The sequence below is a fragment of the Peribacillus sp. YIM B13477 genome (assembly GCF_042787955.1).
Taxonomy (GTDB): Bacteria; Bacillota; Bacilli; order Bacillales; family DSM-1321; genus Peribacillus; species Peribacillus frigoritolerans.
Window position 1 is genome coordinate 1 of the sequence record NZ_JBHZPD010000012.1, and the last position, 57,671, is coordinate 57,671.

52 protein-coding genes, 3 tRNA genes and 1 pseudogene (1 of these 56 running past the window's edge) are annotated in these 57,671 nt (G+C 40.3%); 46 read left to right on the top strand and 10 right to left on the bottom strand.

The window, feature by feature from the left end; all coding sequences use genetic code 11:
* Positions 1-178: 178 nt before the first annotated feature.
* The 4 genes from ACFX4H_RS23615 to rocF all read left to right on the top strand — a co-directional run bounded on the left by ACFX4H_RS23615 (position 179) and on the right by rocF (position 1,536).
* Positions 179-253, top strand: a tRNA-Gln gene (locus ACFX4H_RS23615).
* A gap of 3 nt (positions 254-256) precedes the next feature.
* Positions 257-328, top strand: a tRNA-Gly gene (locus tag ACFX4H_RS23620).
* Between the two features lie 21 nt (positions 329-349).
* Positions 350-425 (top strand) — tRNA-Ala (locus tag ACFX4H_RS23625).
* Between the two features lie 208 nt (positions 426-633).
* Positions 634-1,536 (top strand): arginase, encoded by a 903-nt coding sequence (rocF, locus tag ACFX4H_RS23630; RefSeq protein WP_057276360.1) that lies wholly within the window; start codon positions 634-636, stop codon positions 1,534-1,536.
* 137 nt (positions 1,537-1,673) lie between these two features.
* On the opposite strand, the gene ACFX4H_RS23635 is transcribed toward rocF, so the two are convergent.
* Positions 1,674-1,859 (bottom strand): Spo0E family sporulation regulatory protein-aspartic acid phosphatase, encoded by a 186-nt coding sequence (locus tag ACFX4H_RS23635; protein WP_377436360.1) that lies wholly within the window; start codon positions 1,857-1,859, stop codon positions 1,674-1,676.
* 172 nt (positions 1,860-2,031) lie between these two features.
* Here ACFX4H_RS23635 and sigW point away from each other — a divergent pair, with 172 nt between their 5' ends.
* The 17 genes from sigW (at position 2,032) to ACFX4H_RS23720 (ending at position 22,133) form a co-directional block, all read left to right on the top strand.
* Positions 2,032-2,595 (top strand): RNA polymerase sigma factor SigW, encoded by a 564-nt coding sequence (gene sigW, locus ACFX4H_RS23640; RefSeq protein ID WP_048685727.1) that lies wholly within the window; start codon positions 2,032-2,034, stop codon positions 2,593-2,595.
* A 16-nt stretch (positions 2,596-2,611) separates the two neighbouring features.
* Positions 2,612-3,235: an anti-sigma factor family protein gene (locus tag ACFX4H_RS23645; protein ID WP_063589552.1), complete on the top strand. Its 624-nt coding sequence runs from the start codon at positions 2,612-2,614 to the stop codon at positions 3,233-3,235.
* A gap of 219 nt (positions 3,236-3,454) precedes the next feature.
* Positions 3,455-4,279, top strand: coding sequence for a diadenylate cyclase CdaA (gene cdaA, locus ACFX4H_RS23650; protein ID WP_034304935.1), 825 nt, complete (start codon positions 3,455-3,457; stop codon positions 4,277-4,279).
* Positions 4,272-5,639, top strand: a complete 1,368-nt coding sequence (locus tag ACFX4H_RS23655; RefSeq protein ID WP_283866912.1) for a CdaR family protein — start codon at positions 4,272-4,274, stop codon at positions 5,637-5,639. Before cdaA ends, ACFX4H_RS23655 begins: the two co-directional genes overlap by 8 nt.
* Positions 5,640-5,695: 56 nt before the next feature.
* Positions 5,696-7,045 carry a phosphoglucosamine mutase gene (gene glmM, locus ACFX4H_RS23660; protein ID WP_034304929.1) on the top strand — a complete coding sequence of 450 codons (1,350 nt, stop codon included), beginning with the start codon at positions 5,696-5,698 and terminating at the stop codon, positions 7,043-7,045.
* A gap of 465 nt (positions 7,046-7,510) precedes the next feature.
* Complete coding sequence (gene glmS, locus ACFX4H_RS23665) at positions 7,511-9,313, top strand: glutamine--fructose-6-phosphate transaminase (isomerizing) (protein WP_034304927.1); 1,803 nt, start codon at positions 7,511-7,513, stop codon at positions 9,311-9,313.
* Between the two features lie 151 nt (positions 9,314-9,464).
* Complete coding sequence (locus tag ACFX4H_RS23670; RefSeq protein WP_377436361.1) at positions 9,465-10,304, top strand: TnsA endonuclease N-terminal domain-containing protein; 840 nt, start codon at positions 9,465-9,467, stop codon at positions 10,302-10,304.
* Positions 10,301-12,457, top strand: a complete 2,157-nt coding sequence (locus tag ACFX4H_RS23675) for a Mu transposase C-terminal domain-containing protein (RefSeq protein WP_377436362.1) — start codon at positions 10,301-10,303, stop codon at positions 12,455-12,457. The genes ACFX4H_RS23670 and ACFX4H_RS23675 overlap by 4 nt, the downstream gene beginning before the upstream one ends.
* Positions 12,432-14,126, top strand: coding sequence for an ATP-binding protein (locus tag ACFX4H_RS23680; protein WP_377436363.1), 1,695 nt, complete (start codon positions 12,432-12,434; stop codon positions 14,124-14,126). Before ACFX4H_RS23675 ends, ACFX4H_RS23680 begins: the two co-directional genes overlap by 26 nt.
* An 11-nt stretch (positions 14,127-14,137) precedes the next feature.
* Positions 14,138-16,009: a TnsD family Tn7-like transposition protein gene (locus tag ACFX4H_RS23685; protein WP_377436364.1), complete on the top strand. Its 1,872-nt coding sequence runs from the start codon at positions 14,138-14,140 to the stop codon at positions 16,007-16,009.
* Positions 15,990-17,522 (top strand): Tn7-like element transposition protein TnsE, encoded by a 1,533-nt coding sequence (locus ACFX4H_RS23690; RefSeq protein ID WP_377436365.1) that lies wholly within the window; start codon positions 15,990-15,992, stop codon positions 17,520-17,522. Before ACFX4H_RS23685 ends, ACFX4H_RS23690 begins: the two co-directional genes overlap by 20 nt.
* 60 nt (positions 17,523-17,582) lie before the next feature.
* Positions 17,583-18,296 carry a response regulator transcription factor gene (locus tag ACFX4H_RS23695; RefSeq protein WP_377436366.1) on the top strand — a complete coding sequence of 238 codons (714 nt, stop codon included), beginning with the start codon at positions 17,583-17,585 and terminating at the stop codon, positions 18,294-18,296.
* Position 18,297: 1 nt separating this feature from the next.
* The gene (locus ACFX4H_RS23700) at positions 18,298-19,233 is read left to right on the top strand and encodes a sensor histidine kinase (RefSeq protein WP_377436367.1); all 936 of its coding nucleotides are present in this window, start codon (positions 18,298-18,300) and stop codon (positions 19,231-19,233) included.
* Between the two features lie 106 nt (positions 19,234-19,339).
* Entirely contained in the window at positions 19,340-20,272 is a 933-nt protein-coding gene (locus ACFX4H_RS23705) for an ABC transporter ATP-binding protein (RefSeq protein WP_377436368.1), read from the top strand.
* Complete coding sequence (locus tag ACFX4H_RS23710; protein ID WP_377436369.1) at positions 20,256-20,948, top strand: ABC transporter permease; 693 nt, start codon at positions 20,256-20,258, stop codon at positions 20,946-20,948. Before ACFX4H_RS23705 ends, ACFX4H_RS23710 begins: the two co-directional genes overlap by 17 nt.
* A 42-nt stretch (positions 20,949-20,990) precedes the next feature.
* Entirely contained in the window at positions 20,991-21,158 is a 168-nt protein-coding gene (locus tag ACFX4H_RS23715; protein ID WP_377436370.1) for a hypothetical protein, read from the top strand.
* A 603-nt stretch (positions 21,159-21,761) separates the two neighbouring features.
* Positions 21,762-22,133 (top strand): iron chaperone, encoded by a 372-nt coding sequence (locus ACFX4H_RS23720; protein WP_377436371.1) that lies wholly within the window; start codon positions 21,762-21,764, stop codon positions 22,131-22,133.
* Between the two features lie 101 nt (positions 22,134-22,234).
* On the opposite strand, the gene ACFX4H_RS23725 is transcribed toward ACFX4H_RS23720, so the two are convergent.
* The 3 genes from ACFX4H_RS23725 to ACFX4H_RS23735 are packed head-to-tail and all read right to left on the bottom strand — an operon-like array spanning position 22,235 to position 25,721.
* On the bottom strand, positions 22,235-23,269 hold the full coding sequence (locus ACFX4H_RS23725) for a sensor histidine kinase (protein ID WP_377436372.1): 1,035 nt from the start codon (positions 23,267-23,269) through the stop codon (positions 22,235-22,237).
* Positions 23,266-23,940, bottom strand: coding sequence for a response regulator (locus ACFX4H_RS23730; protein WP_377436373.1), 675 nt, complete (start codon positions 23,938-23,940; stop codon positions 23,266-23,268). Before ACFX4H_RS23730 ends, ACFX4H_RS23725 begins: the two co-directional genes overlap by 4 nt.
* Positions 23,941-23,963: 23 nt before the next feature.
* Positions 23,964-25,721 carry an ABC transporter ATP-binding protein gene (locus ACFX4H_RS23735; RefSeq protein ID WP_377436374.1) on the bottom strand — a complete coding sequence of 586 codons (1,758 nt, stop codon included), beginning with the start codon at positions 25,719-25,721 and terminating at the stop codon, positions 23,964-23,966.
* 681 nt (positions 25,722-26,402) lie between these two features.
* Between ACFX4H_RS23735 and ACFX4H_RS23740 the strand changes: the two are divergent.
* The 13 genes and pseudogenes from ACFX4H_RS23740 (at position 26,403) to ACFX4H_RS23800 (ending at position 42,569) form a co-directional block, all read left to right on the top strand.
* Positions 26,403-27,232, top strand: a pseudogene (locus tag ACFX4H_RS23740) (ATP-grasp domain-containing protein).
* 13 nt (positions 27,233-27,245) lie between these two features.
* Positions 27,246-27,665, top strand: a complete 420-nt coding sequence (locus ACFX4H_RS23745) for a hypothetical protein (protein ID WP_377436375.1) — start codon at positions 27,246-27,248, stop codon at positions 27,663-27,665.
* Between the two features lie 83 nt (positions 27,666-27,748).
* Entirely contained in the window at positions 27,749-28,939 is a 1,191-nt protein-coding gene (locus ACFX4H_RS23750; protein WP_377436376.1) for a methyl-accepting chemotaxis protein, read from the top strand.
* Positions 28,940-29,497: 558 nt separating this feature from the next.
* Positions 29,498-29,698: a cold-shock protein gene (locus tag ACFX4H_RS23755; RefSeq protein ID WP_034304915.1), complete on the top strand. Its 201-nt coding sequence runs from the start codon at positions 29,498-29,500 to the stop codon at positions 29,696-29,698.
* A gap of 476 nt (positions 29,699-30,174) precedes the next feature.
* Positions 30,175-30,546 carry an ArsR/SmtB family transcription factor gene (locus ACFX4H_RS23760; RefSeq protein ID WP_048685756.1) on the top strand — a complete coding sequence of 124 codons (372 nt, stop codon included), beginning with the start codon at positions 30,175-30,177 and terminating at the stop codon, positions 30,544-30,546.
* On the top strand, positions 30,539-32,662 hold the full coding sequence (locus ACFX4H_RS23765) for a heavy metal translocating P-type ATPase (RefSeq protein ID WP_377436377.1): 2,124 nt from the start codon (positions 30,539-30,541) through the stop codon (positions 32,660-32,662). The genes ACFX4H_RS23760 and ACFX4H_RS23765 overlap by 8 nt, the downstream gene beginning before the upstream one ends.
* Positions 32,663-32,933: 271 nt before the next feature.
* On the top strand, positions 32,934-34,199 hold the full coding sequence (gene hflX, locus ACFX4H_RS23770) for a GTPase HflX (protein ID WP_377436378.1): 1,266 nt from the start codon (positions 32,934-32,936) through the stop codon (positions 34,197-34,199).
* Positions 34,200-34,910: 711 nt separating this feature from the next.
* Complete coding sequence (locus ACFX4H_RS23775) at positions 34,911-36,269, top strand: NAD(P)-dependent oxidoreductase (RefSeq protein WP_376708701.1); 1,359 nt, start codon at positions 34,911-34,913, stop codon at positions 36,267-36,269.
* Positions 36,270-36,296: 27 nt separating this feature from the next.
* The gene (gene preA, locus ACFX4H_RS23780) at positions 36,297-37,583 is read left to right on the top strand and encodes an NAD-dependent dihydropyrimidine dehydrogenase subunit PreA (protein ID WP_034304903.1); all 1,287 of its coding nucleotides are present in this window, start codon (positions 36,297-36,299) and stop codon (positions 37,581-37,583) included.
* Positions 37,584-37,597: 14 nt separating this feature from the next.
* On the top strand, positions 37,598-39,016 hold the full coding sequence (gene hydA / locus ACFX4H_RS23785; RefSeq protein ID WP_377436379.1) for a dihydropyrimidinase: 1,419 nt from the start codon (positions 37,598-37,600) through the stop codon (positions 39,014-39,016).
* Positions 39,017-39,057: 41 nt separating this feature from the next.
* The gene (locus ACFX4H_RS23790; protein ID WP_098185298.1) at positions 39,058-40,542 is read left to right on the top strand and encodes an NCS1 family transporter; all 1,485 of its coding nucleotides are present in this window, start codon (positions 39,058-39,060) and stop codon (positions 40,540-40,542) included.
* A 16-nt stretch (positions 40,543-40,558) separates the two neighbouring features.
* Positions 40,559-40,777, top strand: a complete 219-nt coding sequence (locus ACFX4H_RS23795; RefSeq protein ID WP_034304894.1) for a hypothetical protein — start codon at positions 40,559-40,561, stop codon at positions 40,775-40,777.
* Between the two features lie 157 nt (positions 40,778-40,934).
* Complete coding sequence (locus ACFX4H_RS23800; protein WP_377436380.1) at positions 40,935-42,569, top strand: PucR family transcriptional regulator; 1,635 nt, start codon at positions 40,935-40,937, stop codon at positions 42,567-42,569.
* Positions 42,570-42,695: 126 nt separating this feature from the next.
* Here ACFX4H_RS23800 and yhfH (ACFX4H_RS23805) read toward each other — a convergent pair whose 3' ends face one another.
* The 5 genes from yhfH (ACFX4H_RS23805) to ACFX4H_RS23825 are packed head-to-tail and all read right to left on the bottom strand — an operon-like array spanning position 42,696 to position 43,510.
* Complete coding sequence (gene yhfH, locus ACFX4H_RS23805; protein WP_082201098.1) at positions 42,696-42,836, bottom strand: protein YhfH; 141 nt, start codon at positions 42,834-42,836, stop codon at positions 42,696-42,698.
* A gap of 28 nt (positions 42,837-42,864) precedes the next feature.
* A complete protein-coding gene (gene yhfH / locus ACFX4H_RS23810) occupies positions 42,865-43,002 on the bottom strand; it encodes a protein YhfH (protein ID WP_082201097.1) in 138 nt (45 codons plus the stop codon).
* Between the two features lie 25 nt (positions 43,003-43,027).
* Complete coding sequence (gene yhfH / locus ACFX4H_RS23815) at positions 43,028-43,165, bottom strand: protein YhfH (RefSeq protein ID WP_076372630.1); 138 nt, start codon at positions 43,163-43,165, stop codon at positions 43,028-43,030.
* A gap of 29 nt (positions 43,166-43,194) precedes the next feature.
* Positions 43,195-43,332: a protein YhfH gene (yhfH, locus tag ACFX4H_RS23820; protein ID WP_082162914.1), complete on the bottom strand. Its 138-nt coding sequence runs from the start codon at positions 43,330-43,332 to the stop codon at positions 43,195-43,197.
* A 43-nt stretch (positions 43,333-43,375) separates the two neighbouring features.
* Complete coding sequence (locus tag ACFX4H_RS23825) at positions 43,376-43,510, bottom strand: hypothetical protein (RefSeq protein ID WP_260088880.1); 135 nt, start codon at positions 43,508-43,510, stop codon at positions 43,376-43,378.
* Positions 43,511-43,988: 478 nt separating this feature from the next.
* Here ACFX4H_RS23825 and ACFX4H_RS23830 point away from each other — a divergent pair, with 478 nt between their 5' ends.
* From ACFX4H_RS23830 to ACFX4H_RS23875, 10 genes are all read left to right on the top strand, one after another.
* The gene (locus ACFX4H_RS23830) at positions 43,989-44,879 is read left to right on the top strand and encodes a diacylglycerol/lipid kinase family protein (protein WP_249598862.1); all 891 of its coding nucleotides are present in this window, start codon (positions 43,989-43,991) and stop codon (positions 44,877-44,879) included.
* A 233-nt stretch (positions 44,880-45,112) separates the two neighbouring features.
* The gene (locus ACFX4H_RS23835; protein ID WP_249598861.1) at positions 45,113-47,146 is read left to right on the top strand and encodes a Na+/H+ antiporter; all 2,034 of its coding nucleotides are present in this window, start codon (positions 45,113-45,115) and stop codon (positions 47,144-47,146) included.
* A gap of 120 nt (positions 47,147-47,266) precedes the next feature.
* Positions 47,267-47,779: a GNAT family N-acetyltransferase gene (locus ACFX4H_RS23840; RefSeq protein WP_377436381.1), complete on the top strand. Its 513-nt coding sequence runs from the start codon at positions 47,267-47,269 to the stop codon at positions 47,777-47,779.
* Between the two features lie 178 nt (positions 47,780-47,957).
* The gene (locus tag ACFX4H_RS23845; RefSeq protein WP_377436382.1) at positions 47,958-49,343 is read left to right on the top strand and encodes a protoporphyrinogen oxidase; all 1,386 of its coding nucleotides are present in this window, start codon (positions 47,958-47,960) and stop codon (positions 49,341-49,343) included.
* Positions 49,344-49,513: 170 nt separating this feature from the next.
* Complete coding sequence (locus ACFX4H_RS23850; RefSeq protein WP_249598858.1) at positions 49,514-50,056, top strand: helix-turn-helix domain-containing protein; 543 nt, start codon at positions 49,514-49,516, stop codon at positions 50,054-50,056.
* A gap of 62 nt (positions 50,057-50,118) precedes the next feature.
* A complete protein-coding gene (locus ACFX4H_RS23855) occupies positions 50,119-51,225 on the top strand; it encodes an ABC transporter ATP-binding protein (protein WP_249598857.1) in 1,107 nt (368 codons plus the stop codon).
* Entirely contained in the window at positions 51,215-52,018 is an 804-nt protein-coding gene (locus ACFX4H_RS23860; protein ID WP_034305104.1) for an ABC transporter permease, read from the top strand. The genes ACFX4H_RS23855 and ACFX4H_RS23860 overlap by 11 nt, the downstream gene beginning before the upstream one ends.
* 1 nt (position 52,019) lies before the next feature.
* Entirely contained in the window at positions 52,020-52,823 is an 804-nt protein-coding gene (locus ACFX4H_RS23865) for an ABC transporter permease (RefSeq protein WP_034304873.1), read from the top strand.
* Positions 52,820-53,893, top strand: a complete 1,074-nt coding sequence (locus tag ACFX4H_RS23870; protein WP_057276338.1) for an ABC transporter substrate-binding protein — start codon at positions 52,820-52,822, stop codon at positions 53,891-53,893. Before ACFX4H_RS23865 ends, ACFX4H_RS23870 begins: the two co-directional genes overlap by 4 nt.
* Before the next feature lie 320 nt (positions 53,894-54,213).
* A complete protein-coding gene (locus ACFX4H_RS23875; protein WP_377436383.1) occupies positions 54,214-55,104 on the top strand; it encodes a peptidylprolyl isomerase in 891 nt (296 codons plus the stop codon).
* 353 nt (positions 55,105-55,457) lie between these two features.
* Here ACFX4H_RS23875 and ACFX4H_RS23880 read toward each other — a convergent pair whose 3' ends face one another.
* Complete coding sequence (locus ACFX4H_RS23880; protein WP_249598853.1) at positions 55,458-55,982, bottom strand: YtxH domain-containing protein; 525 nt, start codon at positions 55,980-55,982, stop codon at positions 55,458-55,460.
* A 169-nt stretch (positions 55,983-56,151) separates the two neighbouring features.
* Between ACFX4H_RS23880 and ACFX4H_RS23885 the strand changes: the two genes are divergently transcribed.
* Both ACFX4H_RS23885 and ACFX4H_RS23890 read left to right on the top strand, forming a co-directional pair.
* On the top strand, positions 56,152-56,619 hold the full coding sequence (locus ACFX4H_RS23885; protein ID WP_095395032.1) for a MarR family winged helix-turn-helix transcriptional regulator: 468 nt from the start codon (positions 56,152-56,154) through the stop codon (positions 56,617-56,619).
* On the top strand, positions 56,616-57,671 hold the 5' portion of the coding sequence (locus ACFX4H_RS23890; protein ID WP_377436384.1) for an MMPL family transporter. Its footprint extends 2,061 nt past the window's final position; 1,056 of the gene's 3,117 nt are visible here — the first part of the coding sequence; the start codon lies at positions 56,616-56,618; the stop codon falls past the right edge of the window. The genes ACFX4H_RS23885 and ACFX4H_RS23890 overlap by 4 nt, the downstream gene beginning before the upstream one ends.

The window sequence follows — 57,671 nt, forward strand, 5'->3', positions numbered from 1 at the left end:
CGAAGTGGCTAAACGCGGCGGACTGTAAATCCGCTCCTTCGGGTTCGGCAGTTCGAATCTGCCCCCCTCCACCATTTAAATAAAATCCTGTGGATCAGTTATATATTCTCTGTATTGGGGAAATATATGATTACCACCTTTTTATTTTGTTGTACATTAATCATTGCATATCATATATTGGGCTATAGCCAAGCGGTAAGGCAACGGATTTTGATTCCGTCATGCGAAGGTTCGATCCCTTCTAGCCCAGCCATTTGCGGAAGTAGTTCAGTGGTAGAATACAACCTTGCCAAGGTTGGGGTCGCGGGTTCGAATCCCGTCTTCCGCTTAATATATTTTAAATTCCTTAGGGGCCTTAGCTCAGCTGGGAGAGCGCCTGCCTTGCACGCAGGAGGTCAGCGGTTCGATCCCGCTAGGCTCCACCATCAACTACATACACCAAAACTTACGTCTTAAGCCAAAAATGGTTTAAGACTTTTTTTTGTTTATGGCATAGTTGGGTAAACTAATCCCCAGAAAGATATTTTTTCACAAAAAACATATGTTATCGGAAAACGTGCATCTTTATACATGGAAATGTCAAGTTGAACCAATTTGCATATACGATATAAAATGGTGGAAAGGGGGAATTGTATGTCTATTCAGAAAATTTCCGTCATCGGATTGCCTATGGACCTTGGTCAAGCAAGGCGAGGGGTGGATATGGGACCTAGTGCCATCCGCTGCGCAGAGATTGTCGAGCGTCTTGAAAAGTTGAATATAGAAGTAGAGGATTTAGGGGATATAATTGTAGGGCGTCCTGAAAATGCAGATGAGCCCGGGACAAATTTAAAAAACTTACAGCTTGTAGCAAAAGGTAACACCCAGTTAGCTACAAGAGTTGATGAAATAATAGAAGAAGGTTCCTTTCCGCTTGTATTGGGAGGGGACCATTCAATAGCGATAGGCACACTGGCAGGAGTCGCAAAGCACTATGAGAATCTAGGTGTGATTTGGTACGATGCACATGGCGATTTAAATACGGAAGATACTTCACCATCAGGAAATATACACGGGATGCCCTTGGCTGTCAGTATTGGGATTGGCCATCCGGACCTGATCAATATACATGGTTTTGCTCCAAAAGTGAAACCGGAAAACATCGTAATCATTGGAGCGAGGTCATTGGATGAAGGGGAAAAGGAACTTATCCGTGAGAAAGGGATTAAAGTATTCACGATGCATGAGATCGACCGGTTGGGAATGACACGGGTCATGGAAGAATGCATTGATTATTTAAGGGAAAGAACGGATGGCGTCCACCTTTCACTGGATTTGGATGGAGTGGACCCAGCAGATGCACCCGGAGTCGGGACCCCGGTTATTGGTGGTATAAGTTATCGGGAAAGTCATTTGGCCATGGAAATGCTTGCGGAATCCAACTTGATTACATCCGCTGAATTCGTTGAAGTGAATCCCATTTTAGATGAGCGAAATAAAACGGCAATCGTTGCCGTGGCCTTAATGGGTTCGCTATTTGGAGAAAAGTTATTATAACTAATAATTAAAAGAAACAGTAACCGGCTTGTAATGGGTTACTGTTTTTTATATGCTAGAAGACGTAGGTTTATTTACCAGGGTGTATGTAACAGAAACATATCTATAGATAAATGGTTGCAATTTCCTATCCATATTCACTTGAGAGCACGTCTGTCCATGAGATCTCCGTTTTTAGTTAAATGGATGTATTGAATGATTAAAGAATCCAGTTTGCTGCTAATTTCAATAACTTCATTATCCACCATGGAAGAACGGGAAGCCAAGAACATCATTTTCTGTCTGCATTGTTCAATATGGTCTAAAATTTGTTCAGTACTCATATAGAGAATCACTCCTTTGGATTTTACAATTTCTTACTATATAGCCCTGTTTTTTTTTTCTTAAACATAAAATGTAAAACTTTGTTAAAATTAATGTATTAAATTTTTGAAACCTTTCAGCTTACGATTCGTAGTAATCGTATAGCCGCATGAGCGGGGGTAATACCGGAAAATGGATGCACTCATTAAAGAGAGAATTAATCAAGTATTAAAAGGAGACCATAATGCCTTTGGGGAAATTGTCGAAATTTACAAGGACAAAGTTTTCCAAATATGTTTCAGGATGCTCGGAAACAGGCAAGAAGCAGAAGATTTGGCTCAAGAGGCCTTTGTAAGGGCCTACGTGAACATTCGAAGTTTCAATATAACAATGAAATTTTCTACATGGTTATATCGGATTGCGACCAATCTTTGTATTGACCGACTTCGCAAGAAAAAACCGGACTACTATCTGGATGCAGAGGTGGCAGGAACAGAGGGATTGAATATGTATTCCCAAATTGCATCGGATATGGCGAAACCCGAGGAAGAGGTTGAATCATTAGAACTGCAGGAAACCATTCAAGTGGAAATAATGAAATTGCCCGAGAAATACCGATCGGTAATCGTATTGAAGTATATTGAAGAATTATCTCTAAAGGAAATCAGTGAGATACTCGATTTGCCGGTCGGAACGGTTAAGACGAGGATACATCGCGGTCGCGAAGCCTTGCGTAAACAACTACGCCATTTATAAAAAGAAGGTGAGAAAAATGAACTGCCATGAGGAAATCATTGAATATATGCATGATTATTTAGATGAGGACATCAAACCGGAGCATAAAGAAATTTTACGGGAGCACTTGCATGACTGTGCTGAATGCCGGGATTACTTTCATGAAATGAAAAAGGCGGTCGCTCTTGTACAAAGCACTTCCCATATAAAGGCCCCGGATGATTTTACAGCGAAGGTTATGGCTCAATTGCCAAAGGAAACGAAAACAACAGGTGCCAAACGTTGGTTCAAAAGCCATCCTTTCATGACAGCGGCAGCGATGTTCATCATATTGATGACAGGATCTGTTTTTTCCACTTATAATCAGGACGAACATTTTTCAGTTTCAAAGCAGCCTAACTTAGTGGTCGAAGGTGAAACGGTTATTGTGCCTGAGGGTGAGACAATCAAGGGAAATGTGGTAGTTCAAAATGGTAATATTCAAATAGATGGTGAAGTAGAGGGAGATGTGACAGTCATAAATGGGCATAAGTATATGTCTAAAGCAGGTAATGTGACCGGAAGCATCCATGTTATTGACCAAGCTTTTGAGTGGATGTGGTATAAAGTGAAGGACACTGCAGCCTCGTTGGTTCCTGCCAAAGAGGAGAAAAAGGAATAAGGAATAGAAGCTGGGCAGGGTCATCGTTTTTGATTTACGATGACTTCGCCCAGCTTTATTTTTTAAACGAAGGGGAACCATTTTTAATGGTTCTTTTTTCCTGTGTAAATTTCTCACACTAGTTTTTAGATGAATCATTTAAAAAATGGTATACTATTAAGGTTATTGTAAATAAAGATTGTATTGGTATTTGGAGTAATACTGACTGGAGGAAACAACATGTCTTTAACCAATTTGACTGTTTGGGACTATGTAGTAAATTTCATTGATATTCTCCTTGTATGGTTTGTGATATATAAATTGTTAACTATTATTCGAGGCACGAAGGCTATTCAGCTGCTAAAAGGAATTTTTGTAATTGTCATTGTAAAAAGCTTAAGCAACCTGTTTGGTTTCAATACACTCGGATGGTTAATGGCACAAGTCATGAATTGGGGAGTATTGGCCATTCTCGTCATTTTTCAACCTGAACTGAGAAGGGCACTTGAACAATTAGGACGCGGGAAGCTCTTTGCAAGGGGCACCGTTCCAGAAGAGAATCAGCAAGAGCGTTTAGTCGAGGAAATCCTAAAGGCGTCCACCTATATGGCAAAAAGGCGGATTGGTGCCTTGATTACGATAGAAAAAGGTACGGAGCTGGGGGATTATGTTGAAACGGGGATACCCCTGAAATCCTATATTTCTTCAGAACTGCTCATTAATATCTTCATCCCTAATACGCCGCTCCATGATGGTGCAGTTATTTTACAAAATAACCAGGTGGCAGCTGCCGCTTGCTATTTGCCATTATCAGAGAGTCCATTCATATCAAAGGAACTTGGCACACGGCATAGGGCAGCCATAGGCATGAGTGAAGTTACGGATAGTCTGACGATTGTCGTATCAGAAGAAACGGGAGGAATATCCGTCACTAAAAACGGGGAACTTTACCGGGATTTGAATCAAGAATCATTTAGGGCCATGCTTACAAGTGAACTGGTAGTGGAAAATATCAAATCAACTTCCTCAAGCATCTTTAACTGGAGGGGGAAAAAGAATGGATAAATTCACCAATAGCGCTTGGTTTATGAGAATCGTAGCTTTTGCCTTGGCAGCACTTTTGTTCATTTCCATTAACTTTGAGATGGAGTCGGATAAAAAATCCCTTGGTTTATCGACTGCCCCTGAAATCAGTACGGAGACCATCGAAAATGTACCGGTTGAAGTGTACTATGACCGTGAGAATCTAGTGGTGAGCGGGGTGCCTGAAACAGTTGATGTTACTCTAAAGGGAGCAAAGAGCCTATTGATTAATGCGAAAAACCAAAGGGATTTTAAAGTGTATGTAGACCTTTCTGATCCTGCAATCTCAATGGGGGACAGAACTGTCACATTTAAAATAAGTGATTTGAATGAAAAGTTAGTGGCGACGATCGATCCGGAATATGCGGAAGTCAACGTTCAGGAACGGGTGACGAAGGAATTCTCCGTTGAGGCCGAGTATAACAGCTCTTTACTTGAAGAGGGGTATACAGCCGGTCAGCCAACAGTCAGCCCGCAAACTGTTAAAATAACGGGTGCTAAAGATGCAATTGAACAAATTTCCTATGTAAAGGCAAACCTTGAAATAAGTAAGGGACTTAACGAAACGGTGAACAGCAAGGCAACCGTTAAAGCCTTGGACAGGGATTTGAATAAGCTGGATGTGACGATCGAGCCATCTTCTGTTGCCGTTTCCTTAAAAGTGAGCATTCCTTCCAAGACGGTGTCGATAGCACCGAAGCAAACCGGCAAGGCAAAGGATGGAATCAGGATCACGAGTATAAGTGTCGATCCAAAAGAGGTCACCTTATTTGGTTCGGAAACGAGCCTGGAGAAAATAGATGAAATAAATCTTCCTGTAAATATCTCGAAAATTGATGGTGATACAGAACTGGAACTCGATCTTAATAAACCGGATAGTGTACAAAAAATGTCCTTGGGTAAGGCGCAGGTCAAGATTCGTACAGAAAAAGTTGATGTAGATGAAGAGAATGCAGAGCCAGTCGTGGAAGAGGAAGAACCAGAAACCGAACAAAAACAAGAAGAACAAGTAGTCGAAGAAAAACCAGAACCAGAAGAAGAAGATGAACCGGCTGCCATTGAGTCCAAAACTTTCAACAATATACAAATAGTTCCTGTGGGCATACGGGATGACCAAGATGCCGAATTGGAATCCGATGTAACCAGCATCACTTTGCTTGGTGAGGCGGATGATTTGAAGAAAATAACTAAAGACGACATTAATCTTACAGTAGATGTGAGTAATTTAGATGAAGGTACGCATGATGTGGATCTGGCGGTAACAGTGCCTGAGGGAGTGGAATGGGAACTGGATTCTAAAACGGTTTCGGTCACCATCACACAAAAAGACGAAGAGACATGACCTTCCTTTAACATCATCATTAAATTCAGTAACGATTCGAAGAAGGAGCGATAAAGATGGGTAAATATTTTGGAACAGACGGAGTAAGGGGTATAGCGAATAGCGAGTTAACACCGGAGTTGGCATTTAAACTAGGCCGTTTTGGTGGCTACGTTCTTACTAGAAATACAGAAAAACCCAAAGTGCTTATAGGGCGCGATACTCGTATTTCAGGTGAAATGCTGGAAGGTGCGCTTGTTGCAGGTCTTTTATCCATAGGGGCTGAGGTGATGCGCCTGGGTGTCATTTCGACACCGGGAGTAGCCTATTTAACAAAGGCCTTAAGTGCTGAAGCAGGTGTCATGATCTCCGCTTCGCATAATCCGGTAGCGGATAATGGCATTAAATTCTTTGGACCGGATGGATTTAAGTTATCCGATGATCAAGAAGCGGAAATTGAAGCACTATTAGATAAGGAAAAGGATGAGCTTCCACGCCCGGTTGGCGGAGATTTAGGCCATTTGAACGATTATTTCGAAGGAGGGCAAAAGTATCTCCAGTATTTGAAACAATCAGTGGATGAAGATTTTACAGGCATTCATGTTGCTCTTGATTGTGCACATGGGGCTACATCTGCCTTGGCCATGCATTTGTTTGCAGATCTTGATGCAGACATCTCTACAATGGGGGCATCGCCCAATGGCTTGAACATTAATGATAAGGTAGGTTCCACCCACCCTGAGGCACTTGCTGAATTCTTAAAAGAAAAAGGTGCGGATGTTGGGCTTGCATTTGATGGCGACGGAGACCGCGTCATTGCAATAGATGAAAAAGGAAATATAGTGGACGGCGACCAAATCATGTATATCTGTGCGAAATACTTGAAAGATAATAACCGTTTGAAACAGGGAACAGTGGTTTCTACGATCATGAGCAACCTTGGTTTTTATAAAGGTCTTGAAGAGCATGGTATACAAAGCGCCCAGACGGCAGTGGGGGATCGCTATGTGGTCGAGGAGATGCGTAAAGGCGGCTATAACCTTGGCGGAGAGCAATCCGGACATATCATCTTCCTGGACTATAACACGACCGGAGATGGCTTATTGACGGGCTTGCAGCTTGTGAACATCATGAGCGATACCCAAAAAACCTTATCCGAGCTCGCTGGCGAGATGAAGAAATATCCACAAACGCTGATCAATGTCAGAGTTACCGATAAACACGCTGTAACAGATAATGAAAAGGTACAGGAAGTCATCAAGGCAGTCGAAGGGGAAATGAACGGAAACGGCCGCATTTTGGTGAGACCATCCGGTACTGAACCTCTGGTCCGTGTTATGGCTGAAGCACCGACAGCTGAGGAATGCACTAATTATGTAGATCGCATCGTCGCAGTTGTAAGAGCGGAAATGGGAATGAACGAATAACTAATCCTATGCATAAAAGGAACGAAATTTCCTTTTATGCATATTTTTATAAAGAAGTCTTTTTTGTTGGTAAAGGTAATTAAGAATTGACCTATGTCCCTTGTTTAAGGTATGATTATCCTGATTTACAACTCATTTTCTAAAAATGGTTGTTTTAAAAAGGAGGGTAGGCAAGGAGAGAATGGATTCACAAAAGCGCCTGAACTAAGTCTGGACGAGAAATGACTTAGTTGACGAGGAGGAGGTTTATCGAATGATCGGCGGATACCTCCCGGCTGAAGTGCACAGCCGCAGTAATTCCAATCTTAAAACAGTAGGGCAACTTACTGCACAAAGGGTCGGAAATGCACAATGGGAAAAAGTGCTTTAGGGCATTTCCTTTATAAAAATATATATCAGAGATGAGGGGGCAGGGATGCCCCCGTGCATTCCTGTTCCCTCGAATCGGTTGGAGGAACAGAAATTATGTGTGGAATTGTTGGATATATTGGACTTAACGATGCAAAGGAAATTTTATTAAAAGGTCTTGAAAAACTTGAATACCGCGGTTATGACTCTTCAGGGATTGCTGTGAGAAATGAAGCAGGAGTGACAATCTTTAAGGAAAAGGGAAGAATAGCGGACTTACGAGCAGCCGTGGATGAAAATACTATGGCGCATACCGGAATAGGACATACGCGCTGGGCTACACATGGTGTGCCAAGCCGTGAAAATGCCCATCCTCACCAAAGTAATTCAGGTCGATTGACTTTAGTTCATAATGGTGTCATTGAAAACTATGCGATTCTAAAACGTGAATATTTGAAGGATGTTGCCTTTAAAAGTGAAACGGATACGGAAGTCATCGTTCAACTCATAGAGAAGTTCGTGAACGAGGGCATGGAAGTGGAAGAGGCGTTCCGTCAAACACTCACTCTATTAGAGGGTTCATATGCCATTGCCCTATTGGATGCTGAAAATGATGAAACCATCTTAGTCGCCAAAAATAAAAGCCCGCTGCTGATCGGTGTCGGAAAAGACTTTAACGTTGTCGCTTCGGATGCAATGGCGATGCTGCAAGTCACAGATCAATTCCTTGAACTGATGGATAAGGAAATGGTTATCGTGACAAATGAAAAGGTAACGATCAAGAACCTTTCCAACGAAGAAGTCATGCGTGCTCCTTACACGGCTGAACTGGATGCAAGTGATATTGAAAAAGGTACGTATCCTCACTATATGCTCAAGGAAGTCGACGAGCAGCCAGCTGTAATACGTAAAATCATTCAAGCATACCAAAATGAAGAAGGTAAACTTGCAATCGACTATAACATTACTGAAGCCGTAAGTGAGGCTGACCGTATTTATATCATCGCTTGCGGAACCAGCTATCATGCAGGGTTGATTGGTAAGCAATTCATCGAAAAAATGACTGAAATTCCGGTTGAGGTCCATGTGGCATCGGAATTCACTTACAATATGCCGTTATTATCGAAAAAACCGCTATTCATCTTCATTTCACAAAGTGGTGAAACTGCAGATAGCCGTGCCGTGTTAGTGTCCATCAAAGCGCTTGGTCATAAAGCCCTGACCATCACGAACGTACCTGGCTCTACATTGTCACGTGAAGCGGATTATACGCTCTTGCTGCATGCTGGTCCTGAAATTGCCGTAGCCTCTACAAAGGCCTACACAGCCCAAGTGGCAGTCTTATCCATCTTGGCGAATGTAACTGGCCAATTCCGTAACATGGAGTACGGTTTCGACCTTGTAAAAGAGCTTGGAATCGTTGCGACGGCTATGGAAGCACTATGTGATTCGAAAGAAGAGATGGAAGACATCGCCCGTGAATATTTGTCCGTTACGAGAAACTGCTTCTTCATCGGCCGTTCCCTTGACTACTATGTTGTACTTGAAGGGGCACTTAAGCTGAAGGAGATTTCTTACATCCAGGCGGAAGGCTTTGCTGGCGGAGAGCTTAAACATGGAACGATTGCCTTGATTGAAGAAGGTACACCTGTCATAGCCCTTGCTACTCAAGCAGGCGTCAACCTAAGCATCCGTGGTAATGTGAAGGAAGTGGTTGCCCGTGGCGCCAACCCTTGCATCATTTCCATGAAGGGTCTGGAAGAAGAGGATGACCGTTTCGTCATCCCGGAAGTGAATGAACTATTAACACCCCTTATCTCTGTTATCCCGCTGCAGCTCATTGCCTACTACGCAGCCTTGCACCGCGAATGTGACGTGGATAAACCGCGTAATCTCGCGAAAAGTGTAACGGTTGAGTAAGTTGGAATGAATGCAATGTAGATTATGTAGATTTGAAATAAAGTTGTACTGTTTGTAAAAAAGATGTACCGTTTAAAATAAAGTTATACCGTTTATAAAAAAGTTGCACCGTTTTACCCCTTTGGATATGATTATCTAAAGGGGTGTTTTTATGTCGAAAAGAAAAAGAACATCTGAAATTGAACAGTGGATTAAACAAGGTCGAGGCACCGGTATAGGAGTAGATTATAAACCTTGGTTGAAGATTCAAGATGTATCTTCAAAGGGTCGTTCCACTCGTTTAAAAGGAATAAAAACAAACAGACAGCATGAATTTCTATCGGATTTAGAAAAAAATTACTTTTATTTAACTGAATATTCAAATCATATTGTTGATATCCGAGAACAATTTCCTTTATTGCCACTAGAAGAAACCATTGTTATTGCAGATGAGTTAGGTATTAAACATCCTACTGATCCTAAAACTGGTGATCCGATTGTGATGACAACGGATTTTTTATTAACAGTTGATATGGGACAAGGTGTGTTTGAAGTAGCACGTACAATCAAAATGAAGGACGATTTACTGAAGGAACGAGTGCTCGAAAAGTTTGAGATTGAACGAGAGCATTGGCAACGGAAGGAAATTGATTGGGTGGTTGTTACAGAGGAGGAAATCCCCAAAACAATGGCACGAAACATTAGCTACATTCATGATCATTTTGATATTCGAGATTATGATGTATTTCAGGAAATGAGTTCACAACATATTGAAGATTTATCCTTATCTTTAATGCAAAGGTTACTAAATAACAAAAATAGTATCCGCGTAATTACGAATGAATTTGATACCGATACCCATTTACCTTTTGGTAGTGGTGTAACACTGTTTTATCATTTACTTGCTCAAAAAAACATCGTTATAGATATGCTTGAGCCACTAAATTTAGAGCAACAGATTGATATTAAATCCATTGATGAAAGCACGCTGAAGAAGGAGAAATACGGATGATTTATATTAATCAGGTGTTTCAATATGTGAAGGATTCAATACGGATTCGGGTTGTTGAAATAGAAGAATCGTATGTTTTTATTGTAGATATTGATGCACACACATCTATGCCCCAAAAAGAGCTTTATACCACATTGGCTACAGAAATCGAACAAAAAGAATTATTAGTGATAGCAGATCCTTTTGCAAGAGTTGTAGTTGATAGTGACTTGACAGATGTGCAAATTCAAAAGCGCGAAGATGATTGGGAGACTATTCAAAAATATTGTATGGAACATATAGATGTACTGCTTAAAAAAAGTGGCAGAGAGACGAAGATAAAGGAAATTGCAGAAGAGTTAAATGTAACTCCTACTAAGGTGAAAAAACTCCTCAGTCGATATTGGCAGCGTGGTATGACTAAAAATGCTATGCTACCAGATTATGCAAACTCAGGTGGTAAAGGGAAATCCAAAGCTTTAACAAATGCTAAAGTAGGTCGTCCACGAAGAGTAAATACTAGTGGAGATTATCAAACTGGTATCAATATAAGTGATGAAGTAAAGCTACAGTTCGAGCATGCCATTAACAAGTATTACCGCAAGACAAATAACTATTCATTAAAAGACGTCTATCATTTTATTCTGCGTGATTTCTATTCAGACCGTTATAAAGAAAATGGAGAAATGAAATATCGAGTGTGGGAAGCAAATCGAATTCCCTCATATCATCAGTTTTACTATTGGTTTAAAAAACTTGAAGACCCAAAAAAAGATATCCAGTTCCGTAAAAGCATGAAAGAATATGAGTTGAAGCATCGTCCGATTTTAAGTGATTCTAAATCAGAAACAAATGGTCCGGGTACTAGATTTCAAATTGACGCAACCATTGCAGATATTTATTTAGTTAGTTCATTGGATGTAAATAAAGTAATTGGGCGACCAGTTATTTATGCGGTACTTGATGTGTATTCACGTATTATTACAGGTCTTTATGTTGGACTAGAAGGCCCGTCATGGATCGGTGCAATGATGGCTTTAGATAATATGGTCGCAGATAAAGTAGAATTTTGTAAGCAATATGGAATTGATATTACTCCTGAGCAATGGCCAACACATCATTTGCCCGAAATTATTATTGCTGACCGAGGCGAGTTTGAAGGGTACTCGGTAGACAATTTAATTAACAATCTTAACGTTAAAATTGAGAATACTACGGCCTATCGTGGAGATTTGAAAGGGATTGTTGAAAGGAAATTCCGTACGTTTAATGGGAAGGTAAAGCAAAAAGCTCCCGGAGCAATTCAAAAGGAATATCGAGAACGTGGAGATCAGGATTATCGCTTAAATGCTACGCTAAATTTGAAGGAATTTACATCTCTAATTATTACAATGGCGCTACATCATAACCAAAAGGTCATTGATAAATATCCTGTTGAAAAAGAAATGGTAGCTGATGGTCTAGTGCCAACGCCAATTAACTTATGGAATTGGGGAATTCAAAATCGCAAAGGAAGGCTAAGAACAGTTGATCGAAATATTCTTCGTCTGAACGTGCTCCCTCGTGGAAAAGCGACTGTTTCGAGAGCTGGAATCAAGTTTAAAAACCTTCTGTATGGTTCTCGCCAAGCGATCGAAGAGCAATGGTATTTGAAGTTGAAAAATAGAAGTTTAGAAATCGTTTATGATCCACGATATATTGAGAAAATTTATATTCCTCACGATAACGGAATAGATTTTGAAACGTGTATTTTACTAGAGCCTAGTCAGCAATATAAAGGTGACTTCTTAGAGGAAATTGTCTTCCAACAGCAACTTCGGAATGAACTAGAAGAATTGGAACGAACAAAACAAATTCAGCTTACAGTAAATACTGATGCTGCATTGGAAGAGATAATTAAAAAAGCTGTGAAGAACAAAAAACAATCTTTTAATCAACCAACAAGTAAGAAAGCTAAAATAGCTGCTATTCGTGATAACAAGGATGTTGAAAAACAGTTAAACCGTGAAACTGAAAAGTTTGATTTATCACCTAATAAAGTTAGTGAAGCAGCTGAAGTAATCGACTTCGTTACAAACGAGAAGATTGATGAAACACCACCTAAGAAATCAAGCTCACATCTTATGGAAAAACTAAAGAAGAAGCGAGATGAGGAATTTGGGAAAGACAAATGACATGGTTGTCTTAAAAGGGGATTTTGAGAAAGCTGTCTATAAGGAGCAACTTTTGAATGAATATACCAATAATCCTTTCATCGAAGCTCTTCCACCTATATTTAATGAGGATGATGTGCTAGAGCGATTTATGGTGACTCCACGAATTAGTGAGCAAGATAAGTTAAGTGAAACGAATATTCGTTATCACGTCTTAAAACGTGTAAGGAATTTTATCCAGCCGTTACCGATTCATTTCGAGGTAGAACGTCGATTGTCTACATTGATTCGGAGAGGTTACTTGGCGCGAAATCCATTAGATAGAACATTTCTAGAGCGTGTTCGGGTGTTGCATGAATTGCGTGAAGAAGAGGAAACAGCTCACAAATATATAGATGAACGACTAAATTATATTCGTTCAACTGCCGATAGCTTATCCATTATCGGTATTTCTGGAATTGGTAAAACAACAGCAATTGAACGTCTTTTGCTTATGTATCCACAAGTGATCAAGCATGAAGAATACAAAGGACAACCGTTTAATCGAACTCAAATTGTTTGGCTTAAAATTGACTGCCCGTATGATGGAAGTTTATCTACACTTTGCAAAAGCTTTTTCAAAGCAATTGATGATTTACTAGGCACTCGATATTTAGAAAAGTACGGTTATTTGAACCGTGTGACATCGACAATGTTATTACACATGACATCGTTAGCAAGTATGTACGGCATCGGTGTTCTAGTAATTGATGAAATCCAGCACTTACTACATTCCAAAAATGAACAGGAAGAAATGTTGAATTTTTTTGTAACACTGTCTAATACAGTTGGCATTCCTACGGTTTTAATCGGCACTTCTAAAGCACAAAAACTATTCAAAGGAAACTTCAGACAGGCAAGACGGGCAGCAAGTGATGGAGCTATTATTTGGGATCGTATGGACGAAAATAGCGAAGAGTGGGAGTTTTTCCTAGAGACACTTTGGGAATTACAGTGTTTAAAAAACCATTCTGAGCTTACAGAGGAGACAAAGAAGGCATTTTATTATGAATGCCAAGGGATTACTGCTGTTGCCGTGAATCTATTTATTCTAGCACAAGAACGAGTATTATTTGATGAGGACAACCCGGCTGAAATCATTACACCACAAGTATTAAAAAAGACTGCTAGGGAAGATATGCAAACGATTCAACCAATGATGACAGCTATTCGGACAAACAATTTTGCTGATATGATGAAATATGAAGATATTATGATTAACTTGGATGAAGTCATGCTAAATCACAAGCGAAATACTGAAATGACAGGACGTATTCAAGAAGCATTTAAAGAGCGCCAAAATACAATCGAGTATAAACGTCAAGACATGATTGAGAACTTAAGTGTTGAAGTGGCAGCCCTTGGCATTTTTGATAGTTTGAAAGAAAACGATATTAAAAAGCTCGCACAAAAAATAGTTGAGGAAAATCCACTTGATACTGAAATTCATCAACTTAAATCAGATGTGATTCAGCAGGCAATTGCATTAAATCAACAAAAGAAAGATCAAAAAGCAAAGGTAAAAGCAAAAAATGCAGAGATTCTACCATTGCTAAAGCTAAGAAAGCAAGCGTTAGACAAAAAGCAACACCCCTATGAATTATTAAAAGCAAATGGATACATTAAAAATCCTTTGGAGGAATTCTACTAGGAGGGAATCACATGCTGCCATTCTTTACTGATCCATATCCAGATGAATTGATTTATTCGGCGGTCGCACGTTATCACCTTTACAGTGGGAATATTGATTGCAAAGATACGTTGGAAGAAGTATTTGAAAATCGTTCTGTTATACCAAGTGTAGAGATTGGCAGCCATTTTTCTGGACTAGTTGAGCAATTAGGCTCCAACTATTCTGTTGAAAGCCTAGTAGCTATGCATACGATTTACCCTTACTATGCTCCGTTTCTTTCCAAACAACGCAAGGAAGAACTTCTGCAAGATGTCCAAAGAGATGGAAAAGGACTTTATACAAGACTTGGAATGGTCGCAGGAGGTATTTGTAAAAAGGACGGACTCTATTATTGTCCGGAATGTGCAGCTAGTGATATTGAGCAACTTGGAGAACCCTATATTCATCGTGAGCACCAGCTGCAAGGGATTGATTTCTGTGCACATCATGAACTGAAATTAAAGAAGTACCCTATTGACTTTTTAAAGAAGAGTCGAATTGAGTTTATTCGATTTGATAAAAAGCTAATGAACTTATCGATGATACAAGAGGTTGAACCAAAAGAGTTTGTAGCCATTCAAATTGCTTTAGCAAAGATGGCTTATCAACTACTGCAAGTTTCAATACATCAATTTTCAAGAGAATCTATTAATCTTAAATATCGTGCTCTTTTACGAGAGCAAAATTTAATAACAACGTCTAATCGAATTCGGCAAAAGGAGTTATACAAAGCATTTCAATCAAAGTTCCCAAAAGGATTTTTAGTTAAGTATGAATCAGCAATCGATGTTGATGATGAGTATAATTGGCTGAAGGTCATTACACGCAATCTAAGACGTCATGCACATCCTTTCCGTCATTTGCTTATGCTTTATTTCTTAGAACAAGATGTAGATTCCTTTTTACAAGTTGAAGCTGATACAGGTCCTTTCGGTAGTGGCCCATGGCCTTGTTTAAATAAAGCAGCTAATCATTATAAGGAATTTGTGATTCCTGAAGTAAATGTTACGAGAGATTTTAAATCAAAAGTACCCATTGGTACGTTTGAATGCTCTTGTGGCTTTATTTACGCTAGAAAAGGTCCTGATAGATTATCTGCTGAAGATATATATCGTATTGGACGTATAAAGGCTTTTGCAGACGTCTGGAAGGCTAAATTACGTGAATTGGAAGCTGAAGGGACGTACAGTACAAGAATATTAGCTAAAATGCTTGGTGTAGATTCGAAAACGGTTAAAAAGTATCTTTCCTCAGAGATGAAAATAGAAGGATTATTAGAAAAAGATATTCCTCTGATGTTGCTAATTTATCGAAAAGAATTATTAAAAGGAATGAGGCAATACCCAAATTATTCAAGAACACAAATTCGTAAGTGTTTCCCAAAGGAATATATGTACTTGTATCGTCACGATAAAGAATGGCTGTTTGAACAGTTGCCTATAATTCAGGAGAAGAAGAATAACCAAGCAATTGTCGATTGGGCCTCACGTGATCGAGAATACTGCTCTAAAGTGGAGAAGCTTTACAAGGAGCTAATCGAACTAGATAAACCTGTTCGAATTACAATCTCGATTATTGGAAAACGGCTTGGAATATTATCAAACTTGGAGAAACATCTTGATAAGCTCCCCCAGACTAAAAAGCTCCTATCTGAAATTACGGAATCTACTCAGCAATTCCAAATCAGACGTTGTTGTAAGATTATTGATCGAATGTTACAGGAGCAAGAATCAGTTGTATTATGGAAAGTACAGCGTATTGGCGCTGTTAAGTCACATCATTTTCATGAAATAAAACCGTATTTGGAAGAGTATTTACGAACAAAACATGAAGTGGAAAGTTATGAGCAAACAACAGGTTAAAATAGCTTGGCCTTTTGATAAAGGTGAAAAAGCACAACTAATATGGATTGGTGAGCCATTACGATATGATCATAAAATGATGATTAAAGCTTATTTTCGCTCACAAGGTCGTACAGAAGGTATATTAATGGATTGGGGTACATTACCATGCCTAGCAATCCAACATTACTATATTGATGGTATCATAACGGCTAGTCAAGTTCCTGAAGGTGTACAAGAAATCGATATGACTATTCATCCTAATAAAGTTAAATATCACGAACGGCTTTGGTCTATTCAAGGAAGCAGTGATCCTGCAACTTCTCGTAGTTTCGTGTTCTCTTTCAATGGGAAGAATGTTATTTTACCAGTCATTGAAGTATTGCGTAGCATATTAGCTCCGAATGGTTTCCTTTTATATCGCTTGTTTGAATCGAATTCATTTCCTCAGTTCTTCACAGAAACATACGAACCTAATAAAATACATCTTAGCTTTTCATCACAATATGAATTGAAATATACAAAGACAGCGTTTGTATATCAATTGGTGTGGTTGCTAACGAACCGTGATTTACGACAAGTATATGAAAATATCGCCTTTACTTGGTTGCAGGAAAAGACTTTGAAATTCGAATGGAGCTTTACACAACCGATCACAGTAACAGCTCGTATAAAGGAGAAGAATAATACATGTACAGTATTACAAATTGTTAATGTGAAGAATAAACATATTCCGTATGAACATATTTCGATTTCACACCCAGAAATACAAGATCAAGAGAAATCCAATGAGGCAAAGAAATACACTTATCGTTCTCTTAATAAAAAGGACGACGAAGAAGGCCTTACATTAGATGAACAAGTCGACGGCTCTACTGAAGACTTTGATTTTGTACAAATGAATCAATTGAAGCATGAATATACATCAGTGCCTAAAATCAAACGAATTAAAAGTAGTTTCTCGAAGCAGCGTACCAAGGAGGACGAAAATACAAAGAAATACTATGGCAATAATGATTCAATTCGATCTACAGCAGACACTGGAGGTCAAAAACTAGCAAGAGGGCTAGAGCATCAGATGTTACACGAAATCCAAGCTCAAGGTGAGTTGCAAGATTTTATTAATGTGTTGAAAGTAATGGAACAGGATTCACAAGTACAAACAATTCGTGTAATCATCGATGTGCTACCAGAGGGTACAGGGGAACGTAAATTTACCAAGCTAAGTGATGGTGTAACGAAAAGACGATATGTAATTGCTGAGATATTCCTTGTTAATGGTAAGCAATTCAATATTGTAGAAATAGAACGTGAATATCGTTCGTTGTCGATGCTCATTTTGTCATCGTCTACTATTCGTAATTGGAATTCTATTTATTATAGTTTACTTGTGAATCTTGTTAATGACAATGGCACTTGGACGAGTAAAACATTAAAAATTATTGAAAATCAAGATGTTATTGTGATGAAGGCGAAACATAGTTCTAAAGGGATTTGTCATAGGAGCGAAATATTGTTAAACAAATTAATTTAATTTAAAAATGTCTTCCGCAAGTTTTTATGAAAAACCAAGATAAAGTTGGGGATGGAGATAATGGAAAATCGAATCTTAATAGTAGAAGATGATCACTACATCAGTGAGATGATAAAAGATACTTTGGTGAAACATGGATTTGCAGTTTTTACTGTATTTGATGGTGAGGAGGCATTACAGATAGTAGAGTCACAAAACTTTGACATAATTTTACTCGATATCATGATTCCGAAAATTGATGGAATGGAATGCTTAAAAATTATAAGAAACAAAAGTATGATCCCAATTTTAATTATGTCTGCAAAAGGCGAAGACGTCGATAAAGCGTTAGGTCTGGGGTTCGGTGCAGATGATTACATTGCAAAACCATTTTCAATGATTGAACTAGTCGCTAGAGTGAAGGCCATTCTCAGAAGAGAAAAACATTATTTGGCCTTGAACAATCAAGTGATAAATAACCCTTATCAAGACGAAACGATCAAATTAGGTGATTTAGTCATTGATATGAAAAATTATTCTGTGAAAAAAAATGGCCAAGACTTAAAACTGACGTCAAAAGAGTTCAATATATTAAAAATCTTTATTACAAGACCAAATCAAGTGTTTACAAAAGCACAGGTTTATAACCTTGTTTGGCAAGATGAATACTACGGCGATGAAAATGTTATTAATGTGCATATTCGCCGTCTCAGAGAAAAAATAGAAGAAAATCCTTCCAATCCCGAATATATAAAGACTTTATGGGGAATTGGTTATAAATTGGGTGAATTTTAACATGATTTATCTTCTTGTATTTTTTCTAGCAGCCTCCTTAATTTTCATTATTTATTTAGTTCATAATCAAAGAGTGGCAAATCGAGAAATATCCTATATCGAAAAGAAGCTTAAATCAATCATTGATCAACAAACTGATGAAAATGTTCTACTATACACTAGCAACTCGCAAATGAAATCTTTATTAGTTCAAATCAATCGACTCTTTGAACACAACAAGAAAACAGTGGCAAATTTTCATTCTGTTGAACGCTCAATGAGAAAAATGCTCTCGAATATCTCACACGATTTAAAAACTCCTCTTACTGTCATTCTTGGTTATATCGAAATCATTTTACACGATAAAACGATTAATCAAGAAAAGGAGGAATCCTTATTACAAACGGTTCATTTAAAGGCAGAAGAAGTTTTAGAGTTAATTAATCACTTTTTTGAACTTGTCAAACTTGAATCACATGATATTCAGCTTGAAATGTCCAAAATCGAAGTAGGTGAGATTTGTAGAAAAACGATTCTTGACTATTATGAGATATTAGCAAAAAAGGAATTTGATGTATCAATTAAAATTCCAGATGAACAGATTTTTGTATGGGGGAATAAAGAAGCGATTGAGCGTATTTTAAATAATTTAATTTCCAATGCTCTTCAATATGGTTCAGATGGAAAAATGATTGGGTTACACCTAAGAAGTACCGAAAATAAGGTATACATAGAGGTCATCGATCGTGGAAAGGGTATTCTAGAAGACGATAAAGATCGCATATTTGAAAGATTATATACAATGGAAGATTCAAGAAATAAACTCTATCAAGGAAGTGGTTTGGGTCTAACGATAACGAAAAGATTAGTCGAACAACTAGGTGGAGAGATTTCCATAATAAGTACCCCCTACCACAAGACTACCTTCACGGTTGAAGTGAAGCGTGTTAATTATTAGTCGAAATGTTGATATTGAATAACTTAAGATTTTTGTAAGAAATGGTTAAGAAAAAAGAAAATATTCTTCAATAAAATGAGATTCAAAGAGTAAAGGGGGGAAAAAAATGACCTATACCATTCAAACAAATAATCTGACGAAAAGCTATAACGGAAACGAGGTCGTTTCGAATATAAATATGAATGTTAAAAAAGGTGAAATATATGGCTTTTTAGGTCCGAACGGTGCAGGGAAAACAACCGTTATGAAGATGATTATGAACTTAATCAAACCAACCAGTGGAGAAATTATTATTTGCGGGGAAACAGTAACTCCCTCATCCTATGAAATATTGAAGCGCATGGGGAGCATTATTGAATATCCCGTTTTTTATGATAAGCTGACAGCACGAGAAAACCTAGAGCTGCATACCGATTATATGGGATACTACAACAAAAGTGCTATTAACACAGCTCTTGACATGGTACAACTAAACAACTTTGAAGGGAAGGCTGTCAGGGATTTCTCTTTAGGGATGAAACAGAGGCTTGGTTTAGCGAGAGCTATCATTACAAAGCCAGAAGTCCTCATTTTAGACGAGCCAACGAATGGTCTTGACCCTGTAGGAATTAAGGAATTCCGAAATCTTTTTCAAATGTTAAGTAAGGATTATGGAATGACACTATTAATCTCCAGCCATATTCTCGGAGAAATCGAACAAATTGCGGATACTATCGGAGTAATCGAGAACGGAACATTATTAGAGGAAGTATTAATGGAAACAATTCGTCTTCAAAATACAGAGTATATAGAGATAAAAACGGATTCTGTGAAAAAAGCTGCATACGTCATAAAAGAAGTCCTGAACATAACGAATTTTAAAATACTCGATGATGTTACCATTCGTATTTATGACATGAACACATCCCAAGGAGAGATATCTAAAACCCTTGTGTTAAAGGGTGTATTGGTGGAGTCGATCAATAAAAAAAATAATACATTGGAAGATTATTTCTTAAAAATTATCAATAGAGGTGCAATCCATGCGTCAACTTATTAATCTTGAAATAAAAAAATTCAAGCTATGGAACTATTGGAAAGGTGTTTCTATATGCAATGGCGCATTTATTGCACTTCTCAGTATGATGTTTTTTATAGAGATAGATGATGGAATGATACCCATAGAAAGTTTCGATATAGTGGCCAACATTATTGGAGCAATGGTACGGACAACATTTACAATTTTTGCATCAGTAATTATTGTGAAATTAATAATTGATGAATATAAAAATAAATCAATCGATGTATTATTCACCTATCCTATTAAACGTAAAAAAATTATGATTTCAAAATTAACATTCGTTTTTGGTTTTACTTTTGTTAACATCTTGTTTTCAACATTATTCCTAGAAGGCCTTGTTTATTTAACGGATGTGAATTTTAATATACTACCTGGAGTAATTGAATTAGAAGAAATCTCAAGAAATTTATTGACTGCTTTTATGAACGCTATTGCGACAGCAGGGATCAGTCTTATTCCTTTATTGTTTGGCATGTATCGTAAATCGGGGCCTGCAACCATTGTATCTTCAATTATTATCGCTTCAATTTTGAATTCAACAAGCGAAGACTTTACCTTATTTTCGATTATAGCTATTCCTTTATCACTAGGACTGTTCGGTTTGTTTATCGGTTACTATTCTATTCGAAACATAGAACAGAAAGATTTAGTCTAGTTCATTGATGGAACTAATCCCTTGTCTATAGGAGATATCAATATGAAGAAAATATTATTGGCAGTAGCAGTCGTAATTTTAGTAATGATAGTCTTTAGTTTTGTATTATCTGACGAAACAGAGTATAAAATGTGTCTGGGGGCACAGGAAGTTTCGAACAAAATGGCCAAAGCACTTGGTGAGAAACCTACTAATTTTTGTAATGAATAAAAAGAGGTTGAGAACCATTAACAAATAATAGTTTACCATTATATGTATAATACCAAAAACAATATAGACTTTTTAGCAGACAGCATTAAAATGAAATGATGAATGAAAAGATTGGTTATTTCTTTAAGACACTTAACAAAAGTTATTTGTTCAACAATCGCTCCATTATGGCATAAAGGTCACTAAAATGATCAAACTTTTTTATAAAACTGAAATATAAATTTGCTAGATAAGACTCCATTTTGATCAATCTTTTTTTCAAAATGGAGTCTTTTTATTTTACGTAGAATATGGGTTTACAAGGTATTTTTGATCAAACTTTATTTTAAAGCTACAGATTATAAAAAGTTGCGAAGCTTTACCCCTTTGGCTATGATTAGCCAAAGGGGTATTTTTTATGTTTAAAACAACGAGAATCTCTCAAGTTGACAAGTGGATTAGAAGACCGAGGTAATATGAATCGGTGTGCAGTGTAATATAATCTATCAAATCCATCAGTAGATAGTCATGGCAACCATTAGAGCAATGTTAATGACCTTCCTATGGTGTGCATTGTTGAAAATGAAGTCTTCATAAAATTTTTTTAATTTAGGAGAGAATAGCATGGAAGTCTTTGCAGAGTTTTTAACGAATATTGATAACCCGCAACATAGGGAACGAACGGAAGAAGTCCTGGCTTGGGTAACTAAGAAATTTCCACATCTAATGCCGAAGATTGCGTGGAATCAGCCTATGTTTACCGATCATGACACATATATTATTGGCTTTAGCGTAGCCAAACATCATTTGGCTGTTGCCCCTGAAAAGGCAGGGATCGATCATTTCTCTGATGAAATCGTGCAGGCTGGCTATGATCATACCAAGCAGTTGGTACGTATCAAGTGGGACAGTCCGGTTGATTACTCATTACTTGAGAAAATGATAGAGTATAATATTCTTGATAAGGCAGACTGTTCAACTTTTTGGCGGAAATAAAAAAATGATTATTAAGGGTGAAAACCAATAAAAAACAGCTGCCATTGCAGCTGTTTTTTATTACCTATGATTTAAAATGAATTTTTAAAATTACAAAACCCTCACGAAATAGGAAGCAGAATGGTGAAGGTCGTTCCCTTTTCGAGTTCGCTTTTCACGGATATGGTCCCTTCATGCATCTCTATAATCTTTTTCACGATGGATAGTCCTAAACCGCTGCCGCTTTTTGAGCGTTCCCTTGCCAGGTCGGCTTTATAGAATCGCTCGAATATATGGAATTGGTCGGTTTCGGAAATGCCGATTCCATTGTCGGATATCGTTATGGATGCCAGGTCATCAATCTGTTGTAATCGAATCGTGATCTTTCCGCGATGGCGGGTGAATTTGATGCTATTGTGCATTATATTTGTCCATACTTGGCTCATCAAATCCTGGTCTGCCACTATTGGAATCTTTTCCAAGGTTATATCCAATTCGAGTTCTTTGTCCGACCAAGCGGGTTCACAAGCCAAAATAATGGTCCGTATTTGCTGATCCAGCCGGAAATCTGTCCTTTCAAAAGGGTGGTGCTCGGATTCAAGGGATGTAAGCTTTAGAAGGTTATCACTTAATTTGGATAATCTCCTGCTCTCTGTCTCTATTATATGAAGATAATGATTTCGTTCTTCGATTGTCAGCTTATTAAATTGAAGTGCTTGGGCAAATCCTACAATGGAGGTAAGGGGCGACTGTATTTCATGTGAGACGTTAGAGATGAACTCCTGCCGCATTTCTTCCATTTGCTTCAATTGTTTGGCCATGTGATTGAAGTGGTTAATGATATCGGTCATTTCGTTTCTCTTGTCCATATTAAAATCCAGTTGTACATTATAATCGCCATTTGCTATTTTCCTTAAGGCATCTATGATCTCGAGGTAAATATTTACCCGTTTATTATGATGGACAGCATGGATAAGGTGACCAATTACTATCATGATTGCGATGCTTGTCACGATTGTAGCCAGATACCGAACATAATCGGTTAACCTTAAGGGCAAAAGCTCAATGATATAGTACCCTGCGGAAAAGGAAATTGAAATAAACGTTACAAAAAACAGCATGCCAAGCATTTGTTTGAAAAATCGATTGCCTCTCATCTCGTTATCTCCAAACGGTAGCCCAATCCCCAGATCGTTTTAATCCTTAAGGGGAATTCCGATTCAGGAAACCGTTCCCTCACCCTTTTTATATGAACATCGACAGTTCGTTCATCCCCTTCATAATCATAGCCCCAAATGTCTTCGATAAGATCTTCCCTGGAAAAAGTTTTTCCAGGATAGCTTGCTAATTTAAACAGCAATTCGAATTCTTTTAATGGAATCGTATATTCCAGATCTTTGAATGACATTTCATGCGTGTTACGATTCATCTTTAATTCGCCGATATTTAATGTTTGTGAAATAGTGATTTTATACCGTTTTAATAATGCCTTTATTCTAAGAACCAATTCGATCGGTTCAAATGGCTTTACAAGATAATCATCTGCCCCAAGCCCGAATCCTTTTACTTTTTGTGTTGTTTCCCCTTTTGCAGTCAGCATTAAAATGGGGATGTCACTAAATTCCCGTAACTCTTTGCATAATTGCCATCCATCCATGTTAGGCATCATAATATCGATGACTGCCAAATCGATTTTCACTTTTTCCATTACTTTCAATGCTTGCATTCCATCTGACGCTTCATATAGATCAAAGCCTTCTTTTCTTAACAACAGGTTTATAAGTTCGCGAATATGTGCATCATCATCGACTATCAATATTTTTGTCATCCTTCTTCTTTCCTTTCGGCGAATTAGGCCAGTTCAAGCTTGTGCAACTGCTGTTCAGCAAATTCGCGATATAATGAGTGCGTATTATATAGCTCTTTATGTGTTCCGCTGCCTGTTATTTTCCCTTTTTCAAGGAAGATGATTTGATCCGAACCGATAACGGTCGATAGGCGGTGGGCGATGACTATTGTTGTTCTTCCTTTCATTAAATGATTTAATGCCTGTTGAACCACTTTTTCTGATTTGCTGTCCAGGCTGGAGGTTGCCTCATCCAGCATTAATATTTTCGGGTTTCTTAAAAATGCACGGGCGATTGCGATTCTTTGTCTTTGACCGCCTGATAATTTCATGCCCCTTTCACCGACCTCTGTATCATATCCGTTCGGAAGCTCAGAAATGAATTGATCTGCATACGCCATTTTAGCCACTTGATTTAATTCTTCATCTGTTATATCCCGATCGATGCCATAACAAATATTATCTCGAATTGTACCGGATACAATCGGGCTTTCTTGTGAAACATATCCAATCTGGCTTCTCCATGAAAGCAGTGTGAAATCATTTATGGATGTCCCGCCTATGGATATGGATCCTTCCTGTGGTTTGTAGAAACGCTCGAATAATGAAAAAAGGGTCGTTTTTCCGCTGCCGCTTGGGCCGACTATTGCAGTGACCTTACCGGCCTCAACGTTAAAGCTTATATCTTTAAGTACCTGTTCTCCATTATTGTAACTATAGTTCAGGTGATCCACGCTGATGGATTGGCTCATATTTTGAACGGGCTGCTTCGCATCTTCTTCCTCCACAGAATCCAGAATGGAAATGATGCGCTCTGTTGCACCCGTTGCTTTTTGGAATTGTGTAAAGAAACTGGCCAATTGAGCCATTGGCATGATTATTTGGAAAAGATACATGATGAATGCAACTAGAGCCCCAGCAGTCAGTGCTCCTGAAGAAACACGCATTCCCCCATAACCTAAAATCAGGACGAGTAATGCCATCATGACCAAACTCATTAGCGGCGCAATCAACGCTTGGATTTTTGCCTCTTTCAATCCGAATTGAAATAATTTCTGGATTCCTTTTTGTCCATTTTGATATTCCAAAGCTTCTGCATTAGACGCCTTAACAAGACGTATTTCCGTTAGAACCTGCTGAAGGACTGCGGTGAAGCTTGCTGTCTCGTCCTGCATCCCTTTTGATATTTTGTGCATTTTTTTTCCTAGCGGCATCAATATCAAAACAGAGAGCGGAATTGCAGTGAACATCAATAATGTCATTTTCCAATCCAGTACGAATAACACGATCATGGAACCTACGATGGAAATGATTCCTGTAACGAAATTAGAGAGATGTTCAGAGATTAATCCCTTCACTACAGTTGTATCATTTGTCATTCGGCTGACTGTTTCCCCCGATGGATGATCATCAAAATAACTCACGGGTAATACGAGTAATTTTTTCCATAGTTGATCGCGAATACCTGCCACTACGGATTGACCGATCCGATTTAATAAATAGATGGAAAATCCACTGGCCAATGCTTGAACAATGATGGCAACAACGAGAAGTGTGATCCTTTCAGCGTTTAGTGAACTGACTGAAAAATCATTGATTAGATTTTTTGTGAATAATGGGACTAATAAAGCTACACCTGTTGTGCCTAGGCTTAATGCTAATGCAATCCCTATCATTAGTTTGGAAGGCTTCGTTTGTTGAACCAATCGAATGAACTGGCGCCATCCTTTTTGTTTTTTTGCTTCTGACATATGTAAATACATCCTTTCTCGATTTTCATTACAGAGAAGTATATAAAGAAGTTATGAATTGAATATGAACGAGTCTTAGTTATTCCACGAAAATTTTGGTAAACCTTTTCTGAATGATAAATTTGAAAAAATATGGCAGACACTTAAAATAGTGTCGGCTTTTTTTCATGAAGATACAAGGAAATTAAATATTCGATGGTTAACGGTAAGGAATATGTGTAAGGATCTCAAGTTTATGACTGATAGGTAAAAAGATATAGTGATATCTTGATTTTTAATAATAAATACCTATATAAGCTAAAAACTTACCGGTTTTAACCGATTAAATATGGAGATACAAAAAACAGTATAAGTTAGGTGGAAAAAATGATTATTTTGAATGAGTCGATTGTGTCTCCAATTCTTCTAAAGGTGGTAGAGGAACAGCAAATCCCAGTATTTGAACAAGGTCAATGGGGAGACACATTAACATCAGAAAAGCTAAACATTCAAAAGGATACAGAATTTTTCAAGTCCATGGAAAAGGACAAAAGAATTCTTACAAACTCTGAAAATGGCATAACACTATTAGGGCATTTTCAACCGGATAGCAATGAATACATTTGGTCAAAGTTATTGAAGGATAAGAGCCAGGTGCGAAATTTGACGAAATCTTTATATCCTGATTTCTATTTCCAAGATATAGATTTATCCATGATAAGTGAGCTGGATATAAATCAAATACCGTTTCCGGTAGTTATCAAACCCAATATTGGCTATTCCAGTGTAGGTGTGCACAAAGTCAAGAATAAACAGGATTGGGATATAGCCGTGAACCAGCTTAAAGTGGATTTACTTCATTCGGGTGGATTATATGATTCAGAAGTGGTCGGATCCCAGACCGTTTTGATAGAAGAGTGGATTCAGGGTGAAGAGTATGCCATTGATGGTTATTACAATCAAGATGGTGAACCGGTCATTTTGAATGTCTTCAAACGATTATTCAAGGATGATTACGATACTATTATACTTCGAAGTTGGCCATTGTTGAAATCTATAATGATGCACTGAAGTTCATGAAGAATATCCAAACGGTCCTTCCGCTTAGGAATTATCCTGTACACTTTGAAATCCGCAAAAAGGAAAACAGGGTGATACCCATCGAAATCAATCCCCTGCGTTTTGCTGGGGCGGGTACAACGGATCTAGGTTACCATGCCTATGGAATGAATATGTATGAACACTATTTTTCAGGAACGAAACCCGATTGGAACCGGATATTGGAAGAGATGGACGATCGAATATATAGCTTTTTCTTTGCAGAGGTTCCGCTTGAAATAAATCAGGAAGGTGTTGCACGTATTGATCATGATGGACTCCGTCATGAATTCGAACAAGTTTTGGAATATAGGCAGCTTCCTTTTCAAAATGACCGGAGCATGGCCATCATCTTTTATAGAAGTGAGGATTTGAATGAAAATCTCCAATTGCTTCATTTGGATTTAATACCATATTTGACTATAAAAAACCTGGTATTCAACTAAGGGGGGCATGGAAATGAGATTTTCAAAGCTGAATCCTAAAAAATCTCTATTGGCAAAACTATTCTTGTTTTATATTATTCCTTTCGTGATTTTCGCAGGGGCCATGGGCCTTTGCTTTTCCTATATTACTAATAAAATGATCAATGAGAATGTCCTTCCGCAATTCGATGATCGCCTTTCTGAAAATGCCCACAGTTTAGCAGCGAGCCTAAATCCCACTTTGATAAACAAGGCTTCCGAACGGGGCGAAGAGATTAAGCGGAAACTGGATGCCTTTGTTGAAGATAAAAAGGGAATTGAATATGTTTATGTTTTGAAGCGGGAGAATGATGCCGACATGATTGTAGCCTTGAGCGGCAGCGATGACTATATGGTGGAATCCCCCTTCACACCGGAACAGGCAAAATCGATAAATGGAAGCGAAGACGTCTGAGTGAAATATATAAAGATAAGTGGGGAACACACAAGTCGTACTTTACGCCAATCGAAGGAACGGACGCGATTGTCGGAATCGATATGGATGCAAGCTTCATTGATGAATTGAAAAGCACAATGATATTCTATAATATCTTATTTCTTGCAAGTGCCGTTATATTGGGTGTGCTATGCGCCGTTGTCATCGGGAAAAAGATTTCGGGACCCGTCAATGAACTTGTTGGTTACACGAATGAAATGGCAAAAGGGGACTTAAGTAAATCGATTCCCGTTGGCAGAGAGGATGAGATTGGCGATCTGTCAAATGGATTCGAAGATATGAGATTAAGTTTGTCCCATATTATCCAGAATGTCCGTGAACACGCCCAAACGATGAATCAAACGACAGTTTCCATTCAGCAATCCTTTGAAGAGATGGTGGAATCCTATGGCCAGATAGTGACGGGGACAACGGAAGAAGCAAGGGTTTCGGAAGAACGTGCCCATCATATTGACCGGATTTCCAATATGATCAGTGACTTAACGGATACGATCCGTTTAATGAACGAGCAAACGAATGAAATGAATGAATTTACGATGCATGCAAATACACTTGCTGAACAAGGGAGTAAACAAGTGCAAGATGTAACGAGCCAGATGGATAAAATCATGGAAAACGGCCAAGCGAATAAAGCCAATTTGGTGAGCCTGGAAGAGGATGTAGTGAAGATAAATGAAGTGATTGGCTTAATAAGGGTGATTGCTTCCCAAACGAACCTGCTGTCCCTGAATGCGTCCATAGAAGCGGCACGGGCGGGTGATGCTGGCAGAGGTTTTGCCGTAGTCGCTCAAGAGGTGCAAAAATTGGCTGTGCAAACCGATGAATCCATCGATATCATTTCAGAATCGATTATGCGGATTAATGATCAAACAGCCAAAGTCATCCAAAATAATGATGAGAGTTTTCAGGATATACTAAATGGTGTTTCCTTAGTGGAAAACAATGGCGAGATTTTCAATAAGATATTCGAATCCGTAGAGAAATTGCTGAAAGGCACAGAACAATTGGCCGCCCATTCGAAAAAAATCAATGAGTCTTCGGATGAAAGCCTGGCATCCATACAGGAAATTGCAGCGATTTCCGAAGAAGGAGTCGCAACAACGGAGCAAATCTCGGCAGCTGCCATTCAACAAAGTACCATAATGGCTGGATTGAAGGAACAAAATGAAGATTTAGCAAAAGAATCGGCGATTTTAGAAGAAATGGTAGAAAAGTTCATTACGGAAAAATAAATATTTGATGTAAACATCTACAAAAACCTTTCTTAATTTTGTTTACGGGAGGTTTTTGGAGATAAAATGGGTTCTATCTGAGTTTTTTAAACATAGTTGATTGGAACGGAAGGTACGAGACTCCTGCGGGAAAACGGGTCCAAGGGAGACCCCACAGGCGCTAAGCACGCCGAGGGGGGACCGCCCGCGGAAAGCGAGTGCCTGGAGAGGAAATCAACGTTCCGTTTTACACTCCCTCAAAAAAATGCAGAAAATATCGAGTTTATCTACAGTTTTTCTGTTTGGGTGATGCATGTGAACGTTCATGTTGGCCGAGGGCTGTAATAGATAGCCACTTTGGTTACTGCTCGATTTTTAATAGAATTTAGAGAGTATTAAAAATTGCTGGAAAAAAGTTTCCCCAAACTATTTGCAATCGCTACCATTTAATGTTATGCTTAGTCTTAATTATTTTTGTTCGGTACTAAGGATACTAAAAGTACTACTTTTCGTTTTCGATGATGACTTAGAGCAAGGATAGTAATACATTGTGCTTAGATGCACTAGGAGGCAACAACAATGGAACAAGGTAAAGTAAAATGGTTTAACGCAGAAAAAGGTTTTGGATTCATCGAACGCGAAAACGGAGACGACGTATTCGTACATTTCTCAGCTATCCAAAGCGAAGGTTTCAAATCTTTAGACGAAGGCCAAGAAGTTACTTTTGAAGTAGAACAAGGTCAACGCGGACCTCAAGCTTCTAACGTTCAAAAAGCATAATTTCAATAACAAAAAAAGACGGATCCTTTTAAAGGGTCCGTCTTTTTTGTTTTGTGAAAATACATAACAAAAAACCCTGCTAAACGATAAGCAGGGTAAATGGTACAAGTAAAGTAAAACGCTTAAAAAGGTTTGACTAAGTATATCATAGTTTTTCTAAAAAATACTAAATTAAATATATTATACGTATCAAGGTAACGATAGGTAATTACTGAAATCATTGATTGAAGGGGCGTAAAGCAATTTATGTCCCTTCTTTTTTTCGCCTGAAGATCAGGGAAGAGGGCAGCATGACCTTTTTGTTAGCAAAAAGGGAAACAAAAAAACGATGGCCCACATATAAAAACATATGGGCACTTTCATTAATTTCTTTGGGAAGTGGAAAAGATTCTTATACATTCAAATATGGATTTGAATATTCAGGGAATTATGTTATATTATAATCAAACGAAGATTTGAATGAGAGGTGTGAGAAGATGACGGAACTGAAAGATATATGTGATGTTCACCTGCATGATGAAGTGAAGGTCAATCGCATTCAAGAGGAAATGGGCCAGGTGGATATATCCAGCATGTCGAAGCTGTTTAAGGTTATAGGCGATGAAAATAGGGCGAAGATAGCTTATGCGCTCTGTACGGACGAGGAATTGTGTGTGTGCGATCTGGCCAATATCATTGGTGCTTCGATGGCGACGACGTCACATCATCTTCGTACCCTTTATAAACATGCAATCGTAAAATATCGAAAAGAAGGTAAGTTGGCTTTTTATTCTTTGGATGATCACCATATTAAGCAATTGATTCTCATTGCATTAGAACATCAGCAGGAGGTAAGGGCCGATGGCTGAGTCCCCAATGAAAACATATCGTATCCAGGGTCTATCCTGCACGAATTGTGCGGCTAAATTCGAGAACAATGTCCGTGAACTAGAGGGTGTGAAGGATGCCAAAATCAACTTTGGCGCCTCGAAGATATCGGTACAGGGCAGCGCGACCATTGAACAGATTGAAAAGGCGGGAGCTTTCGATAACCTGAAGATCCGCGGTGAACAGGAACAGGTAACTCAAAAAGAACCATTTTGGAAGCAAAAAGAAAATATTAAAGTGGTGTTTTCGGTTATCTTATTGCTGATCAGCTGGATATTGGATAATCGATATGCTGATGGAAGCATCATGCCGGTAATCGGTTATGCGGCTGCAATCATAGTTGGAGGATATTCATTATTTGTCAATGGTTTGAAAAACCTTGTAAGGCTTCGCTTTGATATGCACACCCTTATGACGGTTGCCATCATCGGGGCGGCCGTGCTTGGTGAATGGGGCGAGGGCGCGACCGTCGTCATTCTATTTGCGATAAGTGAAGCATTGGAAAAATATTCAATGGATAAGGCGCGTAATTCCATCGAATCATTAATGAACATCGCACCTAAAGAAGCTTTGATCCGCAGAGGGCATCATGAAATGATGGTTGCTGTTGATGAGATTGAAGTGGGCGACATCATGATCGTTAAACCTGGTCAAAAACTTGCAATGGATGGCCGGATCATGAAGGGCGCCTCGACACTTAATCAAGCAGCCATTACTGGTGAATCCGAGCCGGTTTTTAAAACGGTTGAGGGTGAAGTATTTGCCGGAACCCTAAATGGTGAAGGGCTGCTCGAAGTGGTGGTCACGAAGCGGGTCGAGGATACGACGATTGCAAAAATCATCCACCTTGTTGAAGAAGCACAGGCCGAAAAGGCTCCTTCCCAAGCCTTCGTGGATAAATTCGCAAAATTTTATACGCCGGCCATCATGCTCATTGCCCTGGCCATTGCGGTATTACCCCCGATCGTGGTGAACGGGGATTGGAGTGAATGGATTTATCGGGGATTGGCTGTACTGGTTGTCGGCTGTCCTTGTGCTTTGGTCATTTCTACGCCCATCGCCATCGTGACAGCAATCGGAAATGCTGCGAAACATGGTGTGCTGATTAAAGGCGGGGTCCATTTGGAGGAAGCGGGAGCCTTAAAGGCAATCGCGTTTGATAAAACGGGTACTTTAACAAAGGGCGTACCTGAGGTGACCGATTTCAAAATGTTATCTGATGTGTTGAATGAACAGGACGTGCTGGCTATCGCCGCTGCTTTAGAAAGCAGATCACAGCATCCCCTTGCCACGGCCATTCTTCAAAAGGCGGAAACCAACGATGTGGACTATCATTCTTTATTGGTAGAGGATTTTACTGCAATCACGGGTAAAGGGATAAAAGGGAAAATCCATCAAGAAATCTATTACATTGGTAAACCCCACCTTTTTGTGGAAGAGGCAGGTTTCGTTTTCTCTGATGATGTGCTTAAATTAATCAGCGGCTATCAAAATACAGGGAAAACGGTGATGGTGCTTGGCGATCAAGTGAAGCTCCTTGCAATCATCGCGGTGTCTGATGAAATAAGGGAAAGCAGTAAGGAAGCCATTCGGAAATTGCATGCTTTGGGCATTGAAAAAACGATCATGCTGACTGGCGATAATATCGGAACGGCAAAAGCGATTGGAGCGGCAGCTGGCGTTCATGAAATTGAGGCGGAGCTATTGCCGCAGGATAAATTGACCATCATCAAACGATGGAAACAAAAATACGATCGAGTGGCCATGGTAGGCGATGGTGTCAATGATGCTCCGGCCTTGGCAGCTTCGACGGTAGGAATCGCAATGGGAGGGGCGGGCACGGATACAGCCCTTGAAACAGCTGATATTGCCTTAATGGGTGATGACTTATCGAAGCTGCCTTATACAATCCGCTTAAGCCGCAAAACATTAAAAATCATTAAGCAGAACATCTCGTTTTCATTGGTGATTAAAGTCCTGGCCTTATTATTGATAGCGCCGGGCTGGTTAACACTTTGGATGGCGATTTTTGCCGACATGGGTGCGACGCTATTAGTTACATTGAACAGTCTTAGGTTATTGAGAATAAAAGAATAGAATAATATGGGCTCCCTGGTGCATCTTAAGGTGCACCAGGGAGCTTTTATTTTGAGCTTTCCAATTGTTTCATGTGAAACTTTGAAAAAAATAGTCGGTCGTCATATTTTTTGTTGAAAGTAAAAGGAAGTCCAATAAAAACACTTTGCTAAGGGCAGAAACCGTTATGCAAGCGAAGCCTGGTATGCTACAATGTGGCTCGCTTTTAGGCAGCATGACAGTTTGTTTAAGTATAATATAGGGAGTAAGGTATGTACGGAAGGGATTTGAAATGATGGAATTACAGCAGAGGGCAATTTTGGTTGGAGTCAATCTCAACGGTTCAAAGGATTTTGAGTATTCGATGGAGGAATTGGCCAATTTAACGGAAGCATGTGAGGTAGAGGTTGCAGGGACCATCACACAAAATTTGCATCGGGTGAACTCATCACATTTTATCGGTACCGGGAAGATCGAGGAAGTGAAAAATCTAGTTGAGCATAAAGAAGCTAATGTCGTCATTTTTAATGACCAGCTCTCCCCTTCGCAACTTCGTAATCTGGAGAGGGACATGGATTGCAAGGTGATTGACCGGACAATCCTGATTCTGGATATTTTCGCGCATCGGGCGAAAACGAAGGAAGCACAGCTTCAGGTAGAAGTGGCAAAGCTGCAGTATATGCTCCCGCGTCTCGTTGGTTTAAGGGAGTCATTAGGGCGTCAGAGCGGCGGGGTCGGTACAAACAAAGGTGCAGGTGAAAAGCAGTTAGAGCTTGACCGCAGGAGGATCGAGGAAAATATAAGTGTTTTGAATAAAGAACTGGAAGACCTTGTTGCACACAGGCAAACGCAGAGGAAACAACGGAAAAAGAATGCCATCCCTGTCGTATCCTTAGTCGGTTATACCAATGCAGGTAAATCTTCGATCATGAATGCACTGATTGAGATGTTCCATCCAACTGCCGAGAAGCAGGTGTTGGAGAAGGATATGCTGTTCGCTACGCTTGAGACGTCCGTCCGAAACATTCCGCTGCCGGATAAAAAGGAATTCTTATTGACGGATACGGTGGGATTTGTGTCTAAATTGCCGCATCATCTAGTGAAGGCATTCCGATCCACATTGGAAGAAGTAGTAGAAGCGGATCTGTTGATCCATGTTGTCGATTATTCCAATCCTAATCATGAGCAGCAAATAGAGATAACGGAAAAGACTTTAAACGATATAGGCATTAAAGGGATTCCGACGATCTTTGCGTATAATAAAGCGGACCTTACCGATTTGGATATCCCTCAGGTGAATCGTGGCTCTGTATATATGTCAGCAAAAAACAAAGTTGGCATCGAGGAATTGATAAATCAAATTCGCAAGCATATTTTTGTCGACTATACCCACTGTGAAATGCTGATTCCATTTGATCAAGGGCAGCTGGTTTCTTATTTCAATGAAAATGGTCACATAACGGAAACAGAATATGAGGCAATCGGTTATCGAATAAAGCTTGAGTGCAAGAAAACGGATTATGAGAAATATAAACGATACGTTATACATCCGGAATGAACCTGCTTGTTGATAAATTTTTAATGGGTTGTTGATAAGTGGAAAAGTCGATTCGTTAATGTGGATAACTTTTGGTGAAGTGCCTCTGTTCTGCAAAAACAAAGAGAATAACACCATATAATATGTGAATAAGTTGTGGATAAAAGTGAAAAGACCCAGGAAACCAAGAATTTTCGTTTCTGGGCTTTTTTTTATGTGGACAAAGTGTTGATAAGCAGGTAATCGGAACAAATCAGCCAAAAATATCAGTAAGTATGATGAAAAGTAAGTTTGGATGTAGAAAAATGACGAGGTTTATCACTTATTGTTAGGAAATATAACATGAATATTACATATTGCAAATTTAGTGCCTGGAAATACTTTACACTTTGTATAATGTAACTTGCTTTTCAACATTATAGAATAAAGAATACTCAATTCCCTGATTTATAATCAGGATTTGAGTTTTTAAGATTAGTAGGGGGGGCTTTTTGTGTTTGAAGGAAACAGGGACCGGGGCGTGCCAGTGAGAGAATGAGAGAGAAAATAATAAACAAAATGAGAGATTCTTGGCTGGGAAATCGCCATGACTTGTTAGGTGATTAAATGGATGGAAACCATGTTGGCAATGCTTTCAATCGTTTAAATATGAGGATAGTAGAGAGAATGCACGCAATTCCTCCCTTTTTATTTTTCAAAATAAATGTTTGGAAGGAGAAATAGTGGATGAGTATGACGAGCCCGTTAAAAGGTGGTCTAGAGATTAACTTTCAGGAAGCGGAGAGGGGATTATCCCCAAGGGAAGCTTTGGAAGAATCGAATCGATGTTTATACTGCTATGATGCCCCATGTATCCAAGCCTGTCCGACCGGAATAGATATTCCCGGTTTTATCAAGAAGATAGCATCAGGTAATTTTAAAGGGTCGGCCAAGACAATCATGACGGCCAATCCTGTCGGTGCCAGCTGTGCGCGGGTATGTCCGACTGAAGAGTTATGTGAGGGGGCATGTGTCCTGAACCATTCTACAAAGCCGATCATGATCGGCAATCTCCAGCGTTATTCCACAGATTGGGCCATCCAAAATAAACAAGCCCTATTCAAGGCCGGGAAGAAGAATGGCAAAAAAGTTGCCATTGTAGGAAGCGGTCCGGCGGGTTTGTCTGCAGCAAGGGAGTTAGCCTTGCTTGGCTACAGTGTAACCATTTTCGAAGCTGAAAAGAATCCAGGCGGATTAAATACTTACGGAATTGTATCGTTCCGTTTACCTCAGAGCATTTCTTATTGGGAAGTCGAACAAGTAAAGAGTTTGGATGTTGATATTAAAACGAATACACGGGTCGGGGTGGATATTTCCGTAAATCAGCTGACTGCCGACCATGATGCGGTCATTTTAGCGATAGGCATGTCCGATGTTCCTAAGCTTGGGATTGAAGGGGAGGATTTAGCTGAAGTTTATGATGCAATCGATTTCGTAAAGGCAACGAAAACAGGGACAATCACTGATAAATTCATTGGGAAGAAGATGGCGGTGATTGGGGCTGGAAACACGGCGATCGATGCCGCTACCTGTTCTATTCGCCTAGGCGCCGAACAGGTGAGCATTATTTATCGTCGTACCCAAAAGGAAATGACTGCCTATGATTTTGAGTATGAGTTTGCCAAACAAGAAGGTGTCGGTTTTCACTGGCTGACTGCCCCCTCCAGGATCCTATCGGATGAAAGCGGTCAGGTAACGGGTATCGAGTGCGTAAAAATGGTGCTTAGCGAGGCAGGTGAAGATGGCCGGCGCCGTCCAGTCCAAATTTCCGGATCAGAGTTCGTCATTCCGGTCGATGGCGTCATTCGTGCCATAGGCCAATCCAGGTATGTAGGATTGATTGAACAGTTCGGCATTCAACATGATGATGGCGTCGTGACATTGGAGGGTGATTCCTACAGGACATCGAATGAAAAGATCTTTGCGTGCGGTGACGTGATCTTCGGAAAAGGCCAAGGTGAGGCAATGGTTGTTTCAGCTGCCCAGCAAGGGAAAAAGACAGCCTATGAAATTGATTCGATTTTGATGGGCGGAGCGGTGGATATTGCTTAAATAACTATGAAAAATAGGAGGCTTATCATGGCTGATTTATCAATTGATCTTGCAGGTATTAAATCTCCCAATCCTTTTTGGCTTGCTTCAGCACCACCTACTAATTCGGGTTATCAAGTTCAGCGTGCATTTGAAGCTGGCTGGGGAGGAGCTGTTTGGAAGACATTGGGTGACCCCATCCTGAATGTCTCATCACGTTTTGCAGCGGTCAGTTTTAATGGACAAAGAGTTGCCGGGTTCAACAATATAGAATTGATAACGGACCGTCCGCTGGAAGTGAATCTGAAGGAAATATATGAAACGAAGAAGAGGTTCCCTGATCATGCAATCATTGCATCGGTGATGGTTGAGCCACAACAGGAAAAGTGGCATGAGATCATCAAGCGCATAGAAGATGTAGGGGTCGATGGTTACGAGTTGAACTTTGGCTGCCCGCACGGTATGGCAGAGCGTGGGATGGGAGCTGCTTCGGGACAGGTTCCAGAACTGGTTGAAAAGCAAACATACTGGGCGAAGGAAGCTGCATCCAAGCCCGTCATCGTCAAGCTTACACCCAATATAACCGACATTACGGTTACGGCTGAAGCGGCGGTGCGCGGCGGTGCGGATGCAATAAGCATGATCAATACGATCAACAGCTTGGCAGGAGTGGATATCCATTCATGGAATACGATTCCCCATGTAGGCGGCAAGGGTGCTCACGGAGGATATTGCGGTCCAGCTGTGAAGCCGATTGCTTTGAATATGGTGGCAGAGTGTGCAAGGAATAAAATGATCAATGTTCCCATTTCGGGAATTGGCGGCATTTCAAATTGGCAGGATACGGTGGAATTTTTGCTGATGGGTTCGACTGGAGTGCAAATTTGCACGGCTGCCATGCATCACGGTTTTAGAATAGTTGAAGACTTGATCGATGGCCTGTCCAATTATCTAGATGAAAAAGGGATATCCTCCGTGATGGATATTGTCGGTAAGTCCGTACCGCGCTATTCCGACTGGGGGAACTTAGATCTTAATTATAAGGTCGTTGCGCGCATTAATAATGATGTGTGCATTAACTGCAATAAATGCCATATTGCGTGTGAAGATACATCGCATCAATGTATAGATATGTTAAAGGACACGTCAGGCAGCTCATTCTTGAGAGTGCGCGAAGAGGATTGCGTAGGCTGTAATCTTTGCTCAATCGTCTGTCCGGCCGATGGGGCGATCGATATGATCGAATTGACAAATGAATTGCCGCCAATGACGTGGAATGAACGCCAATCGTTCCTTGGGGGCATAAGCAGTGAAAGTGTTGATTTCGTAAAATGATGGAGGGGTCGAATATGAAGAAAATCATTAAAAATGGAACGATTGCAACGGCTGCAGATACGTATCAAGCGGATATATTGATTGATAATGAGAAGATTGCAATGATTGGAAAGGATCTGTCGGCTGAGGGGGCTGAAATCATTGATGCAAAAGGCGCATATATTTTTCCGGGGGGCATAGATCCGCATACCCATCTCGATATGCCGTTTGGCGGGACAACGACAAAGGATGATTATGAAACAGGTACAATCGCTGCTGCATATGGAGGCACGACAACGATCATCGATTTTTGCCTGACCGAAAAAGGGGTGCCTTTAAAGAAAGCAATTGAAACATGGCATGAAAAGGCCAATGAAAAAGCAGCCATAGATTATGGTTTTCATTTAATGATCAGTGAGATTAATGATGAAGTATTGGCTGAGTTGCCAAGTATCATCGATAATGAAGGGATTTCGTCCTTTAAAGTGTTCATGGCTTACAAGAATGTTTTTCAAGCTGATGATGCCACGCTATACCGCACTTTGTTGCAAGCAAAGGAACTTGGCGCACTTGTCATGGTTCATGCTGAAAATGGTGATGTCATCGATTATCTTACAAAGCAGGCGCTTGCCGAAGGGAACACCGATCCAATTTACCATGCATTAACAAGGCCTCCGGAGCTTGAAGGGGAAGCAACTGGACGTGCAGCTAAACTGACGGAAATGGCAAATGGCCAGCTCTATGTCGTTCATGTCACCTGTGAAGATGCGGTTGAAAAGATCACTGAGGCAAGGAATAAAGGGGTGGATATTTGGGGTGAGACTTGTCCGCAATATTTGGTTCTTGACCAGTCCTATCTTGAAAAGCCCCATTTTGAAGGATCTAAGTATGTATGGTCCCCGCCGTTAAGGGAGAAGAAAAACCAGGAAGTGCTATGGAATGCTTTGAAAACGGGGCAGCTGCAAACGATCGGCTCCGATCAATGCTCTTTTGACTTTAAGGGACAGAAGGAACTTGGACGTGAAGATTTCACGAAAATACCGAACGGCGGCCCAACGATCGAGGACCGCATGAGTATCCTCTTTTCTGAAGGGGTCATGAAAGAGCGCATTACCTTGAATCAATTCGTCGACATGACCTCTACACGTGCTGCCAAACTATTTGGATTATTCCCTAAGAAAGGGACGATTGCCGTAGGCTCGGATGCTGATATTGTCATTTTTGACCCGAAGGTTGAAAGGGCCATTTCTGCAGATACTCATCACATGGCGGTGGATTATAATGCGTTTGAGGGTATGGGAATTACGGGTGAGCCGGTTTCCGTTTTATCGAGAGGTCAATTCGTCATTAAAGACAAACAATTTGTGGGCGAAGCTGGAAAAGGACAATTCTTGAAACGGGCAAAATATAATTCGGCGTTGAAGCCGGATACCGGGAAAAAGCTTACAGTCTAACTTCGGTAAGGAATCTTGCAAATTAAATTAGGGGGATTTTTATGAGTGAGAAGAAAGATTATTTAAAGTCTCCCGATTTGCTGCCTATACCTCATAGTGAGAAAAACATAAGTGCAGCCGGATTTGGTTTCATTTGGGTGGGCATGGCTGTAGTATTGGCTGCCTTCGCGATCGGTGGGAACGGTGTTCAAAGTTTATCCTTAGGCTGGGTCGTTCTTGCAACGGTCATTGCCTGTGTAGTTCTCGGCTTTTTGATGACAATGACAGGGGATATCGGTGTTGAACATGGAATATCATTTCCAGTCTATATGAGGGCGCCGTTCGGTACGATTGGCACCCACATCCCTTCGGTTGTGCGCGGTTTTGTAGCGTCATGCTGGTTCGGCCTCAATACTTACTTTGGAGCCACTGCAATGAACGCTATCTTTACAACTCTTTTTGACTTTGATAATTGGTTTATCTGCTTCCTCATTTTTGCCGTTTTACAATTAGTCAACACGGCAATGGGAATAAAGTCGATTGAACGATTCGCCGACTTGGCGGCGCCCGTCATCATTCTAATTTCTGGATGGATGTATTTCACCCTATCCGATCAGGCTGTGGCCCAAGGAAGGGAGGTATGGTCCTGGATTGAAAGTCCGGTCACTGGCGGGGCCGCCGCGACGGCTTTCATGGTCGTCATTATGGCAAATATGGGATTTTGGGGCACATTGACTGCAGATATGCCGACGCTTTCCCGCTATATAAAGGCACCAAAAAATGAAAAAAATTGGTTCAAGCGCAATAAGGGGCAAATAATTGGGAATATTATCACCTATCCCATCACCCAGACGTTCATGGTGATTATCGGAGCGGTTTCTTATATGGCTGTTTCCAATTATGACCCTGTAGTTGCCATACAGGGATCAGCAAGTGGAATTGCCCTCGGCGTCCTTTTGATCATGATCGTATTTGCTCAATGGTCGACGAATACTACGGCCAATGTCATTCCCGCAGCTACCATTTTCTCCAATGTCATGGGTCCTAAAATGCCATTTTGGGCGGGAGTCGTTGTAGCGGGGGTTATTGGGATAGTAGTTCAGCCATGGAGCCTGTTCGGCATCATCATAGAAGTTTTATTAATAATAGGTGGAATCCTGGCATCCATTGTCGGCATCCTGGTAGCGGATTACTATTTCCTTCGTAAACGGAGAGTGAATGTACAAGAACTCTATGAGAGTGAAGGCCAGTATAAATACTTGAATGGAGTGAATTGGGCAGGAATCATTTCTTGGGTAATTGGAGGAATCGGTGCCACGATTTTTTCAAATTATTCGTTTATTATCGGTTTTCTTCTCGGCGGTGCTAGTTATTTTATATTAGCTAAGTATTGGTGGTTCAAGCGATATGAACAAGCTGAAATCATCGATCCGAGCGATGAGAAATATTTAGGCATTTCAGTTGGAAGGGATTGGATAATTGAAAAAGGTCCAGAACTTGAGGTAGAGATGGTTTTTACGGCTTCGACCGGCAAGAAGAACGTTTGAAAAAGGGGGAATGGAAATGTCCGAATATCAAGAGTATCGCTTAGAAAGGGAACAAATCGATTTTTTGCTTGAAAGAGGATATCGAATCACCCGGGTTTCCGAAAGTTTAAGTGGAGCTTTTCTCGATTTTGAACTGATTGAAGGAACGAAGCAGGAATGGAAGCAGTTGAACATCAAAACCCCGGAAGGTAGGAAATACTTCTCTACATTGCTTTTCAAAAAAAAGTTGAATTGAGTAAGTTACGGACCGGGCCTATTCCTCACGAATGGGTCCTTTTTGTTCGAGTTTTTTGTAGAATTTTGACGTTAGATTTTCTGACAAGTGTCTGGAGATTTAAGGGGTGTCCGTTTATAATAGATTTTAAAGCAGTTTTATAAAAGGATGTGGCTGGATGAATACATCGATTACAATCGAGGAAATTCTAACACGCAAGCATTTTAATCTGACGGATATAATTGCAGGCAGCAGTGGGATAAAGCGTCAAGTGAAGTGGGTCCACTGCATGGAAGTCACGCAAATCAGCCATTTGTTAAATGGAAACGAACTGATACTGACTACCGGTTTAGGGTGGAAAGACTGCGATGACACATTTCTATCCTGCTTAAGACAGTTAATAGAGTGCGATGCAGCTGGACTCTGTATAGAGATTGGCGCCAACACCATGGCAGTGCCGCAATGTGCCATCGATCTCGCTAATGAACGGCAATTCCCTATCATCCTATTTCATGAAGAAGTCCCTTTCGTGGAAATCACGCAAGATATACATTCCCTTATCATCAATAAACAATATCAGATGATCTCCAACTTAGAAAACTACTCACAGCAGTTAAATAAAAATCTCCTCGAAATTGACCATTATGAACCAATTCTAAAATTTCTCCACAGCTATTTAAATGTACAGGTTATTCTTATCTTTAATGAAAATGATATAGCCAGCATTCCAAAAATAAAGAAAAAAACAACCTATCAAATGGTAGCGGATATATATGAAGAGAAGCGGAAATTGGATAAAACCGTTCTTGGACAGCCGATACAAGTGCTTGGCGAAAATTATGCGGAACTGCTCATCAGCAGCAACGGCAGGGAGTTGACTGATTTTGATTCATTGATCTTGGATCGAACGGCTACCGCATTGGCACAGCATCTATTAAGGGAGTTATATATAGAAGAAAAGAAAATGTCGGAAGAAAGTATTTGGCTTACAAATTGGATTGAAGGTGAATATAGTGACGAAGCAATCCGGGAAAGGCTTTCCTATATTGATCCGAAAATGCAGTTGGATGGCGGAATTGTTTGCATTTGCAAACAACACCCAAAGTATAATAAAAATTCCGCAAAATTAGATGGAACCTATTTTAAGATAATGTTTAGAACTGTTTTTGAACAGTACGGCTTTCAGATATTTTCCATGGAAATACATCAGCATCTTGTTTTTATTTTAGGTGATAATCGTTCATCCGAAGATTGGAAATCAAGGGTTACAAGCGCGGTGGATCGAATCATGAAAATGGATGTAAGCGGGCGTAATCGTATGGGGCTGCTTTCCATTGGTTTTGGTAAGCATGTTCAAAGGTTAAGTGAGATTTATAAAAGCTATGAAACGGCCCGTGAGACGTTGCTGCTTCAGGATACATTACCAGAGGATGACAGGAGCTTCTTTTATCAGGACTTACATATGCATCGCATGATTTCACTCATAAATAAACATGGCAATCTGGAGGAAACGGTATATGAATATTTAGGTCCTGTCATTGAATACGACAAGCAAAACAATGGAGAGCTAATGCCTACCCTGAAGACATACCTTGCCTGTAACGGTTCTAAACAGGAAACATCAAAACAATTATTCATTGTCCGGCAAACGTTATATCATAGGCTTGAAAAATTGGAGAAACTGCTAGGTTCTGATTTTATGCGTTCCGATAAGCGACTAGGCCTTGAATTCATGATTTTTGCATTGGACTTCTTACATTACAGCAGCAGGAAGATCAGCGGGAAGTATGTAGATAAATATATTGGGAGATGAAAAGATAGTAAGACTGAAGGGTGTCCAGGGACATCCTTTTTTGAATGCAAAGAAAGGGAGGCAGATAACAAGGTTAATGCTGACATCAAAATGGCCTATATAGCTCCTTGATGTCAGCATCTTTTATTAATATTCATCTTTTTTGGAAAGGCAGCGGTCACATTCCAAGAGGTAGGATTCAGCTTGTTCAATGATATGGGTCCCGCATTCCGAACATTGTTTAGGCGGCAGTGTCCTGAAGAATTCCAATGGGTTTTTGGTTTGCATGGTGATTCCTCCTTATGATTTGGTTTAATCAGTCTTCGTGTTTGGAGAGGCAGCGGTCACATTCCAAGAGATAGGATTCAGCTTGTTCAATGATATGGGTCCCGCATTCCGAACATTGTTTAGGCGGCAGTGTCCTGAAGAATTCCAGTGGGTTTTTGGTTTGCATGATGATTCCTCCTTATGATTTGGTTTCAGTCTTCGCGTTTGGAAAGGCAGTGGTCACATTCCATCAAGTAAGATTCAGCTTGTTCAGTGATATGGGTTCCGCACTCCGAACATTGTTTAGGCGGCAGTGTCCTGAAGAATTCCAGTGGATTTATAGTTTGCATGATGATTCCTCCTTTTTGATTTGGTTTAATCAGTCTTCGCGTCTGGAAAGGCAGCGGTCACATTCCATTAAGTAGGATTCAGCATGCTCGATAATATGGTCACCGCACTCAGGGCAATGTTTAGCAGGGATATTGTTAAAAAACTCAATGGATTTTTTCATTTGCATGATGATTTCCTCCTTTTAATGTTAGATATATTTTCCGGCCGCTTTATTCTTCACGTTTGGAAAGGCAGCGATCGCATTCCATCAGATAGGAATTTGAATGGTCCACTTGTGTTTCACCACATTCCGGGCAATGTTTAAATGAATCGATTATGAGTAAATCTGATTGATTTGCTTGCATGTCTCGCTCCCCCTCTTTATAGTACAGTTTTTGTTGTTTGCTTGTTGTTATAATACAGTATATACCCGAATCTGGAAAATGTATAGGTATTTTACAGAAAATTTGAAATTTTTTTCACCCATAGTGTGAAAACCCTATTGGCAAGGGATTTATCATCTGTATATTTTTTATTTTTCTTCACGGCTAGTAGGAAATGAAAGAAATAATGCTTTTTATAAAACGAAAAAACAATCAGGGAGTGAAACGGACAAACAATTTTCAATGTGTTGAGAGGGGCATTAATATAACAGATGGGAAACAGGAGGTTGGGTGAACATTGAATGCCTGTTTCACAGTCGATGTAACATAAAAGTGCTTGTTCTAAAATGTCAGCAATATCCAACCGGCAACGATTATATGTAAGTTCCTGTCTGTATGGTTTTAATACTTCAGTAAAGAGGTAACTTGCTAGTAGAAGTACAATAATGGGAGGTAGCATATGTCGAAAGCGATGATTATCGTCAATCCATCTTCAGGCAAGGAAAAGGCAGGGAAGATTTTGCCGAAAGCGGAAAAGGCACTAGGGGAACTTTTTGATGAGGTATGCGTTCGTAAAACGGAAGGAGAGGGGGATGCGACGGGTTTTGCAAAGGAGGCCTGTGCAGAAAGATTCGATGCTGTCATTTCCATGGGTGGTGATGGAACGGTGAACGAGATAGTGAATGGCTTGGGCGAGCAGCAGCACCGGCCTATCTTCGGGATCATTCCACTAGGAACCATCAATGATTTCGCCAGGTCTTTGGGTATACCACTGAATCCCAATGCAGCCATCGAGATATTGAAGGATATGCATATTAAGGAATCGGACATAGGGAAGATCAATGACCGTTACTTCATGAATGTGTTGGCGGTAGGGGCAATCGCGGAGGCCACCTATAATGTTTCCGTTGAACAAAAAACCCGTCTTGGGTCTTTTGCCTATTTCATTGAAGGAGCAAAAGCAATCATTAAAAAGACTCCGTTTCCTTTAACGGTTGAACATGATCACGGGAAGTGGATGGGGGAGGCTCATTTACTAATTGCAACCATGACTAACTCTGTCGGCGGTTTTGAACAACTTGCACCAGAGGCGGAAGTGAATGATGGAAAGCTGCACACATTCATCATTAAGGATTTATCTCTTCCTCTCATCGTCAAGATCATTCCCAGTTTGATCAGGGGGGAGATCATGGGGAATGACGAAGTCGAATATATTAAAACATCCAAGCTCCATTTAAACACGTCAGAGGAACTTGCAGTCAATATCGATGGCGATGAAGGCACTCTTCTTCCTTTCCAGGCAAATGTACTGCATAAACATCTTCGTCTATTCGTCCCGGGAACTAAATGAGTCGTTTAGTTCCCATTTCTTTTAACATGTGGGAAAAGCTGATCATGGTTTAGCCAATCAGCTTTTTTCTTTGCGGATGTTCATCGTACACAACGTAAGCTCCTTCGCTTTTATAAAAGGTATCATTATTCAGAAGGATTCCAGGTTAGAATAGTTAATGCATGATTGACTGGGTATAAATATGTTACGCTTATAGTTATGATTATAGATGAGAGAGGAAGTTTGATGTTCGTATGGAGTTTTTTCTTGTTATATTAGCCCTTCTTATATTGATAGGAGTGTCTAATGTAATTAACCATTTTATACCCTTTATACCTGTACCATTAATACAAATAGCACTCGGTGTCATATTGGCACTTTTACCCCTGGGTATGCATGTTGAGATGGAGACGGAATTATTTTTGCTATTATTCATCGCACCCCTATTGTTCAATGATGGCAAAAATGTACCCCGAACAGCACTATGGAAGTTGAGAGCACCCATTCTGATGCTTGCACTGGGCCTTGTATTCATAACGGTTTGGGCAGGCGGGTATTTAATTAATTGGATGATCCCTTCGATACCATTGCCGGCAGCATTCGCTTTGGCGGCCATTTTGTCACCTACGGATGTAGTGGCAGTAAGCGCTTTGGCGAGTCGGGTCAAATTGCCGAAGAGCATCATGCATCTTCTCGAAGGCGAAGGGCTGATGAATGATGCCTCAGGTTTAGTTGCCTTTAAGTTTGCTGTTGCAGCTACAGTCACTGGTGTTTTCTCCTTAGTCGACGCAACCTTCAGTTTCATATGGATTGCAATTGGTGGGTTTGTTGGTGGAGCGATACTAGCCTTCATCATTATCAGGCTTCGCGTATTTCTTCGCCGTTTAGGGATGGAAGATGTCACGATGCATATGCTTATCCAAATCCTGACTCCTTTTATTATTTTCCTCGCTGTGGAACATTTCCACCTTTCTGGGATTTTGGCAGTCGTGGCTGGGGGAATTGTCCATGCCATTGAACGAGATCGGGAAATTTCACCAACAGTGGAACTTCAAGTCGTTTCAAAGAGTACCTGGTCCGTCATTTTATATGTATTGAATGGTCTTGTATTCGTTTTGCTTGGCTTGCAAATCCCAAGCGTTGCGAAAACGATCTTTCAAGATCCAGCCTTTAATAATGGACAAGTGATCCTTTATATCGTGATCATTACACTTTTCCTTTTCGCTTTACGATTCATTTGGCTTACGGCTGCCTGGTCGATTGGCTGGATGACGAAAAAAGCGGGAGCCCAAAAACCGGACTTCAAAGCGGCCGGGATCATTACCATTTCCGGTGTTCGCGGAGCTGTAACGTTAGCGGGTTCGTTCTCGATTCCATATGTGTTGGCAGATGGAAGCCCTTTTCCTGAGCGTTCGTTAATCATTTTCATTGCAGCAGGTGTCATATTGCTGACACTGATTGTTGCGAGTGTATTTCTTCCAATCGTGGCACGATCGGAAGAAGAGGAAGTGGTGGATAAGCAGGCTGACAAAACGAAAGCTGCTGCCATCCAATCACATCAAGCAGCTATTCGGGTGATTGAGTCCCAAATGACAGATGAAAACCGGGAAGCGGCTTTGTCGATCATTTCCAGGTATTGTACCAAGATCAATGAACTGTCCTATGTAGAACAGGAGAAAGAACCGGCTGCATTAAGGGAAGAAGAGAAGGATCTTCGCTTCAAGGCCCTTGAAGCAGAGCAAAGATTCCTGGATAAACTCATTAAGGATGAAAAAGTGGACCGGGAGACGGCGTATATATGCAAGGAATATATCCAGCGTATGGAAGGTGCCGTAACAAATCGACTTAAGTTCCGTTTTTTTAGGTCAGTAACGCTGTTCAGGAGAAGTATGCTGAGGGTTTTAAAATTATTTTTCCCTAATAAAAGTGAAATAAGAAAAATCAATCTTAAGAGATTGGAAAAGGTCAGGGATCTTAAAATCAGGATGTATAAAGCCGCCATCCAAGAGATACAGGCCGGAATTACAGCCGATAATCATAAGACATCCTCGATGATCATAGACGAGTATAAAGTGTTGATTTTAAAATGCAAACGTGAGAACAGAGGCAGTACCCCGAGTAAAATGGCCGAGTATGAAAGAGAGCTGTTCTATAAAGCGATCCAGGCAGAACGGGACGAAGTGCAGGATATGTTTGAAAAACGACAAATCTCCCGTGATGTTGCCAACATACTCCGCCAGCAAATCAATTTACGGGAAGCACTCACTATCAATGAAAATACACATTGATTATACAAAAGGAGCACTGCAGATATATTCAGCAGTGCTCCTTCCGGTTTGTGAAGGGAATATCGGACAGGGCATCGAATCATTATTGTATTCAATAATTGATGAAAGAGATTGTGCTTAATGGAAAAGGAAATCGAGACCATAACTTTAACGCCTTATATACCGGAAGACCTTCACCAGCTTTCCCAGTTTTATTTACCGAATACACAAACTCCTTTTTCAGCTCTGCCGGAAGAGTCACTGAAATATTGCCGGGAAGATTGCGACAGGAACCCTTTCGTAATATTGGCCGATGGTATCCCAGTTGGCTTTTTCGTTTTACACATTGGCGAAAACACCGACCCTTTCACCAGCGATAAAAAAGCGATTTTACTCCGGGGATTCCTTGTTGATCAAACACATCAGGGAAAAGGGATTGGAAAGAAAGCCTTGCAAATCCTTCCGGAATTCGCAAAAGGGATTTTTCCAAACAAGGATTCGATCATTCTGGCAGTGGACGTCATGAACGTGAATGCAAAAACGCTTTATGCGAAATCGGGGTTTCAGGATACAGGCATTCAGAAGGAAGGCAGAAGCGGGTTGATGGAGATAATGGAATATAGATTGGATATGGGGAACAAGGATATCGAATAAGGGAGGAATAACAAATAAAATTGGCTAATGGACTTTTCCAAAAGGGGAAGTCTTTTTTGTCCAATTTGTTACAGGTTTCGTTATGTAACCGAAGATTTTAGAAGGGCTGCTTTTAATAATGCCGCTGCCTTATGGTACACTTTACTTATTGCAAAATCTTAATCGAGGTGTAGTCCTAATGAAAACAGTCGTAGTCGTAGGTGGAGGCATTACCGGTTTATCAACCATGTATTATTTACAAAAGACAGTTAAAGCGAGGAGTCTTCCCGTACGATTAATATTAATAGAAGGAAATGAGGAATTAGGCGGTAAAATAAGGACTGTGCACGATGGTCCTTTTAAAATTGAAGCGGGTGCCGATTCGATCGTCGCCAGGAAACAGAATATACAGCCATTTCTTAAAGAATTGAACCTGGAGGACCAAGTCGTCTATAATGCGACGGGAAAATCATTCATTCATACAGATGGGATGCTGAAGGGAATCCCCGAAGATGCCCTATTCGGAATACCAATGAGCCTGGAGTCACTGGCCAAAAGTGATCTGGTTTCCGCCCAAGGTAAGGTCGACGCCTTAAAGGATTTCTACACAAAAAATGAGACATTTACGAAGAATGACTCCATCGGTTTATTTCTTGAAAGTTTCTTAGGCAAGGAATTGGTGCAGAAGCAGATATCGCCTGTCCTATCAGGTGTTTACTCAGGAAAATTAAATGAATTGACCATTGCCAAAACACTGCCAGAGATGCTGGATTATAAAAATGAATATGGCAGTATAATACGAGGTCTATCGGAAAATAAGCAGAAATACAAAAGCAAGGGAAATAAGAAGTTCCTTTCGTTTAAAAATGGCTTATCAACACTGGTGGAAAGAATAGAGGAAAGCCTCGATATGGTCGAGATATTAAAAGGGGTCAGTGTAGATAAAATCGGAAGAAATGATGAGGCGTACATCATTACATTGGCAAACGGTGAAACGCTGGAAGCGGACTTTATCGTATTGAGTACACCGCATACAATTGCCCAGAAATTATTGGGGGATCGGGAGTTGGATGAGGATTTCAACGGCTTGATCAATAGTTCGATGATTAGCGTTTATCTTGGATTCGATATCCCGGACAGCAGGCTTCCTAAAGACGGGACAGGTTTCATTGCAGGCGATAATAGTGATTTGATTTGTAATGCATGCACCTGGACAAGCCGGAAATGGGAGCATACTTCTGAAAACAGTCAGCTTTTGGTAAGGCTTTTTTATAAAAGCTCTAGTCCGGACTATGAACGATTACAGTCCCTTACAAAACAGGATTTGATCTCTGTGGCTTTACACGACATTATGAAAAGTCTAAGCATTTCTGGGAATCCAATTACGAGTGAAGTGACGAAATGGCATGAAAATATGCCGAACTACCATATTAAACATCCACAAATCGTTCAATCACTGGAGGCGAAAATCTCCGAGAATTATCCGAATGTTTTACTTGCGGGCTGTTCATATAATGGAGTCGGAATCCCGGATTGTATTGCTGATGGGGAAAAGAAAGCGGAAGAGATATGTCTGAAGTTGTAAAAGGGGGACTGCCAGGCGGCAGTCCTTTTTTTAATGGATGCCGGAAATTCCGTTTGAAGTTTCCGGCATTTCCTGTATAATGATATTCGTAAAATTAAACTGAAAGTTTACTTATATAAAACTTTATCTACTGTGTGTTTACTATAAGTAAACCGATTGAGGGTTATGGAATGCAAATTGGAAAAAAAATAAAGAACCTTCGCTTGAAAAAAGGATTGACCCAGGAAGAATTGGGCGAAAGAACGGATTTAAGCAAAGGATATATTTCACAGTTGGAAAGGGATCTTAGTTCCCCTTCGATTGAAACTCTTTTCAATATTTTAGAAGTACTCGGCTGCAAGCCGAAGCAGTTCTTCGATGATGAGGATCAAGTCCAAAAAGTAGTGTATGAAGAAGAAGCACAAACATTTTTCATCGATGAAGAACGGGGATACCAAATTCAGTGGCTCGTGCCTGAATCGAATGAAAAGGAAATGGAACCTATTCGCCTGACTCTCCAGGAAAAAGGGGAGTTCAAACAATTTGAACCATCCTTGTCGGAAACATTCGGTTATGTACTACGCGGAAGAGTCATTGTAAAGCTGGGTACACATACGTATTTCGTCAAGGCAGGGGAATCGATTTATTTTCATGCTTCAGATGAACATCAAATCATCAATGATTTTGAAGGTCCGTCCGAGTTATTACTCGTGGTGACGGACTCATACTTATAGAATTCAAAAAAATGCAATCGTTGAAGATTGATGAGTAAGGGAATGGAGAGAGGGAAGAAGCTATGGCAAATGGGAATATAATACGCTTCGATCAGGTTACGAAGCAATTTGATGATGAAACGGTTCTCGATAATGTTAGTTTTGAAATCGAGAGAGGGAAGTTCTATACGCTATTGGGTCCTTCCGGTTGTGGGAAGACCACGATCCTTCGTTTGATTGCCGGATTTACGGAAGCTTCCAAAGGTGATATTTACTTTGAAGGGAAAAAGATCAATGATGTGCCAGCCAATAAAAGGCAAGTGAATACGGTATTTCAAGATTATGCACTATTTCCGCATTTAAATGTGTTTGAAAATGTAGCATTTGGTCTTCGGATCAAAAAAATGAAGAATTCGGAAGTGGAAATCAAGGTGAAGGAAGCCCTCAGCTTTGTTAATTTGGAGGGGTATGAAAAACGGGAGATCAGGGAAATGTCCGGCGGTCAGCGGCAACGGGTAGCGATTGCGAGGGCTATTGTTAATGAACCTGAAGTCATCCTCCTGGATGAACCGTTATCTGCCCTTGATCTGAAATTGCGTACAGAAATGCAATATGAATTGCGGGAGCTGCAACAGAGGCTGGGAATTACGTTTATCTTCGTCACTCATGACCAAGAGGAAGCATTAGCGATGTCAGATGAGATTTTTGTCCTTAACAAAGGGAAAATCCAGCAAAGCGGGACCCCTACGGATATTTATGATGAACCGCTGAATCGATTCGTTGCCGATTTCATCGGTGAGTCCAATATTGTAAAAGGAAAAATGATTGAAGATTACCTCGTGGAATTCGTCGGCAGACAGTTCGAATGTGTTGACCAAGGATTGAACAGTAATGAAGCTGTCGATATTGTCATCCGCCCGGAAGATTTAGAGATTACTTCCGTCGATCGCGGAAAACTGCAAGTTCGGGTGGACTCCCAGCTATTTCGCGGTGTTCATTATGAAATCAGCTGTTATGACCATGATGGAAATGAATGGCTTGTCCAATCAACGAAAAAAGTGGCAGTCGGAGATGAAATAGGTCTTTATTTCGAACCGGAATCGATCCATGTCATGCGATTGGGTGAAACTGAAGAAGAATTCGATAAGCGTCTGGAAGCGTATCATGATGGGGAAAGTCATGAAGAATAAAATATCCCGGAATATTTACTTCATACCCTATGTCTTATGGATTGCTTTATTCGTGATCGCACCCATTTTGTTAATCCTTTACTATTCCTTCTTTGATATTGAAGGCAATTTATCATTGATTAACTATCAAAAGTTCTTTACACCAGTATATTTAAAAATGACATTGAGCTCATTTTGGTATGCTTTCCTGATTACGGGAATATCCCTTTTAGTCGCTTACCCGACAGCCTATTTGTTAACGAAAACCAAGCATAAGCAGTTGTGGCTTTTACTGATTATCGTGCCTTCCTGGATCAATTTACTTTTGAAGGCATATGCCTTCATTGGAATTTTTGGCACGTATGGTGTGGCGAATGGTTTCCTGGAGGCGGTAGGAATCGGAAAGCAGCAGATTCTCTTTACGGATTTCAGCTTTATATTCGTCTCGGTTTATATTTTCATCCCGTTTATGATTTTACCGATATTCAATGCGCTTGATGAAATGAATCCAACCCTTTTGGATGCGGCCAATGACTTGGGAGCGTCCCGATGGATGACATTCCGCCGTGTCATTTTTCCATTGACGTTAGATGGGGTAAAGACGGGATGCCAAGTAGTCTTCATCCCGGCACTTTCATTGTTCATGCTTACTAGATTGATTGCCGGTAACCGGGTCATTACGCTTGGTACGGCTATCGAGCAGCACTTCCTTGTAACACAGGATTGGGGAATGGGCTCCACGATCGCGGTATTTTTGATTATTATAATGTTCCTGATTATGTTTGTAACGGGTAACCGAAAGCAGGGTGTGTAAAATGGGCAATAAATTATCACCAATATCAAAAGCGTTTCTCGTTTTGATTTTTCTCATTCTCTATGCACCGATTTTCTTTTTAGTCTTTTACTCTTTTAACAGCGGTGGAACGATGTATGACTTTAAAGGGTTCACGATGGAGTGGTACAAAGAGCTGTTCCAAGATACGAGGCTGTTGATCATTGTATTGAATACACTTGTGATAGCTTTATTATCTGCACTGATCGCAACGATCATCGGGGTGATAGGGGCAATTGGAATTCGCTCCTTTACGAGCAGTAAAGCTAAGAATACGGTATTGTCATTGAATAATGTATTGATTGTCAGTCCCGATGTGATCATCGGTGCTTCCTTCCTGATTTTATTCACAATGGCCGGGATCAAGCTTGGATTCTACTCGGTACTGTTGTCACATATCGCCTTCAGTATCCCAATCGTTGTGCTGCTGGTCCTTCCGAAACTTCAGGAAATGAGCCCTACTTTAATTGATGCGGCCCGGGATTTAGGGGCAAGCCGGTGGGATGTATTGACGAAAGTCATCCTTCCATACATCTTGCCAGGTATCTTTGCTGGTTTTTTTATGGCATTGACTTATTCACTTGATGATTTTGCGGTAACGTTCTTTGTGACCGGTAATGGTTTCTCCACTCTTTCCGTGGAAATCTATTCATTGGCCCGCCGTGGAATTTCATTGAATATCAATGCACTATCGACACTGTTGTTCGTCGTGACACTGCTGTTGGTTGTCGTCTATTACTTTATAACTCAACGTGTTAGGCAAACGGGAATGGGGGGGAAACGATGAAAAGGCTTCTCCAAATGTTTTTGCTCATTTCCCTCGTATCCGCTTTGCTGCTATATGCGATTTCAAGATTGAATTCAGCGCAGGGATTTACGAGCAGCAATACGCTTACCATTTATAATTGGGGCGATTACATCGATACGGATCTAATCGAACGTTTTGAAGAAGAAACAGGTATAAAGGTCATTTATGAGACGTTCGATTCGAATGAGGCCATGATGACTAAAATTGAACAGGGCGGTACCACTTATGATATTGCCATACCGTCTGAGTATATGATCGATAAGATGAGGCAAGAAGACTTGCTGGTTCCATTGGATCATTCCAAGCTTCCGAATTTGAAAAATATCGATGAGCGATTCATCGATCTGCCATTCGATCCGGAGAATAAATATTCCGTCCCGTACTTCTGGGGAACGGTTGGAATTGTTTACAATTCCAAGATGCTCGGTGGCAAAGAAATAACGGCCTGGGCGGATTTATGGGATAAAGATTTAAAAAATGAAATCCTTTTGACGGATGGCGCTAGAGAAGTGATGGGCATGGGTCTGAACTCTTTGAATTATTCATTGAATGATACAGATGAAGAACACCTTCAAGAGGCAAAAACCAAACTTGATGCCCTCACCCCGAATATTAAAGCGATAGTGGGAGATGAAAGCCGCATGCTATTGGAAGCCCAGGAAGCGGCTATTGGCCTTGTTTGGTCGGGAGTTGCTTCTGAAATCATGGCTGAAAATGAAGATCTCGAATACGTTGTTCCAAAAGAGGGGTCCAATTTATGGTTTGATAATATGGTCATCCCGAAAACAACGAAAAATGTCGATGCGGCCCACCAGTTCATCAACTTCATGCTGGACCCGAAAGTTGCAGCTCAAAATGCTGAATATGTAAGTTACTCGACACCTAATAAAGAAGCACTTAAATATATGCCTGAAGAAGTGGTTAAGGATGAACGTTTCTATCCATCACCTGAACTGACGAAGAAACTGGAAGTGTACGAAAACCTTGGGAAGAAAAACTTGGCCCGTTACAATGAACTCTTCCTTGAATTCAAGATGCATCGTAAATAACAAAATAAAAAAGCATGGTGTAGGAATTCCCTCCGTACACCATGCTTTTTCGTTTGCTCGAAATTCACGAGTAAAAGCCGAATTATACTTTGTTACCTATATATCAAGAGTTGATATAACGGTATAATACCGTTTTTTGTTATAATCATCCAAAATTTAATGTAAATCCATAGCAGAATGAAATGCTCTAAAATATCTGCAGAGATATAAGTATGTTAGTATAATGATAGAGTTCATACATATTGAAGGTTAAGTTAAAGTCTTAAGGATTAATTAATATTTATAAGCTATCATAATAGAAAACTTAAGGGAGATTATTCATGAAACTATTAAAAAGCACGAAGGCATATATTTGGGCAGGAAGCATTTTAATCATTGCCGGGATCATGGCATTTGCGATGATTTCGTCCATGGATAGGACAATTGCGAGTATCGATGGCGAGAAAATCAATGAGGATGAGCTGTATGACGCGCTTGTTGCGGGATACGGAGCAGATACTTTAGACCTGCTAATTACGAATAAATTGGTGGAATTGGAAGCGGAAAAAGCAGGAATCAAAATTAAGGATGAAGAAATCCAGAAAGAAATCGATCTTATGGTGGAGTCCTATGGTGATGAAAAGTCGTTAAAAGAGCAATTGGAAGCAAGCGGTTCTTCAATGGATGCTTTAAAAAAGGACATCGTGGTTTACCTGCAAACGAAAAAACTGGTCGAACCGAGAATTACCGTAACGGACGATGAAATCAGTACGTATTTTGAAGATAATAAAGATACATTTGCTCAAGCGGAACAAGTGGAAGCTAGTCATATTTTAGTCGAAGACGAAAAAACGGCTAAAAAGGTTGCGAAAGAACTTGCAGCAGGCGGTGATTTCGCTAAGTTGGCAGCTGAATATTCCACTGATACTGAAACGGCGGATAACGGTGGAAGCCTAGGGTATTTTGGAAAAGGCGATATGGTGGGAGAGTTTGAAGAAGTTGCATTTGACCTTGATATAAATAAAGTCAGTGATCCAGTCAAAACCGAATATGGGTACCATATCATAAAAGTAACCGGTAAGAAGGAAGCAAAAAAAGCTAATTTAGAAGACAGTAAAGAAGTAATTAAAGAAACGCTTCTTTCTGAAAGATTACAAGAGGAATATCCAGTTTGGTTAGCCGAAGTGAAAAAAGACCATGATATAACGAATAAATTGGAGGACTCTAACTAAGGTATCAAGTGAAGGATATACCGAAACAAAGAAGCTGAGGCAAAATGCCTCAGCTTTTATTATGGCTTGTATTTGGATGTTGATTTCCGCTTCAGGCACTCGCTTTCCGCGGGCGGTCGTGGAGCCTCCTCGGCTTGCGCCTGCGGTGTCTCCCCTAGACGCGCTTTTCTAAGCAGGAGTCTCGTACCTTTCACTCCAATCAACTCTGTTTTTAAATTTAGATAAAACCATCCCTATTTAGTTGAAGGTGTTGTTTTGGTTGTTCGGGAACTTCATTTGATGAAACGCACATTTTCCGGGCCCATTTTCTCTACAAAAAAAGCTGAGGCATAATGCCTCAGCTTTTTTATATATTAGAAGTTGGATGAGATGGATTTTTGATTGGATAATCCTGATTTTTTAACCATTTCATCACTCTCTTTTTCACCTTTATCATTATTGGATTTCAATGATTGTGCTGGCGTTTCTTTCAGCTGTTTGCCGGCAACGACCACTTTTGAACTGATGTCTTTTAATTCACTTGTTGCGTCCTTCGCTGTACCAAGGGCATCAGTGGAGATATCCTTTACTTCGGATACTTTACCCACCACGTCTTCATTCACGGTTTCATATAGTGTTTCAACGTCATTGATTGCCTCTTTAATCGTATCAGTTGCCCCTTTGACTCCTGATACCATCTGTTCCTTCATTTCGCCAGGATTTTCCTTGACCTGTTCAATCATATTCATGGAGTTGTCTTTTAAAAGGACGGCAGATCGCTTTACTTTATTTCTCGTGTTGGAGTCGAGCAAGGTCAATGCACCGCCGACAAGCCCCCCGATTAGAATCCCTTTTAAAAGTTTGCTATTCGTTTGAGTTTCGATAGTTGTTTGAGTCATTTATATTTCCTCCTTTAGAATAGTAGATTGTTTGCTTATTTTGGGTTTTCCCTTATTTACCATAAGTTAAACTGGAAATAATAAACTATCATGGGATTGACATGATAAATAAAACAATAGTATTCTACATATAGTTAAATGACTGAACTACTTTTTGGGAGGTGCACCGATGACTAATGAAAAAGTTTCTGGATTGATTGATCGATATATGAAGGTTTCTTTCTATGTCAATAAGATGGGGGAGCTTTTAATAAAAGATCAGATTTGTGATGTGCTGACGAACGAACAATACTATACTTTACGGTTCATTCAACAACAGCGGTTGTGTACATCGACGGAAATCAGTGATGCCTTTTATATTAATAAGAGTGCCGTCACGTCTAACATCAACAGGCTGGAAGGCAAAGGATTGATAGAACGGGAACAGGACCAGGTTGACCGAAGGGTCTTTCATTTGAAGCTTTCCAAAGAGGGGGAAGCGTTGTTACAGGAAACGGAAAATAAGATTCATAAATTGGTAGAGAGCATCATGACGAAATTCGATTATGAAGAGATTGTTAAATTCCTTGATACATATGAGAAGCTTTCACAAATTTTCATTCAAATGAAGAATGAGGAACGGGAGGAATATAAATGAGGGGGATCATAAAGGGAAGATGGCTGGTCATTATCGTATGGGTTGCCATTACGGCAGGTTTATTGTTTGCGGCACCGAATATGGCGGAGCTTGTCCGGAATAAGGGCCAGCTGGATGTACCGGCAGAGTATTCCTCTGGGATGGCCAATGAGCTAATGAAAGAGATCCAGGATAAGGATGAGTCACAAGTGGCTCTCGTATTTCATGGTGATAAGAAGCTGTCTTCCCCGGAATTGAAAGAGATCGAAGTAGCGATCCAAAAGCTTGAAAAGAATAAAGCGGAGCTTGGCATTAAAGAGGTCATGACTCATTTTAAAGAGCCCTCGCTAAAAGGTCAGTTGGTCTCGGAGAATGAATCAACGGTTTTGACATCCATCACGATGGTCAAGGGGGACCGGGAAGCTAAGGAAGTGATCGATGCCCTTTATAAAGAGTTGGAACAAGTGGATGTCGAGCATTATTATACAAGCAGCTGGATGATTGATGAAGATCTTAATGCCAATTCCCAAGAGGGGCTGAAGAAAACTGAAGGCATCACGGTGGTCTTCATTCTGGCTGTATTGCTGATAGTCTTCCGTTCAGTGGTGACACCGATCATTCCGTTAGTGACAGTCGGTTTCACTTATTTATGTTCCCAATCCATCGTCTCATTCCTGGTGGATAAATGGGACTTTCCGATTTCGTCTTACACCCAAATATTCCTGGTTGGTATTTTATTTGGAATCGGAACTGATTATTGCATCCTGCTGCTTAGTCGTTTCAAGGAGGAGCTATCGTCTCGGGAGTCCTTGCCTGAAGCTATCGTGGAGACATACCGAACCGCCGGTAAGACTGTCTTCTTCAGCGGGCTGACCGTAATGATTGGCTTTGCGGCAATTGGTTTTTCTACTTTTAAGCTCTATCAATCTGCGGCGGCCGTTGCCATAGGGGTCTTCATTTTAATGATCGCCCTTTATACGATCGTTCCATTTTTCATGGCGGTTCTTGGAAAGAAGCTATTCTGGCCGGCGAAAGGGAAACTTGCGCATAGTGAAAGTAAACTATGGGGAATT

Excerpts from the sequence above, each read along its gene's own strand:
- ACFX4H_RS23790 (WP_098185298.1), top strand. The coding sequence starts at position 39,058 with ATGAGTGAGAAGAAAGATTATTTAAAGTCTCCCGATTTGCTGCCTATA.
- yhfH (WP_082201098.1), bottom strand. The coding sequence starts at position 42,836 with ATGCAAACCAAAAACCCATTGGAATTCTTCAGGACACTGCCGCCTAAA.
- ACFX4H_RS23730 (WP_377436373.1), bottom strand. The coding sequence starts at position 23,940 with ATGACAAAAATATTGATAGTCGATGATGATGCACATATTCGCGAACTT.
- ACFX4H_RS23840 (WP_377436381.1), top strand. The coding sequence starts at position 47,267 with ATGGAAAAGGAAATCGAGACCATAACTTTAACGCCTTATATACCGGAA.
- ACFX4H_RS23690 (WP_377436365.1), top strand. The coding sequence starts at position 15,990 with ATGAGCAAACAACAGGTTAAAATAGCTTGGCCTTTTGATAAAGGTGAA.
- ACFX4H_RS23760 (WP_048685756.1), top strand. The coding sequence starts at position 30,175 with ATGACGGAACTGAAAGATATATGTGATGTTCACCTGCATGATGAAGTG.
- ACFX4H_RS23765 (WP_377436377.1), top strand. The coding sequence starts at position 30,539 with ATGGCTGAGTCCCCAATGAAAACATATCGTATCCAGGGTCTATCCTGC.
- glmS (WP_034304927.1), top strand. The coding sequence starts at position 7,511 with ATGTGTGGAATTGTTGGATATATTGGACTTAACGATGCAAAGGAAATT.
- ACFX4H_RS23795 (WP_034304894.1), top strand. The coding sequence starts at position 40,559 with ATGTCCGAATATCAAGAGTATCGCTTAGAAAGGGAACAAATCGATTTT.
- ACFX4H_RS23700 (WP_377436367.1), top strand. The coding sequence starts at position 18,298 with ATGATTTATCTTCTTGTATTTTTTCTAGCAGCCTCCTTAATTTTCATT.
- ACFX4H_RS23715 (WP_377436370.1), top strand. The coding sequence starts at position 20,991 with ATGAAGAAAATATTATTGGCAGTAGCAGTCGTAATTTTAGTAATGATA.
- sigW (WP_048685727.1), top strand. The coding sequence starts at position 2,032 with ATGGATGCACTCATTAAAGAGAGAATTAATCAAGTATTAAAAGGAGAC.
- yhfH (WP_082201097.1), bottom strand. The coding sequence starts at position 43,002 with ATGCAAACCAAAAACCCACTGGAATTCTTCAGGACACTGCCGCCTAAA.
- yhfH (WP_082162914.1), bottom strand. The coding sequence starts at position 43,332 with ATGCAAATGAAAAAATCCATTGAGTTTTTTAACAATATCCCTGCTAAA.
- ACFX4H_RS23725 (WP_377436372.1), bottom strand. The coding sequence starts at position 23,269 with ATGAGAGGCAATCGATTTTTCAAACAAATGCTTGGCATGCTGTTTTTT.
- ACFX4H_RS23655 (WP_283866912.1), top strand. The coding sequence starts at position 4,272 with ATGGATAAATTCACCAATAGCGCTTGGTTTATGAGAATCGTAGCTTTT.
- ACFX4H_RS23870 (WP_057276338.1), top strand. The coding sequence starts at position 52,820 with ATGAAAAGGCTTCTCCAAATGTTTTTGCTCATTTCCCTCGTATCCGCT.
- ACFX4H_RS23645 (WP_063589552.1), top strand. The coding sequence starts at position 2,612 with ATGAACTGCCATGAGGAAATCATTGAATATATGCATGATTATTTAGAT.
- ACFX4H_RS23750 (WP_377436376.1), top strand. The coding sequence starts at position 27,749 with ATGGATGCAAGCTTCATTGATGAATTGAAAAGCACAATGATATTCTAT.
- ACFX4H_RS23755 (WP_034304915.1), top strand. The coding sequence starts at position 29,498 with ATGGAACAAGGTAAAGTAAAATGGTTTAACGCAGAAAAAGGTTTTGGA.
- preA (WP_034304903.1), top strand. The coding sequence starts at position 36,297 with ATGGCTGATTTATCAATTGATCTTGCAGGTATTAAATCTCCCAATCCT.
- hflX (WP_377436378.1), top strand. The coding sequence starts at position 32,934 with ATGATGGAATTACAGCAGAGGGCAATTTTGGTTGGAGTCAATCTCAAC.
- ACFX4H_RS23860 (WP_034305104.1), top strand. The coding sequence starts at position 51,215 with ATGAAGAATAAAATATCCCGGAATATTTACTTCATACCCTATGTCTTA.
- ACFX4H_RS23825 (WP_260088880.1), bottom strand. The coding sequence starts at position 43,510 with ATGCAAGCAAATCAATCAGATTTACTCATAATCGATTCATTTAAACAT.
- ACFX4H_RS23670 (WP_377436361.1), top strand. The coding sequence starts at position 9,465 with ATGTCGAAAAGAAAAAGAACATCTGAAATTGAACAGTGGATTAAACAA.
- cdaA (WP_034304935.1), top strand. The coding sequence starts at position 3,455 with ATGTCTTTAACCAATTTGACTGTTTGGGACTATGTAGTAAATTTCATT.
- ACFX4H_RS23695 (WP_377436366.1), top strand. The coding sequence starts at position 17,583 with ATGGAAAATCGAATCTTAATAGTAGAAGATGATCACTACATCAGTGAG.
- ACFX4H_RS23850 (WP_249598858.1), top strand. The coding sequence starts at position 49,514 with ATGCAAATTGGAAAAAAAATAAAGAACCTTCGCTTGAAAAAAGGATTG.
- ACFX4H_RS23875 (WP_377436383.1), top strand. The coding sequence starts at position 54,214 with ATGAAACTATTAAAAAGCACGAAGGCATATATTTGGGCAGGAAGCATT.
- ACFX4H_RS23885 (WP_095395032.1), top strand. The coding sequence starts at position 56,152 with ATGACTAATGAAAAAGTTTCTGGATTGATTGATCGATATATGAAGGTT.
- ACFX4H_RS23745 (WP_377436375.1), top strand. The coding sequence starts at position 27,246 with ATGAGATTTTCAAAGCTGAATCCTAAAAAATCTCTATTGGCAAAACTA.
- ACFX4H_RS23735 (WP_377436374.1), bottom strand. The coding sequence starts at position 25,721 with ATGTATTTACATATGTCAGAAGCAAAAAAACAAAAAGGATGGCGCCAG.
- ACFX4H_RS23720 (WP_377436371.1), top strand. The coding sequence starts at position 21,762 with ATGGAAGTCTTTGCAGAGTTTTTAACGAATATTGATAACCCGCAACAT.
- ACFX4H_RS23775 (WP_376708701.1), top strand. The coding sequence starts at position 34,911 with ATGACGAGCCCGTTAAAAGGTGGTCTAGAGATTAACTTTCAGGAAGCG.
- ACFX4H_RS23705 (WP_377436368.1), top strand. The coding sequence starts at position 19,340 with ATGACCTATACCATTCAAACAAATAATCTGACGAAAAGCTATAACGGA.
- rocF (WP_057276360.1), top strand. The coding sequence starts at position 634 with ATGTCTATTCAGAAAATTTCCGTCATCGGATTGCCTATGGACCTTGGT.
- ACFX4H_RS23855 (WP_249598857.1), top strand. The coding sequence starts at position 50,119 with ATGGCAAATGGGAATATAATACGCTTCGATCAGGTTACGAAGCAATTT.
- ACFX4H_RS23635 (WP_377436360.1), bottom strand. The coding sequence starts at position 1,859 with ATGAGTACTGAACAAATTTTAGACCATATTGAACAATGCAGACAGAAA.
- ACFX4H_RS23835 (WP_249598861.1), top strand. The coding sequence starts at position 45,113 with ATGGAGTTTTTTCTTGTTATATTAGCCCTTCTTATATTGATAGGAGTG.
- ACFX4H_RS23675 (WP_377436362.1), top strand. The coding sequence starts at position 10,301 with ATGATTTATATTAATCAGGTGTTTCAATATGTGAAGGATTCAATACGG.
- yhfH (WP_076372630.1), bottom strand. The coding sequence starts at position 43,165 with ATGCAAACTATAAATCCACTGGAATTCTTCAGGACACTGCCGCCTAAA.
- ACFX4H_RS23865 (WP_034304873.1), top strand. The coding sequence starts at position 52,020 with ATGGGCAATAAATTATCACCAATATCAAAAGCGTTTCTCGTTTTGATT.
- hydA (WP_377436379.1), top strand. The coding sequence starts at position 37,598 with ATGAAGAAAATCATTAAAAATGGAACGATTGCAACGGCTGCAGATACG.
- ACFX4H_RS23880 (WP_249598853.1), bottom strand. The coding sequence starts at position 55,982 with ATGACTCAAACAACTATCGAAACTCAAACGAATAGCAAACTTTTAAAA.
- ACFX4H_RS23680 (WP_377436363.1), top strand. The coding sequence starts at position 12,432 with ATGAGGAATTTGGGAAAGACAAATGACATGGTTGTCTTAAAAGGGGAT.
- ACFX4H_RS23830 (WP_249598862.1), top strand. The coding sequence starts at position 43,989 with ATGTCGAAAGCGATGATTATCGTCAATCCATCTTCAGGCAAGGAAAAG.
- ACFX4H_RS23685 (WP_377436364.1), top strand. The coding sequence starts at position 14,138 with ATGCTGCCATTCTTTACTGATCCATATCCAGATGAATTGATTTATTCG.
- glmM (WP_034304929.1), top strand. The coding sequence starts at position 5,696 with ATGGGTAAATATTTTGGAACAGACGGAGTAAGGGGTATAGCGAATAGC.
- ACFX4H_RS23845 (WP_377436382.1), top strand. The coding sequence starts at position 47,958 with ATGAAAACAGTCGTAGTCGTAGGTGGAGGCATTACCGGTTTATCAACC.
- ACFX4H_RS23710 (WP_377436369.1), top strand. The coding sequence starts at position 20,256 with ATGCGTCAACTTATTAATCTTGAAATAAAAAAATTCAAGCTATGGAAC.
- ACFX4H_RS23800 (WP_377436380.1), top strand. The coding sequence starts at position 40,935 with ATGAATACATCGATTACAATCGAGGAAATTCTAACACGCAAGCATTTT.